Below are 52,547 nucleotides of genomic sequence, written 5' to 3'. Positions count from 1 at the left end.
CCCCACCACCCGGCAGAGGCGGCGGCGCCCCCGGGACACGGCGCCGAAAATCCAGCCCGTCCGGCGATCGAGGACGGAACCGGTCACCCCGGACCGGGGTGGGACCACGGGGCCCCCGGTACCACCAGCGGCGAACCCGTCACCGGGTCCGGGACGATCACTGCCTCCAGGCCGAAGACCTGGCGTACGAGGTCTGCCGTGACGATGTCCTCGGGGCGGCCCTCGGCGACGATCCGGCCCGCCTTCATCGCGACCAGGTGGTCCGCGTACCGCGCGGCCTGGTTCAGGTCGTGGAGCACGGTGACGACGGTGCGGCCCCGGGTGCCGTCCGCCGCCGGGGCGGCGAGCTGCCGCACCAGGTCGAGAACCTCCACCTGGTGCGCGATGTCGAGGTACGTCGTCGGCTCGTCGAGCAGCAGCAGATCCGTCTCCTGGGCCAGCGCCATCGCGATCCAGACCCGCTGCCGCTGACCGCCGGAGAGTTCGTCCACCGACCGGTCGCCGAGTGCCGTGATGTCCGTACGCTCCATCGCGTCGGTCACCGCCCGCTCGTCCTCGTCCGACCACTGCTGCCACCAGTGCTGGTGCGGCTGGCGGCCGCGGGCGACGAGGTCGGAGACGGTGATCGCCTCGGGCGCGACCGGAGTCTGCGGCAGCAGCCCGATGGACTGTGCGATCTTCCGCGTGGGGATCTTCGACAGTTCGGTGCCGTCCAGGAGCACGGCCCCGCCGCGCGGCTTGAGGAGTCGGCCGAGGGCGCGCAGGGTGGTCGACTTGCCGCAGGCGTTCGGGCCGACGATGACGGTGACCCGGCCGTCGGGAATGGCGAGGTCCAGCTCCTGGACGACGGTGCGGTCCTCGTACGCGAGGGTCAGCTCCCGCGCCGCGAGCCGGCTGGTCGTGGTCGTCGCGGTGTCGGACGTACGGGTCGAGCTCATGCAGTGCCTCCACTACGGCCGCGACCGCCGCCGTGACCGCGGATGATCAGCCAGATCAGATACGGGGCGCCGACCGCCGCCGTCAGCACGCCCACCGGCAACTCGGTGGGCGAGAAGAGCTTGCGCGCCAGCAGGTCGGCGAAGACGACGATCACCGCGCCGAGCAGCGCCGAGCAGAACAGCGGGATCTGCGCGGTCCGCGTCATGCGGCGGGCGATCTGCGGGGCGAGGAGTGCCACGAAGTCGACGGGACCGGCCGTTCCGGTCGCCACGGACGCCAGGATCACGCCGATGGCGACGAGCCCCAGACGTACGCGTCCCAGACGTACTCCGAGGGCCGTCGCGGTGTCGTCGTCCATCGAGACGGTGCGCTGGGCGTGGGCGGCCCACAGGACGGCCGGCAGCAGGATCAGCAGCGTCCAGCCGATCGGCGCGGCCTCGGACCAGCCGCGGCCGTTGAGCGAGCCGGTCATCCAGATCTGCGCCTGCTGGGCGACCAGGTAGTCGCCCTTCGTCAGGAACAGCGTGGTGACCGACCGCAGCGCGATGGCGAAGCCGATGCCGATGAGGACGAAGCGGGTGGCGTGCAGCCCGCCGCGCCAGGCGAAGACATACACGAGCGCCGCCGCGGCCACCCCGCCGATGACGGACAGGTACGGCAGCACGGTGTACGAGGTGACGCCGAAGGTCATCGCGCCGACCGTGAGCGCGCCCGCCCCCTGGCTGATGCCGATGATGTCGGGACTGGCCAGCGGGTTGCGGGCCACTGTCTGGATCAGCGCACCGGCGATCCCGAAGGCCGCGCCGACGAGCAGCCCGACGACCATGCGCGGCAGCCGCAGCGTGCCGACGACCAGTTCGTCCGGGGACGGCTGCCCCAGGATCACCTTCATGACCTCGCCGGGTGCGACGAAGCTCTCGCCGACGCAGAGGTACGCGACACAGATGGCGGCCAGCGCGGCGACGAGCGCGGCGGCGACGACGGCCGCCCGCCGGTGCAGCAGGAACCGGCCCCGTGCCCCGATCCGTACGACGTGGTACCCGGCGGGCCGCACCCGGACCGTGGTGTCGCTCATGCGGGCACCGCCTTCCGGCGCACCAGCGTGACCAGGAAGGGAACCCCGATCAGTGCCGTCATCACACCCGCCGGGACCTCGCTCGGCGGGAAGACGATGCGGCCGATGACATCGGAGACGAGCAGCATGACGGGCCCGATCAGTGCGGCCATCGGCAGCACCCAGCGGTGGTCGCTGCCGACGATCGCGCGGGCGATGTGGGGGACGGCGAGTCCGATGAACGCGATCGGGCCGGCCGCCGCGACGCCGACGCCGGTCAGCACGGTGGCCCCGGCGCCGCCGACGATCCGTACCGTCGCGACCTTCTGTCCGAGCCCCTTCGCCACGTCCTCGCCGAGGGCCAGTGCATCGAGCCCGCGGGCCACGGACAGCACGAGCACGGTCCCGACCAGCATGAACGGCCAGATCTGCTGGGCCACATCGGCCTCGCGCCCGGCGATCGAGCCGACCTGCCAGAAGCGGAACTCGTCCAGCGCGGACGCCTTGGTCGTCAGCACCGCCATCGTCACCGACACCAGCAGCGCGTTGATCGCGGCGCCGCCGAGGGCGAGTTTCACGGGGGTGGCGCCCCCGCGCCCGCTGGACGCGATGGCGTACACGGCGACGGAGGCGATCGCCGCACCCGCGAACGCGAACCACACGTACCCCGTCAGGGTGTGGATCCCGACGTACGCGATGGCCAGCACCACGCCCACCGAGGCGCCCTGGCTGATGCCGAGGATGCCGGGGTCGGCGATGGGGTTACGGGTGATGCCCTGGAGCACCGTGCCCGCGAGGGCCAGTGCCGCGCCGACCATCAGCCCGATCAGGGTGCGTGGCACCCGCATGTTCCGGATGACTTCGGCGGCGTCGGAGTGCCCGCCGTGCAGCAGGGCGTCGATCACCTGGGACGGGGGTATGGAGCGTGCCCCCACGGCAAGGCTGAGAAGTACCGCCACCAGCAGCGCCGCGACGGCCGCCGCCGTCGCGAGTGCGCGTCTGGAGCGGCGTGGTGCGGCGGCTGACATCGGACCCAATCGGCAAGCTGGAAGGCATAGCGAGGTAAGGCTTGGCTAAGTCTAGGTGGAGTCCGCCGGAGTCCGAGGGGCGGGAGGGGCCTGCGGGACCAAGGGGTACCGAGGGGCGGAAGGAAGGTGTGCACTCGGCACAATGGGCACCATGGCTCCGCACCCCCTGACGGTCGGCTTCGACCTCGATATGACGCTCATCGACTCCCGGCCGGGCATCAAGGCCGCCTACCGGGCGCTGTCCGCCGAGACCGGGACGCCGATCGATGTCGATCTGGTCGTCAGCAGGCTCGGACCGCCCGTGGAGGACGAGCTCGCGAATTGGTACCCGGCGCACGCCGTGGCCGCCGCGGCCGACCGGTACCGGGAGATCTATCCCGCGTACGCGATCACGCCGAGCCCCGCCCTGCCCGGCGCCCGGGAATCCGTTGCCGCGATCCGCGCGCGGGGCGGCCGGACGATCGTCGTCACGGCGAAGCACACGCCGAACGCCAGGCTCCACCTGGCACACCTGGGAATCGAACCCGACGAGGTCATAGGAAGCCTGTGGGCGGAGCGCAAGGGGGAAGCGCTGCGCGAGCACGGCGCGCAGGTGTACGTCGGCGACCACATCGGGGACGTGCGCGGCGCCCGGACCGCAAATGCCCTGTCGATCGGGGTCACGACGGGCCCGTGCGACGCGGACGAACTGCGGGAGGCGGGCGCGGACGTCGTCCTCCCGGACCTCACGCAGTTCCCGGCGTGGCTGCGCACCTACCCGGAAGCGGCGTAACCGGAGTCCGTCCCCGTCAGCGTGCGGTCCGCTTGGGGGATGCCGCCCATACCGACCGCACCACGCCCGCCGCGGCGATCAGGAACCCCACGCCCATCAGCATGCACACGGCATACGCGATGGACGGGAACGGGTCGGTCCCGAGGAACAGCGGAGCCACCGTGACCACTGTGGCCAGGGCCCCGATGAAGAAGACGATCGCGCCGACACGGACGAGCCGGTCACCTGCGCCAGAGGGAGGAGTACTCACCCCGTCAGGGTAGTTCCCGCCCCGGAGCCCCCGTCCCTTCACCCGGAGTGCGCCGTTTCCGGACAGAGTCCGGATGACCCGGCTTGACGGGGGGTACTGCACCTGTGGAGGCTTCTGCCAGCAGGGGAGCACGACCATTGGACGGCCTGACCTGCTGAGGCTTGGTTCCGGCTTACGGGTTGAGATGGGGTGCGTGCTTTGCCGACTGGCAAGGTCAAATGGTTCAACAGCGAGAAGGGCTTCGGCTTCCTTTCCCGCGACGACGGTGGCGATGTGTTCGTGCACTCGTCGGTGCTCCCTGACGGAGTCGACGCACTCAAGCCCGGCCAGCGCGTCGAATTCGGTGTCGTCGCAGGTCAGCGCGGGGACCAGGCGCTCTCGGTGGTGATCCTCGACCCGACACCGTCCGTCGCTGCCGCCCAGCGCCGCAAGCCGGACGAGCTCGCATCGATCGTGCAGGACCTGACAACCCTGCTGGAGAACATCACGCCGATGCTGGAGCGGGGCCGCTACCCCGACAAGGCGGCCGGCAAGCAGATCGGCGGCCTGCTGCGCGCGGTCGCCGACCAGCTCGACGTCTAGGGCGTGTGTCGGAAGTCCCGCCGTCCGCCCGAAGGGTGGGCCCGACAACGCAGCGAGCGTGCGTGCCAGGCGTCGCGGGGCAGGCGGGACTTCCGACACACGCCCTGGTGCTGCGACCGGCCGTGTTCCGTTACGGCCGGACTCGGAGGGGCTCGCCCCTCTCAGCCGAACGACAGAGCATCCGGGCCGAGGGGCGGCACCAGCCCCTCGGCCGCCGCGCGCGTGAGCAGCCCGCGTACCGCCGCATAGCCGTTCTCGCCGAGGTCGGCGGTGAACTCGTTCACGTACAGCCCGATGTGCTGGTCGGCGACGGCCGGGTCCATCTCCTGGGCGTGCTCCAGCACGTACGGACGTGACATCTCCGGGTCGTCCCAGGCCATCCGTACCGACGTGCGGATCGACTCGGCCAGCAGCTTCAGCGTCTCCGCGCCCAGCGACCGCTTGGCGATGATCGCGCCGAGCGGGATCGGCAGCCCGGTCGTGGCCTCCCAGTGCTCGCCCATGTCGGCGAGGCTGTGCAGCCCGTAGTTCCGGTACGTGAAGCGCGCCTCGTGGATGACGAGACCGGCGTCCACCTTCCCGTCCCGCACGGCGGGCATGATCTCGTCGAACGGCATGACGACGATCTCGCCGACATCGCCCGGCACGACATCCGCCGCCCAGAGCCGGAACAGCAGATACGCGGTGGAGCGCTCGCTCGGAACGGCGACGGTCTTCCCCGTCAGATCCGTACCCGGCTCCTTCGTCAGGACGAGCGGCCCGCAGCCGCGGCCCAGCGCACCGCCGCAGGGCAGCAGGGCGTACTCCTCCATGACCCAGGGCAGCACCGCGTACGACACCTTCAACACGTCCAGCTCGCCGCGCTCGGCCATGCCGTTGGTGATGTCGATGTCGGCGAAGGTGACATCGAGGGCGGGCGCGCCGGGGACCCTGCCGTGCGCCCAGGCGTCGAAGACGAAGGTGTCGTTCGGGCACGGCGAGAAGGCGATCTTCACAGCGGTGCCGGGCTTCGCGGTGCCCTCAGTCGAGTCGGTCATGGTGGGTCCAACCTTCCAGTACGGGGGTGAGCTTCCCGAACGCGTCGGTGAGCGCGGCCAGTGCGTCGCCGATGCGCCAGGCGTCCCGGTCGCGCGGGCCGACGGCATTCGACACGGCCCGGATCTCCAGCACCGGTACGCGCAGCCGGTCGGCCGCCTCGGCGACCCCGAAGCCCTCCATGGCCTCGGCGACGGCGTCCGGATGTGCGGCGCGGAGGGCGGCGGCACGGTCGGCGCTGCCGGTCACGGTGGAGACGGTGAGGATGTCGCCGGTGACCGCGCCGGTCGCGACGGCCACCTCCCGTACCAGGGCGGGCGGCGGCTCGAACCGTTCCCGGCCGAAGCCCAGGGCGGTGACGGGCACGAACCCGTCGGGGGTCTCCGCGCCCAGATCGGCGGCGACGATCGCGCTCGCCACGACGAGGGAGCCGACCGGGGCGCCGGGCGCGAACCCGCCGCCGATGCCGGCGGAGACCACCAGGCCGTAGGACCCGGAGGCAAGCCCGAACGCGGCGGCGGCGGCCGCGGAGGCCGGACCGGCGCCGCCCGCGAGGACATCGAAACCGCCGGCGCGGTGCAGCTCGGCGCCCGGTGCCCGGACCACCTCCGGTCCGTCCGTGAACGCACGCGTGACCGCGTCCCGTTCCACCGGGACAGCGGTCACGACGAGCACACGCACGGGGAGGGTCCTCCCGGGTCGGGAGGGGGTCAGTTGGTCTTCACGAAGGTGAAGTGCCAGATGCCCGTGAGCTTCTTGCCCGTGGTCTCCACGATGCTGATCTGCGTTTTGTTCGTGGTCGTGCCGGTCTGGCTGGAGAAGAAGGCGCTGCCCGGGATGGACCGGTAGGTCTTCTTGTACGGCTCCTGCTCGGCCTGCTGGCCGTTGATGAAGAGGGTCCAGCCGTTGTCCGCGATCTTCGGGTCGACGCCGAAGCGGACCTTGTCGTCCATCGCGACCTTGACGGTGTGCTCGGCCTTCTTGTTGTTGAGGCAGCCCTGGATCAGGGACTCCTTGATGGCGTTGCCGTCGTTGTAGCAGGTTGCTTCGGTACTCACCGAGGTGTCGCCGACCGTCACGGTGGCGAGCGGCGTCGGCTTGTCGCAGGCGGACAGGACAAGGAGTCCCGCGGACACGGCACCGAGAGCGACGCCGATTCGACGGCCCTTACCGGAGAAGAACGCAACGGTCATGGGCCGAAGGCTATCGGTCGCTCCCGCTCACGCCACGCGGGGGTGCGGCGAGCCGCGTCGTGCCGCACTCAGCAGACCCCGTACGGAGGCAGCCGCACCGAGGGCGAGGATCCCCGCGGCGACCGACATTCCCAGTACGCCGTTGAGGGGGAGAGCGATGCCGATACCGCCGCCGACCACCCAGGCCATCTGGAGCAGTGTCTCGGACCGGGCGAACGCCGACGTGCGGACTTCCTCGGGCACGTCGCGCTGGATCGTCGCGTCCAGCGACAGCTTCGACAGTGCCTGTGTGAAACCCGCCACCGCGCTGAGCGCGGCGACCATCACGGTGGAGAAGAAGACCGCGGCGAGGACGGCGACACCGAGCGCCAGCCCCAGCACCGAGGCGATGATCACCTCGGGGCCGCGGGCCCGGAGCCAGGAGCCCATCGCCGTGCCGAGGGCATTGCCGACCCCGGCCGCGACACCGACGATGCCGAGCGAGACGGCCGCGCTCTGCCCGGCGAGGGGGTGCACCCGCAGCAGGAACGCCAGGAAGAAGATCAGGAAGCCGGAGAGCGCGCGGTGCGCGGCATTGGCCTGGAGCCCGTGCAGGACGGACGGCCCGACAGTCCGCAGCCCCGGCCGCTTCTCCTTCTCCCCGTTGGTCCTGGCCCTGCCCTTCTTCCCGTTGGCCACGGAGGGCCTGCTGCGGACGGAGGGCTGATGGCCGTGCGGCTCGACCAGCTGGGCGCGGCGTTCGCCCTTCGCCGAGTCGACCTTGTGGGGCAGCGTGAACGCGAGAACGGTGCCGCCGGTGAAGATCAGACACGCGCCGTAGAGCGGCCAGGGCGCCCCGATGGTCTGCAGCCCGGCCCCGATCGGCGCCGCCACGCCCGTGGCCAGAAGCCCGGCCAGGGTGACCCGGGAATTGGCCTTCACCAGGGAGAAACGCGGTGGCAGCAGGCGTGGCACGACCGCGCTGCGCACGACCCCGTACGCCCTCGACGCGACCAGCACGCCCAGTGCCGCCGGATACAGCTCCAGACCGCCCGTGGCGACCGCGCCCGACATCGTGAGCGCGAGCACCGCACGCGCCAGCATGGCGCCCGCCATCGCGGCGCGGCGGCCGTGCGGCAGACGGTCCAGGAGCGGGCCGATGACAGGGGCGAGGAGAGTGAACGGTGCCATCGTCACGGCGAGGTAGAGGGCGACGCGGCCGCGCGCCTCGTCCGTCGGTACGGAGAAGAACACGGTCGACGCGAGCGCCACCGTGATCATCACGTCGCCCGCGCCGTTCACGGCGTGCAGCTCGATCAGTTTGCCGAGTCCGGATTCGCCGGCGCCGTGGGCGTGGGTCGCCTTACGGATGCCTTTCGCGGTGCCGGTGAACGGCGCGTGCAGGGCATGACCGATCGTCCGGCCCGTCCTGCGGAGCGGGCCGGGCCCGTCGTGCGACCTGGCGGCAGCCACCCCGTCATAGTGCCCCAGCCACTGCGGTAACGAACCGAGAACGGTACGGGGCACGGGGTACGCCGCCCTGTCGGGTCAGTGAGGACCCTGCCGGCAGGGCAATCCTCCGACCGCTCGACCCGGACACGGCAGTGGATACGCCGTCGATTGGGACGGGCAGGTGGGCGGGGAGCTGCGGAGAGGGTAGCGTGCGTAACGCGCCCCCGGCGGTTGTTCTTGGCCGCGCGCCTCTCGGCGATCCCGCAGAATGGATAGCAGAAGGCGCGCCCGAGGCAGGCACAACGGGTGCGGACGTCGACGCGGCCCCCAGGTCCGCTCCGCCCGCAACCGTCATGGCCGAAATCGATGGATCTGCTGGCGCACTCGTGAGACGGCGTATGGAGAGAAGCGAGACCTGTGAGTGCTGCTACGACGCGAAGCCGTACTGCCCGTACCCCTGCCCCCGACCGTCTGTGCGCCGAGGCGGTAGACCTCGCGCGCGCGGCGGCCCAGGAAGTGGCCGCGCCGGGGGAGGTCGGTGAGCACGTGGGCCTGGTCTCCGAGGGGGACCGGGTCGTCACGCACTACTTCGAGTGCAAGGAACCCGGTTACAAGGGCTGGCGTTGGGCGGCGACGGTCGCCAGGGCCTCCCGCGCCAAGGTCGTCACGCTCGACGAGGCGGTACTGCTGCCGGGGACCGACGCGCTGCTCGCTCCCGAGTGGGTGCCGTGGAGCGAGCGGCTGCGGCCCGGCGACATGGGACCCGGTGATCTGCTGCCGACGGAGGCGGAGGATCTGCGTCTGGAGCCGGGGTACAGCGGCGAGGAGGAGCCGCCGCCGAACTCGGTGGCCTCCGAGATGTCGGAGGAGATGGCCGACCTCGTCGACGCGGAGGACGCGGAACTCACGACGCGCCCGGAGACGACGAGGCGCGGCTCCATCGCTGCGCTCGCGGAAGAGCTCGGCATGCGACGGGCACGGGTGCTGTCCCGGTACGGGCTGCATGCCGCGGCCGACCGCTGGGACGAGACGTTCGGCGCGAAGACGCCGATGGCTCAGGCGGCACCGGCTTCCTGTGTCACCTGTGCCTTCCTGGTGCCGCTGGCCGGTTCGCTGCGGCAGGCCTTCGGCGTGTGCGCGAACGAGTTCGGCCCGGCGGACGGCCATGTGGTCTCCCTGTCGTACGGCTGCGGTGGGCACTCGGAGGCAGCGGTGATGCCGAAGCCGCCGAAGCCGGCGCCGCACGCGCTGGACACGATGCAGGTGGACGAGTACCCGCTGCGCCCGGCGCGGGACAGCGGATCGGTCCCGGTGGAACCGGACGCGCCGTCGGAGGACCTGGGCCACTCCTGACGCGCCTGGCCGCTGGGGGTCCGGGTTTGCGGTACCCGGGGGTCGCGTGCTGCGGTGCGGTCCCGTGGCTCCGGGTGAGCTTTGTCCTCGATCGCCGAACGGGCTCGATGTGTCGCTCGGGACGGGCTCGATATGTCGTCCGTGCGACGTTCGGTGCGACGTCCGGTGCGGCGCGGGGCGCGTTTTCGGGGGCGGGACCGAGCCCGTCCGGCGAGGGCGGACACGGCGCGAAGACGCGCCGGGGGCGTTTCGAGCCCGTCCGGCGATGGGGGACAAGGGCGGCGCCCCACCGCCGCGCCACGCGGGATTGTCGGTCGCGGTACCTTCGGGCGCACACTGGCGGCACGGGTGTACGCGCACGCACGCGCACACCCCCGCCGCACACGGGTAACGCGTCACCGGACAGAGCGGAGTCAGAGCGTGAGCATGAATGCGACCGAGGGGGCCGATCCGTTCGGGACGGCACGGCTGCGGCGCGGGGTGCTCGACGCCTGGGGCGCCGGTCCGGCCCGGTTCCGGGAGGACGCCAACGCCGAGGAGGACCTCGCGCTCGGCGGCTACCGCGACCGCCTGGTCGTCGAGCTCGCCCAGAACGCCGCCGATGCGGCCGCCCGCGCCGGCGTCCCCGGCCGGCTCCGTCTCACCCTTCACCCCGCCTCGGACACCGGACCCGCCGTCCTCGCCGCCGCCAACACCGGTGCCCCCCTCGACGCCACCGGCGTCGAATCGCTCAGCACGCTCCGCGCCTCCGCCAAGCGCGAGGGCCACGAGTCCGCCGTCGGCAGGTTCGGCGTCGGGTTCGCCGCCGTCCTCGCGGTCAGCGACGAACCCGCCGTCGTCGGCCGGCACGGCGGCGTCCGCTGGTCCCTCGCCGAGGCCCGTGACCTCGCCCGCGAGGCCGCCGTCGGCAGCCCGGGCCTCGGTGACGAACTCCGCCGCCGCGACGGCCACGTACCGCTGCTGCGTCTTCCGCTGCCCGCCGAGGGCACCGCACCGGACGGGTACGACACCGTCGTCGTCCTGCCGTTGCGCGACGGCGTCGCCGAGGACCTCGTCGGACGGCTGCTCGCCGCCGTCGACGACGCGCTCCTCCTGACGCTCGCCGGTCTCGAAGAGATCGTCATCGACACCCCCGAGGACCTGCGGACGCTCAGCCGTTCACAGCACGGGCCCTACACACACATCAACGACTCCGCGTACGGCACGAACCGCTGGCGCACCGTCGCCCAGCACGGGCCGATCGAACCGGCCCTGCTCGCCGACCGCCCGCTGGAGGAACGGCTGCGCCCGCACTGGTCGGTGACCTGGGCGGTGCCCGTGGACGGGGAAGGGGCACCGGTGTACCCCCGTACCGCCCCCGTCGTGCACGCGCCGACCCCCACCGACGAGCCCCTCGGCGTCCCCGCCCTACTCATCGCGTCGCTGCCGCTCGACACCACGCGCCGCCACCCCGCGCCCGGCCCGCTCACCGACTTCCTGGTGCAGCGCGCGGCCGACGCGTACGCCGAACTGCTCGCCGACTGGCATCCGGTGTCCATCGCCACTCTCGACCTCGTGCCCGGCCCGCTCGGCAAGAGCGAACTGGACGGTGCCGTGCGCGGCGCGATCCTGGACCGGCTGCCACGCGTCGCGTTCCTGGAGCCCGCCGCTCCGCGCGACGCCGCCGCCGAGCCCGAGCAGTGGGACGCCTGGGACGCCGGGTCGGAGAACGTCCGCGTGGCCACCACCGCGCTGCGGCCGATCGAGGCAGAGGTCGTGGAGGGGGTGGGCGCCGAGACCGTTCAGGTGCTTGCCGAGGTGCTGCCGTGCCTGCTGCCCGCGGGACTTGAGCGCCGGAGCGAACTGCGTACCCTCGGCGTCGCCCGGGTCCCGCTGACCGAGGCGATCGACCGGCTCGCCGGTCTGGAGCGCGAACCCGACTGGTGGCGGCGGCTGTACGACAGCCTGTCGGGAGTCGACCCCGACCGGCTCTCCGGACTCCCGGTCCCCCTGGCCGGAGCGGTGGAGGGCGCGGCGGGCACCCCGGACACCGCACCACCCCGCACCACCATCGGTCCCCGACAGGTTCTCCTGCCGGTACCCGACGCCCTCACCGGCCCGGTCCTGGGCCGACTGGCCCGACTCGGGCTGAAGGTCGCGCATCCGGATGCCGCACATCCGCTCCTGGAGAAGCTGGGTGCCCTGCCCGCCACCCCGCGCGCGGTGCTGACGACCCCGCAGGTGCGGGCGGCCGTCGCCGGTTCGCTGGACGCCGGCGAGGTGTGGGACGAGGACGCGCTGGACGCGGAGGAGCTCGCGGACACCGTCCTCACGCTCGTCCGGGACGCCGACCTCGCGCCGGGCGACGAGCCCTGGCTCGGTGCACTCGCCCTCCCCGACGAGGACGGCGAACCCGCACCCGCCGGTGAACTCGTGCTGCCGGGAAGCCCGTTCGCGAGCGTCATGCGCGAGGGTGAACTCGCGCTCTGTGACGAGGAGCTGACGGAACGCTGGGGTGAGCAGCCGCTGACCGCCTGCGGGGTGCTGGCCACCTTCGCGCTCGTCCGGGCCACCGACGTCGTCCTCGACCCCGACGAACTGGAGCCCCGCGAAGGCGACTTCGCCGAACCGGACGACGCGGGACTGCTCGACGCCGTCGACGTGTGGTGCGAGGACATTCTCGACCAGCTGCAATTGAGTCTGCCGCCGCGCAGCGGTGATGACGAGGGGTGGTGGTCGGGCGACGGGCGGGCCCAAGTGCCGCCTGTCGCCACCGAGATCGTCGCCGTCCGCGACCTCGACCTCGTCGACGACGATGCCTGGCCGCAGGCGCTCGCCCTGCTCTCCCGGCCGCCGCTGCGCGACGCGCTGACCCAGCCGGTGCGGGTGCTGCTCCCGGACGGCACGACCCGGTCCGTGCGCTCGTACACCGCCTGGTGGCTGCGCGACCATCCGGTGCTCGGCGGCCGCCGCCCGGCGGGGCTGCGGGCTGCGGGTGGCGACCCGCGACTGTCCGGACTGTACGACTCCGCCGACGCGACCGGCTTCGACGACGTCCAGGTGCTGCGCGCCCTCGGCGTGAGGACCTCCGTCGCCGCGCTCCTCGACGAGCCGGGCGGTGCGGCGGAGCTCCTCGGCCGGCTCGCGGACGATGACCGCCCGGTCGGCTCCGTACAACTCCACGAGCTGTACACGGCCCTGGCCGATCTCGACCCGGAGCAGGTCACCCTGCCCGACGAGCTGCGGGCCGTGGTCGACGGCGAGGTACGCGTCGTCGACGCGGCCGACGCGTTGATCGCGGACGCCCCCGACCTGCTGCCGCTGACGAGCAGTCTGCCGCTCCTGCCGGTGGCCCCGGCGCGCGCCGCGGACCTGGCCGAGCTGTTCCAGGTGCGGCGGCTCGGCGAGACGGTCGAGGCGGAGGTGACGACGGACGGCGAGGAGCACCAGGTGCCGGATTCGGTACGGATCCTGCTCGGCGCCGGTACCCCGGACACGTACGTCGAACACGGCGAACTCCGCGCGGGCGGCGTCGAGCTGGACTGGCGCCGCACCCCGGACGGGACCGTCCACGCCTCGACGCTGGAGGGTGTCGCGGCGGGCCTGGCCTGGGCGGCCGGGCAGTGGCCACGCCGTTTCGAGGTCGCTGCGCTGCTGCAGGACCCGTCGCGTACGGAGGAGTTGGCGCGAGACCGCTGGTTCGACTGACAAGGTGGGGCGGAACGCGCCAATATCCCGGGCAGGGTCAGGTATTCGCAAAATATCCCCGTGGGCCGCACAACCATTCACGCGTCTCAGGGGTCTCGTCTGTGAAGCCATCAGGCTTCACAGACGGCCTTGGGCCCGGGAACGGACGATCTTCGCGGGCCCCTTCTCCACATTGGGGAATGAAACATGCGTATTCGTGCCACTGTGGCTGCCGTAACCGGCGCCCTGGCTCTCTCCGCCCTCGTCGTTCCGTCTGCGGCTCAGGCCGACGACGCGCACCGCTCCACTGTCCTCGATGCCGCGCGCGCCGCTCAGGCCGCATCCGGCGCGCAGTCGGGTGCGAAGTCCGGCGCGCGCTCCGTCGCCGCTGCCGAGACCGTCGGTGCCCCGCTCGACCTGACCTTCTCGAAGCTCACCGTGAACGGCGGCAAGCCGATCGCCGTGGGTACCTCCGCCACGAAGACCGTGGCGACCACGTACACCGTGACGCACGCCGCCGACGTCGACATCTTCGGCGCCGACTTCGCGCTCGATGTCGCGCTCTACCGGGGCTCGTTCGACGTCCCGGCGAACGAGCTCTACGGCTACAAGGCCCCCACCTGCAAGGCCGTCTCCTCGACGGTCGCCACCTGCAAGGGGCAGATCGACATCTCGCCGTACTACGACCTCATCGGCAACGCGGACGCCACGACGTGGAAGGCGATGGGCTTCGCCGTCGACTACAACGGCCAGGACCCGACCGACCCCGACCCCACCCAGATCGACTACGCGCTGCAGGACGGCCTGGGTACCACCAAGCTCCAGCGCTTCTCGAAGCTGACGGTCAACGCTTCCCCGGAGCCCGTGAAGAAGGGCAGGACCATCACCGTCACCGGGAAGCTCTCCCGCGCGAACTGGGACGACCTGGCCTACCACGGCTACGCGACCCAGTCGGTGAAGCTCCAGTTCCGTAAGAAGACCAGCTCCACCTACACCACCCTGAAGACGATCAACTCGAGCAGCACCGGCACCCTGAAGACCACGGCCACGGCCTCGGTCGACGGTTACTGGCGCTTCAGCTTCGCCGGTACGTCCACCACCCCGGCCGTCTCCGCCGCGGGTGACTACGTCGACGTGCAGTAGTTCCACGCCCGATTGCAGGCGTAGTTCCACACGTGGTCCACACGAGCAGCGGGATCTCCGGTACGGGGGTCCCGCTTCTCGTACCCCCATCCCGTGCGTCCCCGCTCGGCCCGCCGGGTCCGCGGACGCACTGGCCCATCGGGTCCCGTCGCTGCCGGAGCCACCACGCCACCTGCCCGACGGACCCCTTTCTCCACCGGAGAAGAACATGCGCATACGTGCCACTGTCGCCGCCGCGTCCGGCGCCCTGGTCCTGTCCGCCCTCGCCGTCCCGGCCGCGCACGCGGCAACGGCGGATCCCGTCATCTCCAAGGTCAGCGTCAACGGCGGCAAGAACACCGTGCTGGGCACGACGGCGGCGAAGACCATCACCGTGTCGGTCACCGCCTCGCACGCCTCCGGCATCGCCGACGGCTGGGTGATCCTGTGGCACGGGAAGAACCTGGAAGAGGGCATGGACGGTGCGCTGCTGCCGAACGAGGAGGCAGCGACCTGCAAGGCCGCAAGTGCCACCACCTCCACCTGCTCGTACACCATCACGATCGACCCGCGGGTCGATCTGACGAAGAACGCGCTGGCCGGCTCCTGGCACGTCCTCGCCGGCGTGGAGGCCACGGACGGCTCCAGCACGCACTACGACTCCTACGCCACGGCGAAGATCCAGCGGCTGTCGAAGCTGACGGTCAACGCCTCCCCGGAGCCCGTCAAGAAGGGCAAAACCATCACGGTCACCGGCAAGCTGTCGCGTGCCAACTGGGAGACGCACACGTACGCGGGCTACACCGGGCAGTCGGTCAAGCTCCAGTTCCGCAAGAAGACCAGCTCCACCTACACCACGGTGAAGACGATCAAGACGAACAGCACCGGCAACCTGAAGACCACGGTCACTGCCTCGGTCGACGGCTACTGGCGCTACAGCTTCGCCGGTACGTCCACCACCCCGGCCGTCACCACCGCCGGTGACTTCGTCGACGTGCGATAACGGCTACGCCGGGAAGCGGCGGCTGACCAGTCGCCAGGTGAACTCCAGGGCAGCCGCCGCCACCACCGCTATCCCCACCGCCGTCCACGGGATGACCGTGCCCACCAGCTTCAGTGCGAAGAAGTTCTGCAGCCACGGCACCATCAGCACGATCAGGAACGCCGCACCCATCGACGCGACCAGGACGATCCGCCACCAGGTGTACGGGCGGGCGATGATCGCGAGCACCCACATCGAGACCAGGAACAGCGTGAGCGTCGCCGCGCTGGTCTCCGCGCCCAGCGCTTCCGTACCCGTGTAGTAGTGCCGGGCGACCAGGTACGTCACGAAGGTGGCGATGCCCGCGATGACGCCGGACGGCACCGAGTACCGCATGACTCTGCGGACGAAGTGCGGCCGGGCCCGCTCCTTGTTCGGGGCGAGGGCCAGGAAGAACGCCGGGACGCCGATCGTCAGCGTCGACAGCAGGGTCAGATGCCGGGGCAGGAACGGGTACTCGACCTGGAAGCAGACGACCAGGATCGCCAGCAGCACCGAATAGACGGTCTTCGTGAGGAACAGGGTGGCGACCCTGGTGATGTTGCCGATCACCCGGCGGCCCTCCGCGACCACCGACGGCAGCGTCGCGAAGCTGTTGTTCAGCAGGACGATCTGGGCCACGGCGCGTGTCGCCTCGGAGCCCGAACCCATCGACACCCCGATGTCGGCGTCCTTCAGCGCCAGCACGTCGTTGACCCCGTCGCCCGTCATCGCGACCGTGTGGCCGCGGGACTGGAGGGCGGCGACCATCTCGCGCTTCTGCTGCGGGGTGACCCGGCCGAAGACCGCGTTCTCCTCCATGGCCGTGGCCATGTCGTCCGGGTCCGTGGGCAGCCGGCGCGCGTCCAGCGTGTGCTCGGCGCCGGGCAGGCCGAGCTTGCCCGCGACCGCGCCGACCGAGACGGCGTTGTCCCCGGAGATGACCTTCGTGGCGACCCGCTGGTCGGCGAAGTAGCGCAGCGTGTCCCCGGCGTCCGGCCGCAGCCGCTGCTCCAGCACGATCAGCGCGGTGGGTACGGCCCCGTGGGCGATCTCCGGCCCCTCCAGCTCGCCCTCGGCGCGCGCCAGCAGCAGCACCCGCAGCCCCTGCTCGTTGAGCTGCTCGATCTCGCCGAGCGCCGGGTCCTCGTCCGGGAGGAGCACATCAGGTGCGCCGAGCAGCCAGGTCGACGACCGCCCGTCGGTCTCGACGAACGCGGCGCCGCTGTACTTGCGCGCCGAGGAGAACGGGAGAGCCTCCGTGCACCGCCATGCTTCGCCGTTCGGGGACGGGTACGCGTCGATGATCGCCTGCAGGCTGGCGTTGGGCCGCGGGTCGGATGCGCCGAGGGCGCTCAGCACCTGGCGTATGTACGGGTCGTCCGCGCCGTTCAGTGGACGCACCTCGGTGACGTCCATCCCGCCCTCGGTGAGCGTCCCGGTCTTGTCCAGACAGACGACGTCGACCCGGGCGAGACCCTCGATGGCGGGCAGCTCCTGCACGAGGCACTGCTTGCGGCCGAGCCGCACGACACCGATCGCGAAGGCGACCGAGGTGAGCAGGACCAGGCCCTCGGGGATCATCGGGACGATGCCGCCCACAGTGCGGGCGATCGAGTCCCTGACGTTGCTGTTCTTGACGACGAGCTGGCTGATGATGAGGCCGATCGCGGTCGGCACCATCATCCAGGTGACGTACTTGAGGATCGTGCTGATGCCGCTGCGCAGCTCGGACTGGACGAGCGTGAAGCGGGACGCCTCCTCGGCGAGCTGCGCGGCATAGGCCTCGCGGCCGACCTTGGTGGCGGAGAACGCGCCGCCGCCCGCGACGACGAAGCTGCCGGACATCACCGGGTCGCCGGCCTGCTTCAGTACGGGGTCGGCCTCGCCGGTGAGCAGGGACTCGTCGATCTCCAGGTTGTCGGCCTCGGCCACCGCGCCGTCGACCACGACCTTGTCGCCGGGCCCGAGCTCGACGAGATCGCCGAGGACGATCTCGGAGGTGGAGATCTCCGCCGCGACCCCGTCGCGGCGGACCGTGGGTTTCGCCTCACCGATGACCGCGAGGCTGTCCAGGGTCTTCTTGGCGCGCCACTCCTGGACGATGCCGATGCCTGTGTTGGCGATGATCACGAAGCCGAAGAGGCTGTCCTGGATCGGCGCGACGAACAGCATGATCAGCCAGAGCACGCCGATGATCAGGTTGAACCGGGTGAAGACGTTGGCGCGGACGATCTCGTGGACGGAGCGGGACGAGCGGACGGGTACGTCGTTGACCTCGCCCCGGGCGATCCGCTCGGCCACCTCGGCCGCGGTCAGCCCGCTCGTGCGGACGGCCGTGGCAGGGAGCTTCATCGGGTGGACCGGGTCGAGTTCGGAACCGGCGTCGATCCTGGCCGGCCAGCGTCGGCCGGGTGTGTGCTCCCCGGAGGAGCGGAGTGCCCGCTGCGTCATGGTTCCGACGGTACGGGTGGAACGTCCGGTTCACCCGCCGGGGGGTCGAAGATCAGACCGCAGGAGGAGCGGAATGGTCCTCGGGCGGTACGAAAGTCAGGGCCGACCCTGACTTTCGTCGGTGGCGCCGGACGCGTCGGCCGGTCGGGCCCCGGCGGCCGCCCGCTTGATCGCCGCGTCGCGCCCCCGCACGTACCAGATGCCGATCAGTCCGAGTCCGGCACCGGCCAGACACGTCCAGATCCACCACGTGTGCCCGTGGTCGTCGAACCAGCCGTAGAACGGCAGCTGCACGAGGAAGAGGACGAACCAGAGGATCGTGCCGCCGGTGATGGTGGCGACGACGGGCCCCTCCAGGGGCTCGGGTGCCTCGTGTGTCGGTGTCCACTTCGCCATGGGCTCAGTGTATGCGGCCGATATGTAAAGCTCCTCGGCCCAGTCCGCCCAAGGGTCTACGCGCGGAGATAGCGATCTTTGCCTTATGTATTCATACTGAATCTGCTCATGGCTGGCTCGATTTATTCGTGTAAAAGTCCAAAGCTGACCACTTTTCTCTACGTACGACTGAGGTCATACATGTCCCCCTCGGCCACCGCTGCGGTCGCCTCCAAGCAGCCTCCGGCTCCACAGCCGCACGGCGGCCTGGACCGTTTCTTCAAGATCTCCGAGCGGGGGTCGTCGGTCGCACGCGAAATCCGTGGCGGATTCGCCACGTTCTTCGCGATGGCGTACATCATCGTGCTGAACCCGATCATCCTCGGCAGCGCGAAGGACATGTACGGGCACCAGCTGAGCGGCGGCCAGCTGGTCACCGCCACCGTGCTGACCGCTGCGTTCTCCACGCTCCTGATGGGCGTCATCGGCAACGTGCCGATCGCGCTGGCCGCCGGCCTCGGCGTCAACACCGTCGTCGCCCTCCAGCTCGCCCCCCGGATGAGCTGGCCGGACGCGATGGGCATGGTCGTCCTCGCGGGCATCGTCGTCATGCTGCTGGTCGCGACCGGGCTGCGCGAACGCGTGATGAACGCGGTGCCGACGTCGCTCCGCAAGGGCATCGCCATCGGTATCGGTCTCTTCATCCTGCTGATCGGTCTGGTCGACTCGGGCTTCGTCTCCCGCATCCCGGACGCCGCGCACACCACCGTGCCGCTCCAGCTCGGCAGCGACGGCCACCTCCATGGCTGGCCGGTCCTGGTCTTCATCCTCGGCGCGCTGCTCACGCTCGCGCTGATCGTCCGCAAGGTGCCGGGCGCGATCCTCATCTCCATCGTCTCGATGACGGTCGTCGCGCTGATCATCGACGCGGTCGCCGATCTGCCGGGCGAGGCGTGGGGCCTGACCGTCCCGCAGTGGCCGGGCAATCCGGTCGCCACCCCCGACTTCGGGCTGATCGGCCACGTCAGTCTGTTCGGCGGCTTCGACAAGGTCGGCGTGCTCACCGGCATCCTGTTCGTCTTCACCGTGCTGCTGTCCTGCTTCTTCGACGCGATGGGCACCATCCTCGGCGTCGGCGACGAGGCCAAGCTGATGGACAAGGACGGCAACTTCCCCGGCATCAACAAGGTGCTGTTCGTGGACGGCATCGCGGTCGCCGCGGGCGGCGCGAGCTCCGCCTCCGCAGGAACCTGCTTCGTGGAGTCCACCGCGGGCGTCGGCGAAGGCGCCCGCACCGGCTTCGCGAGCGTGGTGACCGGCCTGCTGTTCACGGTGGCCCTGTTCCTGACGCCGCTGGCGACCATGGTCCCGTCGCAGGCGGCCACTCCGGCGCTGCTGGCCGTCGGCTTCCTGATCATCGCGGGTTCGGTGCGGGACATCGACTGGAGCGACTACACGCTCGCCATCCCGGCCTTCCTGGCCATGGTGATGATGCCGTTCACCTACTCGATCACCAACGGCATCGGCATCGGCTTCATCGCCTTCTCCGTGCTGCGGGTGGCGGCGGGGCGCTGGCGCGAGGTGCCGCTGGCCATGTACGTCGTGTCGGCGGTCTTCGTCTTCTACTACGCGATGCCGGCTCTCGGCCTCACGTGACCTCTTCCGCTCCATAGAATTTCTGCGTCTCGTCGACGGCCGTCTTGAAGCGCTCGTCGAAGTCGTCCCGAATGAGCGTCCGGACCACATAGTCCTGGACGCTCATTCCGCGTTTGGCGGCGTGCCGCCGGAGCCTGTCGAGCAGCTCACCGTCTACCCGCAGGCTGAGCACTGTCGATCCCATGGCAAGCAGGGTTAGGCCTTCGAGCCCGGCTGGCGTCACTTTCCGCATCCAACTCACTCGTTCGGGTGAGCGATCTTACGCGCCTGTACCACCGGGTGGTCTTTAGGAAGGGTAATGAGTTATTCTAAGGAACATGCCTGACCTGATCCACGACGGCGACAGTGCGGCCGCCGTGAGCTCCCTTCGTTCCGCTGTGATGCTGCTGGGCCGACGCCTCAAGCACCAGCGCGTCGACGAGTCGCTGAGCCCCACCGAGATGTCGGTGCTCGGCACGCTCGCCCGCTGCGGTTCCGCCACCCCCGGTGAGCTGGCCCGCAAGGAGCATGTGCAGCCTCCGTCGATGACCCGCATCGTCGCGCTGCTGGAAGCCAAGGGGCTGGTCAGACTGGAACCGCACCCCGATGACCGTCGCCAGAAGATGGTCAGCCAGACCGAGCAGGCCGAAGCCATGCTCGAGGAGAGCCGCTCGAAGCGGAACGCCTGGCTGGCCAACCTTGCCGAGGGCCTGGACGAGGAGGAGTGGGAGACGCTGCGCAAGGCCGCGCCCGTACTGGAAAAGCTCGCCCACCTGTAGCGGCGGTTCCGGACCACGGTCCGGTGCCGCTTTCACTGCCTCGTCAGTCAGCGAAATGTCCACGCCGAGGAGGCGAACCCCTTTGAGTACGGGATCCGGAGCAGACTCCGCCCCCGCACCGACGTCCACCCACGAGAGCAAGCCCGGCGGGACCTTCTCGTCGCTGAAGATCCGCAACTACCGCCTGTTCGCCACGGGCGCCGTGATCTCCAACACCGGTACCTGGATGTCCCGCATCACGCAGGACTGGCTCGTCCTGAGCCTCACCGGGTCCGCCGCCGCCGTCGGCATCACCACGGCCCTCCAGTTTCTTCCCATGCTGCTCTTCGGCCTGTACGGCGGCGTCATCGCCGACCGGCTCCCGAAGCGCAAGCTCCTCCTCGTCAGCCAGGCCGCGCTCGGCCTCTGCGGCATCGCCCTCGCCGTCCTCACGCTCTCCGGAGTCGTCCAGGTCTGGCACGTCTACCTGATCGCCTTCCTCCTCGGTATGGTCACGGTCGTCGACAACCCGGCCCGCCAGTCGTTCGTCTCCGAGATGGTCGGCCCGGCCCAGCTGCGGAACGCGGTCAGCCTGAACTCGGCCAATTTCCAGTCCGCCCGGCTCATCGGCCCCGCCGTCGCGGGTGTCCTGATCACCACGGTCGGCAGCGGCTGGGCATTCATGTTCAACGGTCTGTCGTTCCTCGCCCCGCTCGTCGGTCTGCTGATGATGCGTACGGGCGAACTGCACAAGGCGGTCGTCGTGCCGCGCGCCAAGGGGCAGCTGCGCGAGGGGCTGCGCTATGTCTCCGGCCGCCCCGAGCTGATCTGGCCGATCGTCCTCGTCGGCTTCGTCGGCACGTTCGGCTTCAACTTCCCGATCTGGCTCACCGCCTTCGCGGACGAGATCTTCCACGGCGGCGCCGGGATGTACTCGTTCTTCAACATCCTCATGGCGGCCGGCTCCCTGGCAGGCGCCCTGCTCGCCGCCCGCCGTCGCTCCTCGCGGCTGCGGATGCTGGTGGCGGCGGGCACCGCATTCGGTCTCCTGGAGATCATCGCGTCCCTGTCCCCGTCCGTCTGGCTCTTCGCGATCCTGCTGGTCCCGATCGGCATGATCGGCCTGACGACCAACATCAGCGCGAACACGAGCGTCCAGATGGCGGCCGACCCGGCCATGCGCGGCCGGGTGATGAGCCTGTACATGATGGTCTTCGCCGGGGGCACCCCGGTGGGCGCCCCGATCGTGGGCTGGATCAGCGACGCGTACGGCGTCCGGACCGCCATGGCGGTCGGCGGTGCGTTCTCGCTGCTGGCCGCGCTCGGCGTCGGCTTCATGCTGGCCCGCGTCGGCGGCCTGCGCCTCAAGGTCGACCTGCGACCGGGCCACCCGCATGTGCGGTTCGTCCCGCGCGAACAGCTGGCGACGGCGGCCTGAGGCCGGTCCGTCGCGGACGTGATACGGCCCCGACCGGTGAACCTGCCGGTCGGGGCCGCTGCATGTGCGGAGTACATCAGTCGCGTGGGAACTCGTCGGTTCGGAGGGTGAGGCCGACAGGGGTGTCGGTGAGGTCGATGTCCGTGCCGAAAAGCACGGTCAGCTTTGATCCGTATACGCCGTTCGTGGGATTCCGGAAAACGTGGCACTCGCCGCTGTACGGGTCGGCGATCAAGTACACCGGAACGCCTGCCGCCGCATAAGCGTCCTTCTTCGGTCCGTAGTCGTTCATCGCGGTGCCCTTCGAGATCACCTCGGCCACGAACTCCACACCCGAAAACAGCCAGTTTCCCTTGCCGTCCTTCGCGGCGTCCTCCGTCAGCGCCAGCACATCTGCCGCGAACCCGTTCAGATGCCCTGGAAAGTCGACCCGCACATCGGACTTCAGTCGCCTGCGCGGGTATGTGGCCCGAAGCTGCTCGAAAATGTCGGCAATGATGTCCCAGCGGGTGTTCCGCTGAGGCGACATGAAGATGTTTCCCCCGACGATCTCGGTCTTGATTCCCTCGGGGACGGGCATCTTCTCGAGCCACTCGAACATGGAGTCCAGAGTCCGCTCGTCGCGCTCTTCGGCCATCTCGATCCTGTCGGTGTCTACGACGGTCATCGTGCCGCTCCTCCCCGCTGCCGCACGGGCGCGGGCAGCCGCGTAGTACAACGATACGCACGGTGACCGGGACACGCCGTTACGGTGCGACACTCGGTTCATGAGCCGCATGAGACTCTTCGTCGCCGTTCTGCCGCCCGACTCCGCCATCGCGGAGCTCCGCCGTGCCGTCGCCCCGCTGCACACCCTTCCGGGCGCCGGTGGTCTGCGCTGGACCGGAACCGACGCATGGCACTTCACGCTCGCGTTCCTCGGTGTGGTCGACGACGCGCTGCTGCCCGATCTGCACGAGCGGCTGGGGCGCGCCGCCGGTCGCACCGAGCGGTTCCCGCTGCGCATCCACCGCGGCGGCCGGTTCGACGGTCATGTGCTGTGGGCCGGGGCCGCGGGCGGCCTCGACACTCTGAGGCTCCTCGCCGAGCGTGCCGACGCCGCCGCCCGCCGCGCCGGCGTGCCGATGGACGAGCACCGCCGTTACACCCCGCACCTCACCCTCGCCCGCAGTCGTGCCGAGGCGGACCTGCACCCCTATGTGGAGGCCCTGGACACCTTCGAGGGCACACCGTGGGAGGTCGGCGAGATGGCTCTCGTACGCAGCAATCTGCCGGTTTCCGGGGTGCCGGGGGAGCAGCCGCGGTACGAGGTGGTCGCATCCTGGTCGCTGGGACACTGAGCGGTGCGGTTACGCTCGACGGGTGGACCCGAAGACCAGAAACCGCATCATGGCGGCCGTGCTCGTGCTGATGTTCGCCGTCGTCGCCGTGGCAGCCGCGCTCGGCGGCTGAGCGGCCGACACCGGCTCCCCTCAGGCGAGCCCCCGGGCGGTCTCCCTCGCGAACGCCTCGGGGTTGTCCAGCATGATGTTGTGTCCGCACTCCGGGACCGGCACGACCCGCACCCCTGGAGCGCGACGGATGGCTCGGTCGCCGGACCGAGCCCGGCAGCAGGGCCGCCCCCCGCCACGCGCTGACCCTGACGGAAGAGGGGCGCGAGGAGCTGCGCCGCCGGCTGAGCGAGGCCGACGCGGTGGACATCAGCGACGAGAACCGCTGGTTCACCGTGCTCGCCTTCCTCCGCCATCTCCCGGCGCCCGCCGAGCAGGCGGACGTGCTGCGGCGCAGGCCGGCGTTCCTGCAGGAGCCGAGCAGTTTCTTCCACGACTACGACTCCGAGGGCGAGCGCCCGCTCGGAGCGGAGGCGTTCGACGACCTGCTCCGCCGAGGTGTTCTCACGATCGCGCGCGCGACGAGTGAGGCGGAACTGAGCTGGCCGGCAACGACGCTGGAGGACCTCGAAACCCGCTGAGACCGCCCGCCGGCCACTTGCCTCGAGCGGACTCGAAGGCGTTGGCTTGGTGCCCATGAAGTACACGCAGCTCGGACGCACCGGACTCGAAGTCAGCCGACTTGTCCTCGGCACGATGAACTTCGGTCCGCAGACCAATGAGGCCGACAGTCACGCGATCATGGACGCCGCTCTGGACGCGGGCGTCAACTTCTTCGACACCGCCAATGTCTACGGCTGGGGTGAGAACAAGGGCCGTACCGAGGAGATCCTCGGCACCTGGTTCGCCCAGGGCGGCGAACGCCGCGACAAGGTCGTTCTCGCCACCAAGGTGTACGGGAACATGGCCGCGGAAGGCGACGCCTGGCCCAACCACCACAAGCTCTCCGCCCTCAACATCCGGCGGGCCGTCGACGCCAGCCTCAAGCGGCTGCAGACCGACCACATCGACCTGTACCAGTTCCACCACATCGACCGCTCCACCCCGGTCGAGGAGATCTGGCAGGCCATCGACGTACTGATCCAGCAGGGCAAGATCCTCTACGCCGGTTCGTCCAACTTCGCCGGCTGGAAGATCGCCCAGACCAACGAGACCGCCAGGCGCCTCGGTTCGTACGGGCTGGTCAGCGAGCAGTGCCTCTACAACCTCGCCGAGCGCCGCGCCGAGATGGAGGTCATCCCGGCCGCGCAGGAGTACGGACTGGGTGTCATCCCGTGGTCCCCGCTGCACGGCGGACTGCTCGGCGGTGTGATCCGCAAGGAGCGCGAGGGCGGCGCGGCCCGTTCGGCGTCCGGCCGGTCCGCGGACGCGCTCGCCAACACGACGGTGCGGGCGCAGATCCAGGCGTACGAGGACCTGCTCGACAAGCACGGTCTGGAGCCCGGCGAGGTGGGGCTGGCCTGGCTGCTGACCCGCCCGGGCGTGACGGGACCGATCTCCGGCCCGCGCACGCGGGAACAGTTGGACTCGGCGGTGCGCGCGGTGGACCTCGAGCTGTCGGACGAGGTCCTCGCGTCCCTGGACGAGATCTTCCCGGGCCCGGGTCCGTCGCCGGAGGCCTTCGCCTGGTAGGCGACGGGGCCGACCGAACGCCTGAGCCCGGCTCTGCGACACAGGTGCGCGGAGCCGGGCTCAGGTCATGCGGGTACGTCAGTCAGCGGACCGCGGCGGCTACTTGAGGTAGACGAGGCCGTCCGTCGTGATCGCCGGACGACCCGAGGTGGCGACGACGACGATCTTGACGGTGTGCTTGGCACTGGTGGACCAGCTCTTCGTCCACAGGGCGTCGCGGTACTTGGTGGTGGACGACTTCAGGTCGACCGTGGCCACCTTCGTACCGTCGACGTACACGTACGCCTGGCCGGACGTGGCGGCGCGCGAGACCACCCAGGCGGCCGAACGGCCGGTGAACGTCCAGCTCAGGCTCGCACCCTTGGAGGAGCTGGAGTACGACTTGCCGCCCAGGTACGAGGACGAGGACTTGGTCGTCCAGGTGCCGGTCTTCGTGGCCGAGGTCTCCTGGAGGATGACCGGGGTGCCGGAGACGGAGGCCGCCGCGGTGTTGCCCGCGAGGTCGTACGCCTTCATGGACCAGGTGGTCGCCACGCCGGACTTCACGGTGTGCGAGGCGCTCGTGGTGGTCGGACCGTAGGTCTTGGCGACCGGAGCGGTCAGCCGGACCTCCTTGAGCGACGCGGCGTCGGTCGCCTTCCACTTCAGGGTGAGCGGGACGGCGGTGGTGTTCACCGTGCCGGTGCGCAGCGCGAGGTTCGGCTTGGTGGTGAAGCTCGGCGCCGTCTGGTCGGCGACCACGGTCGCCGCAGCGGACAGGGTCGTCTTCCCGGACTGGTGGGTGGCGCGGACCTGCACCGAGTGCGTGCCGACGCCGAGGGTGGCCTTCGCCGAAGTGGCGGTGCCCGCGGCGGTGGCGACGCTCTTGCCGTCGACCAGCAGCTCGTACTTGGAGATGAAGGCGTTCGGCGTGCTCGCCGACCAGCCGACCGTGATCGCGGACTTGGTGTAGTACGACGTCCCGGACAGGGTGGCGCCGGTCACCGACTTGATGGCCAGTCCGGTGACGGGGCCCGCGGCGAGGCTGCGGATCGTGGGCAGCTGCCCGTACAGCTTGGTTCCGGGGCACTCGGTGTTGAAGCCGTCGCGGTGGCCGGAGATCTGCTTGAACGAGTACTGCGTACCGGCGGTGAAGGCCTTCCCGAAGCCGTTGGACCCGGTGGCGCCCGCGGTGAGCATGGTGCTGCCCGCCGGGTCGCCCTTGTACTGACCGAGCTTCCACGCGGCGATCCGGGCCACCGAGGTGGTCACCGCACTCGGGGCGGCCGTGTCCGTGTAGGTGCCGAGCACGGAGATACCGGTCGACTCACGGTTGAAGCCGTAGGTGTGTGCGCCGAGGACCGGCCGGTCCAGGCCGCCCTTGCGGCCCTCGAAGATCGTCCCGCACTTGTCGACCAGGAAGTTGTAGCCGATGTCCTTCCAGCCCTCGCTCTTCACGTGGTACGCGTAGATGCCGCGGACGATGGAGGCGGAGTCGGCGCAGGAGTAGTCGTTGGTCCCTGCGGTGTGGTGGACAAAGACGGCCTTGACCGTCTCGTTGTACTCCGGCGCCTCCGGGCTGATCGACTCGTCGGCGCCCCAGCCCGCACGCGAGGTGACGGGCGGCTTGGGCACGGTGGACGGCGGCGCGGGCGGCAGCGACGCGGACGGCGAGGTGCTCGCGGACGGCGAGGAGCTGTCGCTCGCCGTGGGCGAGGGGCTGTCCGTGGCCGTCTCGGAAGGTGTCACGGACGGCGGCTCGGATGCCGGGGCGGTGTCGGACTCCGTGGCCGAGGGGGTCGGTTCCTCGGTGACCGTCGGATCGGCCGAGGGGGAGTCGGACGGCGACGGCTCGGCCGGGGCGTCGGTCTCGGCGACGAAGGCGGCCGGGTCGGCGTGCAGCGACGAGCCCTTGCCGGGGTCGATGGTGTCCAGCCGCAGCCCGGCGGGCAGCTTCGAGGAGACCTTGGCGCCCGCGGTGACGCGTACCTCGACGCCGTTGGACGGGCCGACCCACCGCGGTTCGGTGGCCCCGCGGACGCCGGAGCGGCCCGCCTCCGTGCGGCCGTCGTTGTCGGTCTCCAGCGGCAGCCAGGACGACCAGGTGCCGTTCGAGGCCGACCTGGTCCGTACCTCGACCGCTCCCGTCACCTTCGCCGCCGGGTCGGTCCAGGTGACCCCCAGCATGCTGAACGGTGCGGTGTCCCGCCGGCCGAGCGACGCGGAACTGCCGTCCGCGGCAACCTTCAGTTCCGTCTTCCGTACATCGGTCCTGACCGGACCGGCCTTGCTGTCACTGTCATTCGCCGAGTCGTCGGTCACGTTCTGAAACACCACGAAACCTGCCACGGCTGCCGTTGTCACGGCAGCCGTGGTCCATATTCTTCGGTGCGATCTCACGTCGTATCCCTCGGGGTGTCACGGGGGGTGGCAAGGAGCCGTGGCATCACGGCGTTCGCACAGCTTTCCATGACCGTCCGCCGACCCGTCCAGCCACCCCCGGCACCTGGCTTGGTCTTTACCCTTTTCGGCGGGTCGGGCGCGGTCCCCGGCGACGATCCGTCGGAGAGGATTCAGCGCGACGCGAACCGGTCCAACGCCTCCAGCACAGCCCGGCTGGTCGCCGCACCGCCCAGATGCCCCGCCCCGTCGATCACGGTCAACTCCGCGTCCGGCCATGCCTTGGCCAGCTCCCAGGCGGTGATGAGGGGCCCGCCCAGGTCGAACCGGCCGTGCACCAGTACCCCCGGGATCCCGGCCAGCCGCCCGGCGTTCCGGATCAGCTGCCCCTCCTCCAGCCAGGCTCCGTTGGAGAAGTAGTGCGAGCAGATCCGCACCAGGGCCTGCTGTGCCCTGCCCGGCCTGCCGCTGTACGGGGGCGGTCCCGTGTACGTCTCGTGGGAGAGCACCGCGTCCTCCCACGCACACCAGTCCGCCGTCGCCCTCGCCCGTACCTCCGGGTCCGGGCTCTCCATCCGTCGGGCGTAGGCGGCGAGGACGTCCGGGGTCGGCCTGTCCTCGGCCTCCGGCACCCCGGCCCGGAACAGGTCCCACGCCTCCGGGAAGATCTGCCCGGCGCCCCGGTACAGCCAGTCGATCTCGCTGCGCCGGGTCGTGGTGACGGCCGGGATCACGATCTCCGAGACCCGGTCCGGATGTTCCTCGGCGTACGCCAGGATCAGCGTCGAACCCCAGGACCCGCCGTACAGCAGCCATGTGTCGATCCCGAGGCGCACGCGCAGGCGCTCCATGTCGGCGATCAGACGGTCGGTCGTGTTGTACCGCATGTCGGCGGCGGGGTCGCTCGCGTGCGGGGTCGACCGGCCGCAGCCCCGCTGGTCGAAGAGGACGACCCGGTACCGGTCCGGGTCGAAATACTGCCGCGCCCACGCCCCGCACCCCGAACCGGGACCTCCGTGGACGACGAGCGCGGGCTTGCCGTCCGGATTGCCGCAGACCTCCCAGTACACGAGGTTGCCTTCGCCGACGTCGAGCATCCCGTGGTCATACGGCTCGATCGGCGGGTACTTCTCGCCGGGCTCATGGTCCATGACGGCATCCTCCTGGGTCCGGGCGGAAGGGTTCACACTAGGGCGGGGCGTAGCCTGGCTGCCGTGAATTCCACCGCCCGGATCCTGGCCGTACTCGACGAACTACTCACCGAAGCGGGCCCGGAGGAGCGTGGCGCCCTCTGGCAACTGGCCGAAAATGATCGTGAGTTGGACGCCAATCTGGTGCGTCTGCCGCCGGGCGCCGAGGTCGGCGAGCATCAGGAGGACGTCCTGGACGTCCTTCTCGTCGCCATCGCGGGCAGCGGCCGGGTCGCCGCCGGGGGCGACGTGCTGAACCTGGCGCCGAGCACTGTCGTCTGGCTGCCCCGCACCTCCCGACGCGCCCTCGCCGCGGGACCGGACGGTCTGGCCTATCTGACCGTCCACCGCCGCCGCCCCGGCCTGACCATCAAGCCCTCGGTCGCGCCCTCGACGGCGTACGAAGGCGGCGAGGCGCCCTGCATGCTGGACCTGGTCTGCCCCGAGTGCGGCCGGCTCTCACCGGACCCGGCACCGGTGTTCTGCAGCCGGTGCGGGGAGCGGTTCCCGGAGCGCTGAGCCCATCAGGGGCACTAGCGTGGACCCATGCCACACGCCCCCGCGCTCCTCGTCATCGACATGCAGAACACCCTGGTGGCCATCGCGCACCGGGCCTTCGAGACCGTCGCCACGATCGCCGGGCTCCGCGAACGTGCCAGGGCCGCGGGCGTGCCGATCGTGACGATTCAGCACCGGGGCGAAGGGCTGGAGGCCGGCACCGAAGGCTGGCGGATCGTGCCCGAACTCGTGCCCGCCGCCGACGAGGAGGTCGTCCACAAGACCAGCGCGGACAGTTTCCTGGACACCGGTCTCGACGAGACCCTCACGGCGCTGGGAGTCACCGAGGTGGTCGTCACCGGGTTCGCGACCGAGATCTGCGTGGACACCACGGCGCGGCAGGCGCTGAGCCACCGGTACGACCTGGTGCTGGTGGCCGACGGGCACACCACGTCCGTCCGGCCCGACGCCGGCGAGTACGCCGCGCCGGACCGGTCGATCGCGCACCACAACGAGATCTACCGGCACATCGACTTCCCCGGGCGGAGCATCCGCGTGCTGCCCGCGTCCGAAGTGGACTTCGCGGTCCTTCCGTAGCGGGTGGCGCGGCCGCGCCCCGGCTCGTCGACGCACCGCTCCGGGTGGCTCCCTTCGCGGAATTCCTGCCACGTAATACCTCGCAAACAGAGGTAAAATGGGCACGTGGTGGCGAGTGATCTCCCCGATGAACTCGCCGGACTTCTGCCCCGCATCCAGCGGCTCGCCCGGCGGAGACTGTGGAGCGGTCTGCCCACGCCCCGGCTGCGCGGAGCGCACGCGGAACTGCTGCGGCTGGTTGCCGCCCGGCCCGGAATCCGGGTCTCGGCGGCCGCGCGAGAACTCTGCCTCGCGCCCAACTCCGTCTCCACCCTGGTCAACCACCTTGTCGGGGAAGGCCTGTTGCGTCGGGAGCCGGACCCGGGCGACGGGCGTGCCGCGCTCCTCCACCCGACCGCGGCGGGAGTCGACCGGCTGCGCGACTGGCGGGCCCGGCGCGACGCGCTCTTCCGTGAACACGTGGCGAGACTCGACGCCGCCGACCGGGCCGCGCTGACCGCCGCGCTCCCGTCACTGCGCAGACTCGCCGAGTCACTGCGCGAAGGAGAGGAGACCCCATGACTCCCGCTCTCAGCTGCACCGGTCTGACCTACTCCTTCGGCACATCGAAAGCCGTAGACGGCCTGGACCTGCTCGTCCGCCCCGGTGAGGTCTTCGGACTCCTCGGGCCCAACGGCGCGGGCAAGACCACCACCCTGCGTGCGATCGCCACACTGCTGCCCGTACCTCCCGGCGTCATCCATGTGTTCGGCCACGACGCGGCCCGGCAGAAGATGGCCGTACGGCGCCTGCTCGGTTACGTACCGCAGCAACTGTCGGCCGACGCCGCCCTCACCGGCCGGGAGAACGTCGCCCTTTTCGCCCGTGTCTTCGACGTCCCCCGCCGCCACCGTGCCGCCCGCGTCGGGCAGGCGCTGGACGCGGTCGGGCTCGGGCCCGAGGCGCACCGGCTCGCCGCCACGTACTCCGGTGGCATGGTGCGCCGCCTCGAACTCGCGCAGGCGCTGGTCAGCGCACCCCGCCTGATGATCCTGGACGAGCCGACCATCGGCCTGGACCCGATCGCGCGCGACAGCGTCTGGGACCGCATCACCGAGATCCGTGTCGGCACCGGGATGACCGTGCTGGTCACCACCCACTCCATGGAAGAGGCCGACCAGCGCTGCGACCGGCTCGCCCTGATGCATCTGGGCAGACTGCGCGCGCTCGGCACGCCCGCCGAGCTCAAGAACGAACTGGTCGCGCACCGCGAGGAGTCCGGCGATGCGGCTCTGCCGCCACCGACCCTGGAGGACGTCTTCCGGTACCACTCCGGAAGCGGCCTGGACGACCCCGGTTCTCCCGGAGAGAAGGGAGCCTTCAACGATGTCCTCCGTACCCGTCGCACCGCGTCCCGCCGCGGCTGAACCCGGCTCGCCCGACAGCCGCTTCGCCCTCCTCCTGGAACCGCCGCCCGCCCGCACGGGCTGGCGCGTCGTCCCCGCGCGGGTCGCGGCGATGTGCGCCGTCGAACTGCAGAAGCTGCGCCACGACCGTGCCGAGATCTACACCCGCGCCGTCCAGCCCGCGCTCTGGCTGCTGATCTTCGGCCAGACGTTCTCCCGTATCCACGCCATCCCCACCGGTGGCGTTCCGTATCTCGACTTCCTGGCGCCCGGGATCATCGCCCAGTCAGCCATGTTCATCGCGATCTTCTACGGCATCATGATCATCTGGGAGCGGGACTCCGGCGTCCTCACCAAACTCATGGTCACGCCGACGCCCAGGACCGCCCTGGTGGCAGGCAAGGCCTTCGCCGCCGGGGTGAAAGCCGTGATCCAGGCGGCGGTCGTCATCGTGATCGCCGTGGCGCTCGGCGTCGGCATGACCTGGAACCCGCTGCGACTGCTGGGCGTGGTCGTCGTGGTCGTCCTCGCCTCCGCGTTCTTCTCCTGCCTGTCGATGTCGATCGCCGGGATCGTCCTCACCCGCGACCGGCTGATGGGCATCGGCCAGGCCATCACCATGCCGCTGTTCTTCGCCTCCAACGCGCTCTACCCGGTCGCGCTGATGCCCGGCTGGCTCCAGGCGATCAGCAGGGCGAACCCGCTGAGTTACCAGGTCGACGCCCTGCGCGGACTGCTCATCGGTACGCCGGCCCACCTCGGCCTCGACTTCGCGGTACTCGTCCTCGCCGCGTTCGTCGGCATCGTCGCCGCCGGTTCGCTGCTCGGTCGGCTCGCCCGCTGACCGCGTCGTACGACGGTTCTCGACGGTACGGTCCCGATCCGGGGGCCCGGCACCAGGACGTGTTCGAGATGCGGGCTCGGTGCGGGTCGGTGCGGGTCACGATCCGAGCGCTGCCGTGTGTCGGACCGTGCCTCAGCTGCTCCGCCAGGGACGGAGCTTCTCGGGGTTTCGCACCGCCCAGATATGCCTGACCCGGTCGCCCACGATCTCGAACGCGAACACGGTCGCGATGTTGCCGTCCTGCTGCGCCACCAAGCCGGGCAGGCCGTTGACCGTGCACTCCAGGAACGTCGTGCGGTGGCCCGACACACGGGCGATCTCGGCGTAGGCACGTGCGATCTGCTCACCGCCCACGATCGGGTGCAGGTGGGTGAGGGCCAGCCCTCCGCCGTCGGCGGTCGCGGTGGCGTCGGGGTCGAGCAGGGTGATCAGGGCGTCGATGTCCTTGGCCTCCCACGCCGTTTTGAACTGCCTGACGATGCCGGCCTGCCCGGCACTCGGGCCCGCCGGGGTCTGCGCGGTGCGGATGCGACGGCGGGCGGACGAGGCCAGTTGGCGGCACGCCGCCGGAGTGCGGCCGACGATCTCGGCGACCTCGCCGAAGGGGTAGCGGAAGACGTCGTGCAGGACGAACGCGACGCGCTCGGCCGGGGTCATCGAATCGAGGACGACCAGGAAGGCCATCGTCACCGACTCGTCGAGGGTGACCCGATCGGCCGGGTCGCTCCCGTCGACGCCGGAGGGGCCGGTGATCCACTCCGTGGGCTCGGGCAGCGGTTCCGGGATCCAGTCACCCACGTACGTCTCCCGCCTGGCCCGCGCCGAGCCGAGCAGGTTCAGGCAGATGCGGCTGGCGACCGTCACCAGCCAGGCGCCGGGCGACTCGATGGCCTGCTGCTCCCGCGCGGACATGACGTACCAGCGGGCGTAGGTCTCCTGCACGACGTCCTCGGCGTCGGCAAGGGACCCGAGGAGTCGATAGCCGAGGTTGATCAGCCGGCGCCGCTCGCTCATGATCGCGCTGAGGCCCGGATCGCTCTGATCGTCGCCGGGCTCGGCTCTGGTGGTCATGGTCTGGCCGTCTCCCCCGGTCGCCTCTGTGCCTCTATCCGTTACGACAGGACAGCACACCGGAATGTGAGGCCGAGGCGCCGCCTCACATTCCGAAGGGCTGCGTTGTCGTACCGGTGAGGACGACAACAAGACGGAGAGGTGACTGACGATGAACGACTTCCAGGCCATCGCGGACCGCGTCGAGATCGAGGCATTGCGCGGCGAGTTCACCGACGCGGCGATGATGCGCGACCGACCCCGCCTGGCGTCGCTGTTCACACCGAACGGTGCCCTGCGCATGCCCAACATCCCCGCCGAGCAGGTCGGCCAGGAGGAGATCCGTGCCGGGGGCGAGCAGCTGCAGAGCCAGTGGGACTTCTTCGTACAGACCACACACCCCGGCACGATCCTGCTCGACGGCGACACCGCGACCGGCCGCGCCTACATCCAAGAACTCGCGCGCACCCTCGACGGACGCCAGGGTCTGAACTACGCCGTCTACCACGACCGCTACCAGCGCACCGCGGAGGGCTGGAAGTTCGCCGAGCGGGTGTACGAGGTCAGGTACCTCGACACCTCCCCGCTGGCGGGCACGGCGCCCCACTCGGCGCAGGGCTCCGGGACCAACCCGGCAGACGCCACGGCCACCCCGGCTCCGGCCGCATCCTTCGCCGACCCGGCATCGGTCGAACAACTGGAGCGGGTAGCCGCCGCGCTGCGTGCCAACGGCTTCGCCGCCGAGATCCTCGACGACGCCGCGGCCGCGCGCGCCCGCATCAAGGACCTGGTCCCCGAGGGCGCCGGCGTGCTCACCGGAGCCAGCGAGACTCTCCGACTGTCCGGCATCGACGAGGACATCAACGCCAGTGGCCGGTACGACGCCATCAGGCCGCGCGCCCTGGCCATCGACCGTGCCACCGGCGCCGACGAGATCCGAAGGCTGGTCGCCGGCCCCGAATTCGTCGTCAACAGCGTCGCCGCGGTCACCGAGACCGGCTCGCTCGTTCTTGCCTCGGGCAGCGGCAGCCAACTCCCTGCCAACGCGGGCGGCGCCGCCCACGCGGTCTGGATCGTCGGCGCGCAGAAGGTGGTGCCTGACCTGAGCACAGCGCTGCGCCGCGTCGAGGAGCACGCCCTCCCGCTGGAGAACGCCCGCGCCCAGGCGGCGTACGGGATGCCCAGCGCCGTCAACCGGCTGCTCGTCCTCAACGCGGAACCCCGCCCGGGGCGCGGCACCGTGCTGCTTCTCCGAGAGGCCATCGGATACTGACCCGGCCCAGGGGCCGTTTGACTCACGGGTTCAGAGCCAGTCATTGACGGCGGCGATCTGGACGGTGGCTTCGCAGCGGACTGCGAGCCTGTCGCACCGGGTCACCCCGGCCCTGTGCCGCTTGACGCGGTGATTCCGCATTCCACGGCGTGGCGGCGCTTGTACAGCTCCTGGTCGAAGCTGTACTCGCGCCCCCCGTGCGAGCTCTTCTTCCTCCGGTTCTGCCAGGGGCACGCGGCCCCTACCGCGTGCGCGGCCGGTCGAACCAGATCGTCAGCAGCGTCGGGGCGAGCCCCACCCAGAAGATCACCTGCGGAACGCCCCGGTCCGTCCACGGCACCGCCGCGATCGCCACCGCGCAGAGCGTTCCCAGCACCGCCTGCACGAGCACCAGCCGCGCCCAGAACATCCGCCGCACCAGCGACCGCACGCTCAGCTGCACCCCCGCACGCAGCTTCCGGTAGCGCCGCCACGCGCCGAACGCCCAGACCACCCCGATCAACGCCAGCACGTAGAGCCGCCTGCCGAGCGGCAGCGGCAGGTCGGGAGCGTCCCCGTCGGACGGGAAGAGGTTGATCGCCGCGCCCGCCACCAGCAGGCTCAGCACGGCGAGCCACCGGGTGCCGCGCAGCATCTGGAACACCGCCCGGTCCAGTCCCAGCCGCAGCCCCGCCGAGCCCGGGTCGGCGGCCAGCGCCGACGCGTACACCTCGGCGCGCTGCTTCGGCTTCACCCCGGGCGCCGCGGCCTGCCGGTCCGCGTGTTCGCGCAGCGCCCATGCGTCGGTGGGGTCGATCCGCAGGGTCTCGCGCACCCCCAGCTCGACGAGGTCGCTCCGGCCGTTGAGCAGGGCGGCCTTCCACAGCGCGTAGTACGCCCCGGTCTCCTCCGGGCCCAGCCGGACCGCTTCCTGCGCCGCCTGCAGCGCCTCGGGCCAGCGCGGCTGCCAGGCACCGAGCGCCTCGGAGAGCGCGACGTACGACTGCCACATGTGCGGGGCGATCCGCACCGCGTCCTGCGCCGCCGCGAGGGACTCGTCGGGGCGCGTCGTCCGGCGCATCCCGTAGGTCCGGACGATCAGCGCGTCGACGTACTCCGGGTCGATCGCCAGCGCCGCCCCGGTCGCCTCGATGACCTTGTCGTACTCCTTGACCCGCAGATGGCAGCGGGCCAGCTTCGCCCACGCCTGGACGTCCTCGGGGTCCTGGGCCAGCCGCTTCGCCAGCAGCGCCTTCGCCTCGTCGACGCGGTCGAGCGAGAGCAGCGCGGACGCCTGTTCGGTGAGGTCCTGCCCGGCGGTGGTCACAGCTTGCGCTTCCTCTTCAGATAGGCGAGCAACTCGTCATACATCCCGCCCTCGTTGGCGAACATCGCCACATTGCGCGCCGAGGCGAACCAGGGGTCGGTGGACGGCCGGACCTCCTTCGCCGCGGCCAGCAGGTCCTTCATATTGATCATCCGGACCGTGCCGGTACGGGTCGAGTCGAGCAGCGCCCGCTCGGACGCGGACTCGCAGAGGTGCGCCAGATCGGCGCCGGACAGGTCCTCGGTGACCTTGACCAGCTTGCCCAGGTCGACGGACTCGATCGGCCGGTCACGCAGGTGGTAGCGGAGGATCGCCTCGCGCGCCGGCGCGTCCGGCGGCAGGACGAGCAGGGTGCGGTCGAGCCGCCCGGGACGCCGCAGCGCGATGTCCACGTCCCAGGGGACGTTGGTCGCGGCGAGCACGAACACGCCCTCGTTGGCCCCGTCGACGCCGTCGAGCTCGGTGAGCAGCTGGTTGACGGTGTTGCGCATCCCGCCGTGGTGCATACGGCTTCGCTTGGCGCCCAGCGCGTCCACCTCGTCGAGGAACAGCACGCACGGCGCCTGACGGCGGGCGGTCTCGAAGACCTCGTGCATGTTGCGCTCGGAGTTGCCCATCCACATGTCGAGCACGTCGTTGATGGACACGGACATGAAGCTCGCCCCGAGCTCTCCCGCGACGGCCCGCGCGATGAACGTCTTCCCGCACCCGGGCGGCCCGTACATCAACAGCCCGCCGCGCAGGCTCTTTCCGTACAGCCGGCCGAGCTCGGGGTTGCGCATGGGAGCGAGGAAAGCGGCTTCGAGGCGCTCCTTGATCTCGTGCATGCCGCCGACGTCGGCGAGCGTCACGGAACCCGGGGTGTCGACCTCCCAGGTGGGGGCGTCGCCCGGGGCGCCCTGACCGTCCACCGGGACCGGGGCCTCGGGAGTCTCGGAGGTGACGAAGCGGGGCGGCACGGCGCCCCTGATCTCGTCCTCGGCGGCACGCCAGTCGAACCCGGCGGTCGGTCCCGCGGGCGCCTCGGGTGCGGTCGGCGCCTCGAGGGTATCCGGGGCCTCCGGGGCGGCCGCGGGCATGCCCATGGCCCGGACCATGAGCGCCCGCGCGGCGGAGTCGCCCGGCGCATGCTGAAGCGCGACGGCAGCCTCGGCGACGGCGGCGTCGCTCAGCCCCTCGCCGAGCAACAACTCGGCGAGATGCAGCCGAAGAGGCACGTCGGAGGGCGCCGCGGCAACAGCGGTACGCAGACTCTGGATCAGCGGGGACTCGTTGGACATGCCAACACCCTATTGAGCGGCGGCGAATCCCAGAAAGGCGGTCCAGGCGGCGGGGGAGAGGGCGAGGGCGGGGACGGTGGCGTCCTTGGAGTCGCGGACGTGGACGGTGTGGGGGCAGGTGGCGACCTCGATGCAGTTACCGCTGCCCTCGCCGCTGTAGCTGGACTTGAACCAGTTGAGGTCGGTGCTCATAGTTCCTTCGCCACCTGTTCGATCAGCTTCCTGGACTCTTCGGGGCTGAGAGCCTGCGCCCGCAGAATGCCATACCTGCCGAACAGGTTTCCCAGATCCGGTTGTTCGCTGATGAGGAAGTTGCGGTTCTGAACTTCGAGGTAGGCGAACTGGCGGCGCTCCTTGGTCTCCAGGAGGACGAACGGTCCACTGAGCCCGGCATGGGTCTCCCGATGCGGTGACATCACCTGCATGTGAACGTGTCGTAGCTGCCCGACATCGAGGATGTGCTGGAGCTGATGCTTGTATACCTTGCGGCCGCCAAGGGGGTGGGTGAGCGCACTGAGTTCCAGGACAAAGCTGATGTCCGGCGTGGGTTTTCGGGTCAGAAGGCTCTGGCGTGCCAAGCGGGACGCCACTCTGCCCTCGACCTCTTCATCGTCGATGGGCGGATGGGCACCACCAAAGACGACACGGGCGTACTCCTCTGTCTGTAACAGGCCGGGCACTACATGCGTCTCGTACTCGTGCCTCGCTGATGCCGTGGCTTCTTCCTCGGCGAACGGCTCAAACCAGGAAGCCAAGTGGCTGAACGTGAGCTCTTCCGCCGCCGCCAGCAGTGCACCCTGTGCACCCAGCACGTCGTCCGCCCGTGCGATGAAGTCGCCCTTCGGTGGACGCTGCCCCCGTTCCACCATCGCCACCTGCGATTTGGAGAACCCGATCTTCAAGCCGAGGGCTTCCTGAGACACCCCCGCTTGTTCACGGAAGAAGCGCAATAACGTCCCGAACATCTGGGCGTTGCCGCCCCTTTGGCCACCCGAGTGCACAGCCCACCTCCCGAGTGCACAACAGTGCACAGACGCCTTGTGTCCCTGGTCACGGTACGTGTGGGCCGCGACGCTTTCCGTATGGAACGGAAAAGTTCACTGGACCCGGTGCCCTCGTGGGTGCCTGCGAGCGGGCATGCCCTTCGGTATGCGGGCATCCACTTCGACGCCGTACGGATCGGTGGCCTGTGGGGCGAGCAAGTCGCGTACGAGATCATGCAGTTCACCGACTTCCGGGCGGGCCCCATCGTGCGCTCGCGGATCGGGGCGCGGAGCATGTATTTCCTGTTGCCGCCGCAAACCGCGCGTGCGTACCGCTGGCCGGCCGGTGCGGAGGCGATGAGCCGGGACGGGCGGGCGGCGGCGTTTGTCGGGGTGCCTGCGCTGCATGGGCTGACCTGGCCGCTCGACTGGCGCTCCCTGCCCACGCCCGAGGCGCCGTTCGTGAATGCGGAGCTGTTGCACGAACTGACGGTGACTGTGCCGGCGGGTGAGGCGGAGGTCTCCTGAAGAGGCCCTCGTGGTAGGCGCGTTGCCGTGCGCAATGTCCGTTTGCGCAGTGAAGCGGGAGTTCGTAGATCAACGATTCCCGCGTTCGGCCGGGGCTTGCGTCCGGCGGCGTATCCGCCGGATGCGACCAGAATCCTGTTGACGTCAAGTATCTTGACGTCGAGATGAGTCTCCGGCAGGCTGCCTCTGAATCTCTTGATGTCGAGATATGTTCGCAGCGGATCGGAGGCCGGCGATGCGGCGCGGCGCACAGGCCGAGAGGGCCAGGACCCGGGAAGCCCGGCAGCGCGAGGCCGGGCTCCTGGCGCAGCTGCGCCGTCCGCCGGGCGGCCGGGACGGGCGGATCATGCTGCTCGGCCAGCTCCTCGACAGGACCGGTTCGGGAGTCTGGGGCGCGTCCTCGGTTCTGTACTTCACCTTCGTCACCGGCCTGGACGCCCGGCAGTTGGGCCTCCTTCTGGGCGCCGCCGGGGTGGCGGGCATCGCCGGATCGCCGATCGTGGGGCGCCTCGCCGGTCGCTTCCCGGTGCGCTCGTTGCTGATCGGCTGTCACCTCCTCCGCCTCGGAACCCTCGGTCTGATGCTCATCTGCACCGGCTTCTACGTGCTGCTGCCCGTCGTCGCCGTCACCTACCTCGGCGACCGGGCGGCCAAGACGCTGGAGATGCTCTTCGCCACGCGGGTGGCGGGCGAGCGGCGCACCACGTACCAGGCGCTGTCGCGCAGTGTGGCGAACGCCGGGTATGCGTTCGGTGCGGGGATCGCCGCAATCGGCCTGGCCGTGGGCACCCGCGATGCGTACCGCGCCCTGATCCTGTGCAACGCACTCTCGTTCCTGGTGGCCGCGGCGCTGGTGTGGCGGACCCGGGAGCCGCGCGACCCCGGGCGTGTGGCGGCGCGGACCGGCGACGCGGCCGCAGCGGGCGGGCCGGCCGCGCCGAGCCCGTGGCGCGATCGCGGCTACCTCCGGTTCGTCCTGTTGGACATTCCGATGAACCTGGACGACTCGATCCTCAACGTCGGGCTGCCGCTGTGGCTGGTGAACCACACGAAGGCGCCGCACGTCTTCGTCCCGGCCTTCCTGGTGATCAACACCGTGCTCGTCGTCGTTCTGCAGATGCGGGTGTCGGCGAAGGTGAAGGAGCCGCGCCAGGCAGCGGGAGCGGTGGTCGTGTACGGGCTGACGATGCTCGCCTGCTGCGCGGTGCCGGCCACCGCCACCGGAGGCGCGGCCTGGTCGGCGTCGATCGCCCTGCTCGTCGCGGCGATGCTGGTCACCCTGGCGGAGCTGATGCGGTCGGTGAGCTCCTGGGAACTGGCCGTGTCGCTCGCGCCCCCGGAAGCACGGGCTCCCTATCTGGGAGTGGCCGGCATGTCCCAGTCCGTACAGAAGTCTGCCGGACCGCTGCTGCTGACCGGTGTCGTGCTGACCGCCGGCCCGGCGGGCTGGCTCGTGCTCGGGGCAGCGGTCGCGGGGCTCTCGGTCGTCCAACGGCGGGGCTGCTTGCGGCGGTTGGACACCGTGCTGCCGGTGGCCGATCCTGCCGACGGCAGGCAGTCGGTCCGGCCGGTCTGAGGGACGCAGGCCGGACGCTGTCGCATGGTCAGGAGCAGCCGCCCGGTGACCCGTTTCGCTCGATCCAGGTGCAGGTGGCCCTGGGAAGTGCCGACGTGAAGACCGCCTCGGCGGCGTCGGCGTCGATGTCGTCACCGCCGGTGTCGGGACAGGCCATGGATCCACGATGGCCGATGGCGTCGTCCGGCCACGCGCCCCCCGCCCGTGGGTGTGGCGGATCCGCCGCCGTCGGGGCGGAGCGAGGACAATGACAGCGACTCCGGGCCGACGAAGGAGGACCTGTGGTGAATGCCGTGGTGAGCCGCGGAACAGGGATGACCGAGTCCGCCGAGGACCGGGCGCAGTGGCGTGGCCGGCTTCTGCGGGCCGGGCGGGACCTGTTCGCCGCGTACGGCTACGCGCACACGACCGTCGAGCAGCTCTGCGCCGAGGCGCGCGTGCCGATTCGCGCGTTCCATCAGCAGTTCGCCTCGCGGGAGGCGCTGCTGATCGCGCTGTACGACGAGGTGGCGACCAGCGGACTGCGCGCGTCCGAGGAGGCCATGCTCTCCGACGACATGGAGGAGTGCGCGACGGAGGAACGGTTCCGTCGCCTCTTCGCCGCCTATGTGCGCGGGGTCACCGCCGATCGGCGGGCCGCGCGGGTGGCGTTCGTCGAGACGCTGGGCGTGAGCCGCACCGTCGACGACCATCTCGCGATGTGGCGGACGATGTGGTCCGAGTTCCTGACCTGTGAGGCCGAGCGTGCCGCCGAGCGGGGTGAGGTGGGTGACGGGGACCAGCGGGTCGCGGTCACGGTGATGACCCACTCGGTCGAGGAACTCCTCGCCCACCACGCCCGCCGCCCCCGCCAGGTCACGCCCGACTGGCTGACCGAAGAGCTCACGCGGCTCTCCCTGACCATGCTCGGCTCGCCCTGACCGCCCTCGCCCTCCCGTACGGCGAATAATGGGGAGATGGGAGACGGAGCGAAGGCGGATGCGGATGCCGGCGATGAGTTCGCCGCCGTCCTGACCGGGGTCGGGTCGCGCCTGAGGGCCCTGCGCCGGGAGCGTGGCACGACTCTCGCCCAGCTGGGCGAGATGACCGGGATCTCGGTCAGTACCCTCTCCCGTCTGGAGTCGGGCGGCCGCAAACCGACCCTGGAACTGCTGCTGCCACTGGCCAAGGCGTACGGGGTCGCGCTCGACGAACTCGTCGGCGCCCCCGCCACCGGCGACCCCCGCGTCCATGTGCGTCCCTTCACCCGCGGCGGCAGAAAATTCATGCCGTTGACCCGCCACCTCGGTGGCCTCCAGGCGTACAAGATGGTGCTGCCCGGCGGGCGAGGGGCGGCCGTGCCCCTGGAGCAGCGGACGCACGAGGGCTACGAGTGGCTGTACGTGCTGGCGGGGCGGCTGCGGCTGGTGCTGGGCGAGCACGATGTCGTACTGACCACCGGGGAGGTCGCCGAGTTCGACACGCGTACGCCCCATGCCTGGTCCAGCGCGGGGCCGGAACCGGTCGAGATTCTCAGCCTGTTCGGGCCGCAGGGCGAACGGATGCATGTGCGGGCCCGGCCCACCAAGAAGTGAGGGCACCGGGGCGGCCGGGCGTCACGTTTCCGTGCGGCCGCCCGCGTACGGCCCACCCACGCCCCACGCCTGGTGCATCGCGTCGGCGAACGTCGCGGCCAGCTTCTGCTCACCCGTGGGGCCGGGATGCGTGCCGTCGTACGTGTCCGTGTGGATGTCGTACCCGGCCGGGCGCGACGCCAGCAGGATCGGTGACCTCGGCTCGTCGAGATCGGCGACCGCCTTTGCGAGGAGCTCGTTGAAGCGGTCGCACTCCGCGGCGAACGGGACGTCCGACTCGGCGCGTATGTTCGGGATGACCGGCAGGAGCACGGCCTTGATGTGCGGGTTCGCGGTGCGGGCGGCCGCGATGAACGCGCGGGCGTTCTCGGCGGTCTGCCCGCTGTCCGTGTAGAAGCCGAGATCTATCAGGCCGAGCGAGACGAGCAGCACGTCGGCGCGCGTCGCGGTGACCGTGTCCGCGATCACCGGGGCCATGTGCAGCCACCCCTCTCCCCAGCCCGCCAGATGGCGGCGGGCCGGGGCGGGGAAATCCGGGGCGCCGTACGCGTACGAGACCGGGGTGTTCGTCGCGGTGTCGTACAGCTCGGTCCGGGGACCGACGATCTCGTACGGACCGTCGAAAGCCGCTTCGAGGTGCTGCCACATGCGGTAGCGCCAGGTGAAGTCGCCGGCGCGGCCGATGGTCATGGAATCGCCGACGAACAGAAAACGCATGGCGTCATCATGGCGGATCAACGCGCGGAGCTGCGACGTGACGATGGACACTTGGTCCATGCGTTCGTATCTGACAGTCACCGGTGCCGCCGCGCTGCTTGTCCTCGCCGGGGCGGCAGCCGCCCCGGCCACGGCCGACGACGGGTCCGCCGACCGCAGCTTCACGATCGAGGACCCCCGGATCACCGAGTCCAGCGGCCTCGCCGCGAGCCGCGCCCACCCGGGCATCTACTGGACGCACAACGACAGCGAGGACGGGCCGTACGTCTACGCCGTCGACTCCCGGACCGGGAAGACCGTCGCGACGATCACCATGCGCGGGGTCGGCGCGCCGCGCGACGTGGAGGCGATCTCGCTCGGACCCGACGGCAACCTGTACGTCGGCGACATCGGCGACAACCTGAACGGCAGCTGGGACCACGTCTGGATCTACCGGTTCCCGGAGCCGAAGGTGCTGAAGGACGCGACGGTCCGGGCGACCCAGTTCGACGTGAAGTACGCGGACGGGGCGCGCAACGCCGAGGCGCTGATGGTCCACCCGAAGACCGGCCGGGTCTACATCGCCTCGAAGAACGAGGACGGCGGCGGACTGTACGAAGGACCCGCCGAGCTCTCCACCGGGCGGACCAATGTGTTCCGGCGGGTCGGCGAGGTGCCGTGGGTGACGGACGGGGCGTTCTCGCCGGACGGGAAGGAACTGGTGCTGCGGTCCTACTTCAGCGCCCGTGGCTACGCGTTCAAGGACGGGCGGCTCGGCGCCGACCACCCGGTCCGTGCGCCGTTGCAGGGACAGTCCGAGTCGGTGACGTACACGGCGGACGGCTCGGCGCTGATGTTCGGCTCGGAGGGCGCGCGGAGCGAGGTGGTACGGGTGGACATCGCAGGCGCGGGCGGGAGCGGCGACTCCAAGTCGCCGTCGAAGGAGGGTGGTGCGTCGGCCGCCGGTGGGGCGGGCGGGGGCGACAGCGAGGTGAAGGGCAGCACATTGGTGGGAGCGGTGGTGCTCGCCGCCGTGGGCGCACTCGTCTTCATGAACCGGCGTCGCAAGCGCGGCTGACCGTTCGCGCCCGACCCCAACGGCGCACGGCCCGGGGCCGGAGCCATCCGGTGACGCGCCGCGCGTAGGGTCGGGCGCTATGACGAACCAGGGGCCCGAGGCCTACTCGACCGAGCGGCTCGACGCACTGCCGCTGCGAGCCGTGCACGCGGACGAGATGGCGGCGGTCCTCGCCGACCCGGCCCTGCACACGTACACGGGCGGCGCACCGGAGGACCTGGACACACTCCGGGCCCGCTACGCCCGCTGGGAGGCCGGCTCGCCCGACCCTGCCGAACACTGGTGGAACTGGGTACTCCGGGTACGCGCCGACAGCCGTCTCGTGGGCTGGGTCCAGGCCACGGTGGCGGGCCCCCGGGCCGAGATCGCCTGGGTCGTCGGCACCGAGTGGCAGGGCCTGGGCTACGCGAAGGAAGCGGCGGCCGGGCTGGTGGCGCACCTGCTGACCGGGGGCACGGTCCGTACGGTCGTCGCGCACATCCACCCCGACCACACCGCGTCCGCCGTGGTGGCCGCGGCGGCGGGACTCGTGGCCACCGACGAGTGGGAGGACGGGGAGCGGCGGTGGCGCCGCCCGGACGTCACTTCCGGCGCTGCCCGGTTCTGAGCAGGTCCGCGACATCGAGGGTGACTTCGGCGCCGATGGAGGCGGGGAGGGTGACCTGCTGGCCGGGGGCGTAAACCTGATGGCTGGCGTATCCGTCGGCGAGGGGCTCGGTCAGGACGTGGACCCGACCGTGCTTGCGGTTGACGATCACATAGACCGGGATCTTGGCCTCGGCGTACGCGGTGACCTTGGCGCGTAGATCGTTGTTGTAGTTGCTCGACGTGACTTCCAGCACGAGATGGAAGATCACCGGGTCGAAGCAGTTGGCCTCGATGACGTGGTCTTTGAAGTCGGCATCGATCAATGCGAGGTCCGGGATGGCGTAGTCCTCCGGGCCGCCCGGCAACCAGATGCCGATGCCCTGAAGAAGCCTCGTCTCCTTGCCGTGCAGACCTGCGGCGAGGAACTGAACCATGAGGTCCGTCAGTACATCGGCGTGATCGCCGTCCGCAGGTGGGGCAACGGTGATAACGCCTCCGATGATCTCGACGCGGTAACCCGGATGCTGCTCCATGAGCCTGTTGGCCACGTCGAGCTGCGATTCCGGCTCACCATCACCGGGGTGCTCGACTGCTGCTGCAGACATTGCGGGCCTCCTGGTGTGTGGTGTCGAGAGCATCATCGTAGGACGGTGCCCCCACATGTCCTTTTGGTGATCGTCCACTCGGTCGAGTGAACGAGGCGGCCGGGCCTATGCGGAGGCGCTCTGCGGGTGGGTGCCCGTCGCCCCGTCGATCAGTTCGCGGACGATGTCCATGTGGCCGGCGTGCCGTACGACGTCCTCCAGCATGTGGATGAGCACCCAGCGCATCGACACCTTCCGCCCGTTCCACGCCGTACCGATCGTGTCGAGCGGGATCTCCTCTATCGCCCGGTCCGCGGCGGCGCGGGCGCGGGCGTAGAAGGCCAGGATGTCGGCGGTCGTCTCGTCCGGGGCGACCGTCATGTCCTCCGTGGACGCGTCGAACCAGAGCTTCTCCGTCTCACGGCCGAACGGCGTGCAGAACCAGCCGTACTCGACGGTCGCCAGATGCTTGACCAGGCCCAGCAGATTGGTGCCCGTCGGGGTCATCGGACGGCGCAGCTGCTCGTCGTCGAGGCCGTCGAGCTTCCACAGCACCGCGTCGCGGTGCCGGTCGAGGGCGATGTGCAGGGAGTCCTTCTCGCCGCCGGTGTACGGCACGGTCTTCGTCATGGGGGGACCGTAACAACGGGCACCGACAAGCCCGTTGTCAGTGGTGGTTGTGAGGATGGCCGGACCGTCGAAGAAGGGGGCGCCATGGGCACCTGGGACATCGGGCATTTCGACAGCGACACCGCAGCGGACTTCTCGGGGGATCTCGACGACGCCCCGCGGAACAAGCGGGCTGAGCTGATCCGCGACGCGCTGACGGCCGTCGTCGGGACCACGGACTACCTGGACTCCGACGACGCCGTCGTGGCCGTGGCGGCGGCCGCCCTGGTGGCCGCGCAGTGCCCGGGCGGGGAGCCCGTGACGACGGCGTACGGGCCGGACGAGCCGCTCCCCGAGCTGCCTGTGGAGCTGCGGCACCTCGCGGTTCAGGCCCTCGACCGGGTGGTGACCGGGCCGTCCGAGCTGCTGGAGCTGTGGAGCGAGGGCGGGCACGAGGAGCCGTGGAAGGAAGGGATCGGCCGGCTCCGGGCGGTCCTGGCGGAGGCGGCGGGGTGAGCAACGGCGAGGGGCCCCGGTACGGATCCGTACCGGGGCCCCTCGGAGGCGTACAGCTGCTCGTTACAGCTTCTCGATCACGTAGTCGATGCAGGCCGTCAGGGCCAGCACGTCCGCCGGGTCGATCGCCGGGAACATCGCGACACGCAGCTGGTTGCGGCCCAGCTTGCGGTACGGCTCCGTGTCGACGATGCCGTTGGCGCGCAGCACCTTGGCGACCGCCGAGGCGTCGATGTCGTCCGCGAAGTCGATCGTGCCGATGACCGCCGAGCGCTTCGCCGGGTCGGAGACGAACGGGGTCGCGTACTTCGACTCCTCGGCCCAGCCGTACAGGTTCCGCGCCGAGGTGGCCGTGCGGCGGACCGAGAAGTCCAGGCCGCCCTGGGAGTTCAGCCAGTTCAGCTGCTCGTTCAGGAGGAAGAGCGTGGCGAGGGCCGGGGTGTTGTACGTCTGGTTCTTCAGGGAGTTGTCGATCGCCGTGGGCAGGCTGAAGAACTCCGGGATGTGACGGCCCGACGCGTGGACGCGCGCGGCGCGCTCCAGGGCCGCCGGGGAGAAGACACCGATCCAGAGACCGCCGTCGGAGGCGAAGGACTTCTGCGGGGCGAAGTAGTAGACGTCCGACTCGGTGATGTCGACCGGCAGGCCGCCCGCACCGGAGGTGGCGTCCACCAGGACCAGGGAGCCCTCGTCGGCGCCCGCGACGCGCTTGACCGGCGCGGCGACACCGGTCGAGGTTTCGTTGTGCGTGAAGGCGTAGACGTCGACGCCCGCCTCGGCCCGCGGGTCCGGGTGGGTGCCGGGGTCGGAGGCGATCACGGTCGGGTCGGCCAGCCACGGGGCGAGCTTGGCGGCCTTTGCGAACTTCGACGAGAACTCACCGAAGTTGAGGTGCTGGGACTTCGTCTCGATCAGACCGTGCGTCGCGATGTCCCAGAAGGCGGTCGAGCCGCCGTTGCCCAGGATCACCTCGTAGCCCTCGGGGAGGGAGAAGAGGTCGCGTACACCCTGACGCACCGAGCCGACCAGGTTCTTGACCGGGGCCTGGCGGTGGGACGTACCGAGAAGAGACGTTCCGGTGGCGGCCAGCGCGTCGAGCGCCTCCGTCCGCACCTTGGAAGGACCGGCGCCGAAGCGTCCGTCGGAGGGCTTGATGTCAGCGGGAATCTGGATATCGGCCACGAACCGGAGCGTAGTACCTCATGGGCACGGTCGAGCGCCGTGTCCGTCGGATGAGACACCCGCTCCGGCGTATGGACCACATCGCGCGGCGGGGTCAGCCCAGTTCGACCGGCAGGTCGTACAGGTCGTTCTGGGTGACGATCGGCTTGTTCCGCAGCTCGGAGGCCGGGACGGCGAGCTCCAGCTCCGGGAACCGCTCGTACAGCGCGGGCAGTGCCACTCCCGCCTCCAGCCGGGACAGCGCCGCGCCCGGGCACACGTGCGGGCCGTGGCCGAAGGCGATGTGGCGGTTGGGGGAGCGGGTGATGTCGAAGTCACCGGCGGTCGGCCCGTACTGCGCCTCGTCGCGGCCCAGCGCGCCGAAGGAGACGATCAGCGCCTCGCCCTTCGGCAGCACCGTGTCGCCGACCTCGACATCCTCCGTGGCGAACCGGATCAGCACGTGCGAGGTGGGAGTGTTCCAGCGCAGGGTCTCCTCGATCACGTTCTCCCACGGCACCTCCCCGCTGAGCACCTGCTTGCGCTGCTCCGGGTGGGTCTGGAGTGCGACGACCGCGTTCACGATCAGACTGATCGTGGTCTCGTGGCCCGCAGCGATGATCAGCTGGAGGGTGTTGACGATCTCCTCGTCGGTGAGGTGGTCGCCGTCCTCGGAGGCCGCGATCAGGGCGCTGGTCAGGTCGTCGCCCGGGTTCTCCCGCTTGGAGTCGACGATCCTCGTGAAGAGCGTGCCGAGGTCCGCCATCATCTGCGGGACCTCCTCCGGCGGCGTCTGCGTCGAGAAGAACTTCTCGAACAGCTCCTTCAGCCGCGGGTGGTCGGCGCCGTCCACACCCATCAGCTCGCTGATCACGTTCATCGGCAGCGGGTACGCGAACTCGGCCTTCAGGTCGACCTGCTCGCCCCGGGGCAGCGCCGCCAGCCGGTCCAGGCTCGCCGTGGTCAGCGCCTCGATACCGGCCCGCAGCCGTTCCACCCGCTTCACCGTCAGCGCCTGCGCGACCAGGGTGCGCAGCCGGCGGTGGTCCGCGCCGTCGACGGTGAGCATGGAGCGGCCCGGGTTGGCGAGGCCGATCAGCGGCCAGTCCATGGGTATCTCGCCGCGCTGCCAGGCGCCCCAGACGTTGATGTCCTTCACGATCCGGCTGTCGGTGAGCAGCTGGCGGGCCTCGGCGTGGTGGGTGACCGCGTAACAGTGCACCCCGCCCGGCAGTTCCACCTCGGCGAGGGGACCCGCCGCGCGCAGCCGGGCGCTCTCGCCGTCGAGATCGGCGACGAAGGGGTCGAGGGCGATGCGGGTCATCTCTGGCCTCCAAGGGCGGGGGTGGGGGTGAAGGTCACCGGCAGGTCGGTCAGGCCGCGCAGCCAGGGGGACGGTCGGCGGGTGAGCTGTTCCGCGGGGACCGCGAGGTCGATGTCCGGGAGCCGGTCGAGAAGCACCTCGATGCCGGTACGGGCGATGACCTCGGCGGTCTCCTGGGCGGGGAACGGGCAGCGGTGCTCGCCGTGGCCGAAGGAGAGGAACGCGTTGTTGCCGCCGGTCAGCGAGGAGCCGTCGGTGCGGATCTGCGGGTCCGCGTTGGCGGCGGCGATGCCGAGCAGCAGCAGGTCGCCCGCCTGGATGTGACGCCCGCCGAGGTGGGTGTCGCGCGATGCCCAGCGGCCCGCGACGTTCTGCGTCGGGGTGTCCTCCCAGAGCACCTCGTTCATCGCCTCGGCGACGCTGTGCCGGCCGCCCGACAGCGACGCGGCGAACCGGTCGTCGGTCAGCATCAGCCGCAGCGAGTTGCCCATCCAGTCGGCGGTCGGCTGGTGGCCCGCCGCCATCATGACCATGAGGTCCTGGGCGACCTCCTCGTCGGTGAAGCCGCCGGTGTCGGCGAGCATCCGGGTCGCGACGTCGTCACCGGGCTCGGCGTGCTTGTCGGCCAGCAGCTGGATCATCGACGTGGCGAGGTGCTGCTGCCCGGCGAGAGCCCGTTCCCGGCCGTCGATCATGTCGTTGATCGAGCCGACGAGTGCGTGACCGATGGTGTCGCCGAAGCCGTAGATCTTCGCCAGGACGAGGGCGGGGAGCAGCATCGCGTAGTCGGCGATGATGTCGGTTGCGCCCTTGGTGCAGAACTCGTCGACGAGCGTGTCGGCGAACTCCTCCGCGTACCGCTTGAGCGCGAACGGGTCGACGGCCTCCAGCGCGTTGCTGATCATCGCGGCGCGCTCGGTGTGGCGCGGGCCGACGGTGTACAGGATCGACGGCTGCTTGTGACCGATCATCGGCAGCAGCGGCCAGTCGTCCGGGATGCGGTCCCACTGGTTCCACAGGTCGGAGTCGCGGCTGAACAGCACCGGGTCGCCGGTGAGCTGGTGCAGTTCGCGGTAGCCGAGCACCAGCCAGGCGGGGATGTCGCCGTCCAGGACGACGGGCGCCACGGCCCCGTGGTCGCGGCGCATCTCCCGGTACAGCGTGGTCGGTTCGGTCTGGAACCGGGGGCCGGAGAGCGGCGCGCGGCCGTGGTTCACGGGGCAGCCGGAGGGCGGCGCCGGGGGCTGGGTCACGAGGTGGGCTCCGGGGTCTTCTCCGGTGTGGTCTCCGGACGGGCGGCGGACGGGGCGGACGCATTGCCGAGCGCGAGGGCATGGAGGTGCTCGACCAGCGTGATCAGTACGTACTTGCTGGACGAGCGGTCCCGGGCGTCGCACTCCACCAGGGGCACGTCGTCCGACAGGTCGAGCGCCTCACGAATCTGCTGTTCGGTGTGGAGCGGGCCGCCGAAGTCGTTGCACGCCACGATGAACGGCGTGCCGTGGTGCTCCAGGCGGTCGATCGCGTACCAGGAGTCGGCGAGCCGGCGGGTGTCGACGAGGACGACGGCGCCGAGCGTGCCCGAGAACAGCCGGTCCCACAGGAACCAGAAGCGTTCCTGACCGGGTGCGCCGAAGAGGTAGAGCACCGAGCGTTCGTCGAGGGAGATCCGGCCGAAGTCGAAGGCGACGGTCGTGGACGTCTTCGACTGCACACCGTCGAGGTGGTCGACGGCCTCGCCCGCGCGGGTCATGGTCTCTTCCGTGTTCAGCGGACGGATCTCGCTGACGGAGCGGACCATGGTGGTCTTGCCGACCCCGAAGCCGCCGACGACGACGATCTTCAGTCCGTTGTCGGCCGTCGCCTGCAGGGCGGCACGGTCAGAGGTTGCGGAGTCCAACGAGCACCTGTTCCAGGATGTCGGGGTCGGGGAGCCGGTCCGCGACACGGGCGGTACGGGGGTGACGGGCGCTGATCCGGCCGGTGTCCAGCAGGTCGGACAGCATGATCCGGACGATGCTGACGGGCAGCCCGAGCCCCGCCGCGATCTCGACGACCGCGGTGGGGCTCTGACACATCCGCAGGATCGTGACGTGCTCCGACTGCATGCCGGGGGCCGGCTCGCATTCGGAGACCACCAGCGTCACCAGGTCGAACGCGTCCGAATCGGACCGGCTGCGGCCACCGGTGAGGGTGTACAGCCGGTCCGGGTCGTCGTCCCGGCCGGGACGGGGGCGGGTCATACGGCCGCGGTCGCGTCGGACGGTGCTTCGGAGGCCGCGGAGGAGCGCGGCGGGGCGCTCAGGTGCTCGCCGAGCTGCTCGACGAGCTCGCTCATGTTGTGGCCGATGAGGCCGACGTCGGAGTCCTCCGAGGCGACGACCGCGAGATGGGCGCCCGCGCCCGCCTCGACGATGAACAGCACGCCGCCGTAGAACTCGGCCATCGCGGACCGTACGCCGCCGGTGCCGTCACCGAACTCGACGGAGGCGCCGTGCGACAGGCTCTGGATGCCGGCCGAGATCGCGGCCAGCTGGTCGGCCTGATCGACGGAGAGCTCGGGGGTACGGCAGAGCTTGAGGCCGTCCCTGGACAGGACGAGGGCGTGCCGGGTACCGGGGGTGCGCTCCAGGAGCCCCTCCAGCAGCCAGTTGAGCTTCTCGTCGGTGGTCGCGGTCATCGGGTGTTGCCTTCCGGGTGCGGGGGATTGGGCCGTACTGCCTGGCGGAAGCTGCTGAAGCGGGCTGCCTGTTCCTTGGGGTCGGAAGTACGGGGCCGGGGAGTTGCGGCGGTGCCGTTGGCGTTGTTACGGGATTCGGCGGCGGCGAGGGTACGGCCCCGGGTGCGCTTGGGGAGGCCGCTCTCGCCGAACCGGGGGAGGCCACCGGTGGTGTCGGACGCGGAGCCGGAGCCGGTCTCCGCGTTCGCGGGGGCGGGCTCGGCGGCCGGGGCGGGGGCGGGCGTGGGGACGGGCTCCGGTTCCGTCGCCGGGACGGGCGCCGGGACGGTCACCGGCGTCCGGGTGATCAGTTCCTGCGGGAGCATCAGCAGGGCCCCCGTGCCGCCGCGCGCGGAGGGCCGGAAGGACACCGTCAGGCCGTGCTTGCGGGCCAGTCGGCCCACGACGGCGAGACCGAGGCGGGTGCCGGACAGACCGGTCAGGTCCTGGTTGGCGGCGGACACCGCACGTTCGGCGCGCCGCAGCTGCACATCGCTCATCACCAGACCGCTGTCCTCGACGGTGAGGACGATGCCGGCGGGCACCTCCTCGACGTACACATGGACTTCCGCGGTGGGCGGCGAGAAGTTGGCGGCGTTGTCGAGGAGTTCGGCGAGCGCGTGCATGACGCCCTCGGCGGCGTGACCGGCGATCGCGACGTCGCTGGTCGAGTGGAGACGTACTCGCTGATAGCCGCTGATCCGGCCCATCGCGCCGCGCAGGATGGACTCCATCACGATCGGCTTCGCCCAGCGCCGCCCGGAACGGGCACCGGTCAACACGGCGATGGAGTCGGCCAGCCGGCCGGCCTGGGCGGTGCGGTGGTCCAGGTGCAGCAGATCGCCGAGAATGTCCTCGGCGGAGTGCCGGTGCTCCATCTCGCGCAGGTCGGCGAGCATGCTGGTGGCGAGCGCCTGCATCCGTCCGGCGGCGTTGGCACAGGCGGCGATCGCGGCGGAGCGCTCGGTCTCGCTGCGGGTCACGCGCGCGCTCAGCCGCTCGACCTCGTCGTGCAGCCGCTTGACCTCGCCCTCCAGCCGGGCGGTCTCCGCGGCGGCCAGCTCGGTGATCCGCGCGTTCTCGGCCGCCGCGGCGGCCTTGATCCTGGCCGTCTCCGCGGTGAACCGCTGGGCCTCGGCCGCGGACGATGACACCAGCCGCGAGGTCTCGGCGCTGAACCGTTGGGCCTCGACGGCGTTGTGCGCGCGCAGCAGGCGCGTGGTGGCCCGGGCGTGGACGGCGACGGCCACGGCGACGGACAACATCAGGGCGGCGGCGCCCGCCCCCCAGGACAGCGGGGTTCTGACCGAAGCGGGGGCGGCGAGGACCGCCCACAGGCAGCAGGAACCGGTGACGGCCGCCGAGACCAGCAGGGCCAGTGCGGTCGGCCGGGATGTGGGGCGCAAGCGGAGTCCTCGGGGGCGGACGGCGACGGACAGGGGGTGGATCCGGACACTTCGGTACGACAGGTGGTGAAAGTGATCAACCGGAGTTGATAATTCCTAATCAAGTCGTCGCCACTATATGAGAATTGACGATCTGTTTGGGAAGTCCTTGTGGCCTTTTCTATTACGTATGTGACTAACTTGATCTTTAACCTGTTCGGCGTGGACGTGGGGTCGTTGACTTCTTCGTCCGCCGCTTCGCGGTGTCTGTTTTGCGGACTGTGTGCACGTCGTG

54 protein-coding genes and 2 pseudogenes are annotated in these 52,547 nt (G+C 70.5%); 25 read left to right on the top strand and 31 right to left on the bottom strand.

Going from position 1 to position 52,547, the window contains the following annotated elements:
* Window positions 1-83: 83 nt before the first annotated feature.
* The 3 genes from ACFU8W_RS42015 to ACFU8W_RS42005 are packed head-to-tail and all read right to left on the bottom strand — an operon-like array spanning window position 84 to window position 3,021.
* Window positions 84-938, bottom strand: a complete 855-nt coding sequence (locus tag ACFU8W_RS42015) for an ABC transporter ATP-binding protein (protein WP_345512242.1) — start codon at window positions 936-938, stop codon at window positions 84-86.
* Window positions 935-2,014 carry a FecCD family ABC transporter permease gene (locus ACFU8W_RS42010; protein WP_384049547.1) on the bottom strand — a complete coding sequence of 360 codons (1,080 nt, stop codon included), beginning with the start codon at window positions 2,012-2,014 and terminating at the stop codon, window positions 935-937. The genes ACFU8W_RS42015 and ACFU8W_RS42010 overlap by 4 nt, the downstream gene beginning before the upstream one ends.
* On the bottom strand, window positions 2,011-3,021 hold the full coding sequence (locus tag ACFU8W_RS42005) for an iron ABC transporter permease (protein ID WP_345512240.1): 1,011 nt from the start codon (window positions 3,019-3,021) through the stop codon (window positions 2,011-2,013). Before ACFU8W_RS42005 ends, ACFU8W_RS42010 begins: the two co-directional genes overlap by 4 nt.
* Window positions 3,022-3,163: 142 nt before the next feature.
* Between ACFU8W_RS42005 and ACFU8W_RS42000 the strand changes: the two genes are divergently transcribed.
* Window positions 3,164-3,793, top strand: a complete 630-nt coding sequence (locus ACFU8W_RS42000) for an HAD family hydrolase (protein ID WP_384049543.1) — start codon at window positions 3,164-3,166, stop codon at window positions 3,791-3,793.
* A gap of 16 nt (window positions 3,794-3,809) precedes the next feature.
* Here ACFU8W_RS42000 and ACFU8W_RS41995 read toward each other — a convergent pair whose 3' ends face one another.
* Complete coding sequence (locus ACFU8W_RS41995; RefSeq protein WP_384049540.1) at window positions 3,810-4,043, bottom strand: hypothetical protein; 234 nt, start codon at window positions 4,041-4,043, stop codon at window positions 3,810-3,812.
* A gap of 198 nt (window positions 4,044-4,241) precedes the next feature.
* Between ACFU8W_RS41995 and ACFU8W_RS41990 the strand changes: the two genes are divergently transcribed.
* Window positions 4,242-4,625: a cold-shock protein gene (locus tag ACFU8W_RS41990; RefSeq protein ID WP_384049537.1), complete on the top strand. Its 384-nt coding sequence runs from the start codon at window positions 4,242-4,244 to the stop codon at window positions 4,623-4,625.
* Window positions 4,626-4,786: 161 nt separating this feature from the next.
* Here ACFU8W_RS41990 and ACFU8W_RS41985 read toward each other — a convergent pair whose 3' ends face one another.
* From ACFU8W_RS41985 to ACFU8W_RS41970, 4 genes are read right to left on the bottom strand one after another with little or no spacing between them, the layout of a single operon-like run.
* Window positions 4,787-5,662, bottom strand: a complete 876-nt coding sequence (locus ACFU8W_RS41985) for a 1,4-dihydroxy-6-naphthoate synthase (protein ID WP_266982979.1) — start codon at window positions 5,660-5,662, stop codon at window positions 4,787-4,789.
* Entirely contained in the window at window positions 5,646-6,341 is a 696-nt protein-coding gene (locus ACFU8W_RS41980; protein WP_384049534.1) for a futalosine hydrolase, read from the bottom strand. Before ACFU8W_RS41980 ends, ACFU8W_RS41985 begins: the two co-directional genes overlap by 17 nt.
* A gap of 29 nt (window positions 6,342-6,370) precedes the next feature.
* Window positions 6,371-6,853, bottom strand: a complete 483-nt coding sequence (locus tag ACFU8W_RS41975; RefSeq protein ID WP_384049531.1) for a DUF2771 domain-containing protein — start codon at window positions 6,851-6,853, stop codon at window positions 6,371-6,373.
* Window positions 6,854-6,880: 27 nt separating this feature from the next.
* Window positions 6,881-8,305: an MFS transporter gene (locus tag ACFU8W_RS41970; protein ID WP_384049528.1), complete on the bottom strand. Its 1,425-nt coding sequence runs from the start codon at window positions 8,303-8,305 to the stop codon at window positions 6,881-6,883.
* A 396-nt stretch (window positions 8,306-8,701) separates the two neighbouring features.
* Here ACFU8W_RS41970 and ACFU8W_RS41965 point away from each other — a divergent pair, with 396 nt between their 5' ends.
* From ACFU8W_RS41965 to ACFU8W_RS41950, 4 genes are all read left to right on the top strand, one after another.
* Entirely contained in the window at window positions 8,702-9,637 is a 936-nt protein-coding gene (locus ACFU8W_RS41965; RefSeq protein ID WP_384049526.1) for a DUF3027 domain-containing protein, read from the top strand.
* Window positions 9,638-10,063: 426 nt separating this feature from the next.
* Window positions 10,064-13,324 carry a sacsin N-terminal ATP-binding-like domain-containing protein gene (locus tag ACFU8W_RS41960; protein WP_384049553.1) on the top strand — a complete coding sequence of 1,087 codons (3,261 nt, stop codon included), beginning with the start codon at window positions 10,064-10,066 and terminating at the stop codon, window positions 13,322-13,324.
* A 186-nt stretch (window positions 13,325-13,510) separates the two neighbouring features.
* A complete protein-coding gene (locus tag ACFU8W_RS41955) occupies window positions 13,511-14,446 on the top strand; it encodes a hypothetical protein (protein WP_384049524.1) in 936 nt (311 codons plus the stop codon).
* A 208-nt stretch (window positions 14,447-14,654) separates the two neighbouring features.
* Window positions 14,655-15,428, top strand: a complete 774-nt coding sequence (locus ACFU8W_RS41950; RefSeq protein ID WP_384049521.1) for a DUF5707 domain-containing protein — start codon at window positions 14,655-14,657, stop codon at window positions 15,426-15,428.
* A 3-nt stretch (window positions 15,429-15,431) separates the two neighbouring features.
* Here ACFU8W_RS41950 and ACFU8W_RS41945 read toward each other — a convergent pair whose 3' ends face one another.
* Window positions 15,432-17,900: an HAD-IC family P-type ATPase gene (locus tag ACFU8W_RS41945; protein ID WP_384049518.1), complete on the bottom strand. Its 2,469-nt coding sequence runs from the start codon at window positions 17,898-17,900 to the stop codon at window positions 15,432-15,434.
* Window positions 17,901-17,996: 96 nt separating this feature from the next.
* Window positions 17,997-18,296: a DUF2530 domain-containing protein gene (locus ACFU8W_RS41940; protein WP_384049515.1), complete on the bottom strand. Its 300-nt coding sequence runs from the start codon at window positions 18,294-18,296 to the stop codon at window positions 17,997-17,999.
* A 180-nt stretch (window positions 18,297-18,476) separates the two neighbouring features.
* Between ACFU8W_RS41940 and ACFU8W_RS41935 the strand changes: the two genes are divergently transcribed.
* Window positions 18,477-19,931 carry an NCS2 family permease gene (locus ACFU8W_RS41935; protein WP_384049512.1) on the top strand — a complete coding sequence of 485 codons (1,455 nt, stop codon included), beginning with the start codon at window positions 18,477-18,479 and terminating at the stop codon, window positions 19,929-19,931.
* Here ACFU8W_RS41935 and ACFU8W_RS41930 read toward each other — a convergent pair.
* On the bottom strand, window positions 19,924-20,163 hold the full coding sequence (locus ACFU8W_RS41930; protein ID WP_384049510.1) for a hypothetical protein: 240 nt from the start codon (window positions 20,161-20,163) through the stop codon (window positions 19,924-19,926). The genes ACFU8W_RS41935 and ACFU8W_RS41930 overlap by 8 nt on opposite strands.
* 85 nt (window positions 20,164-20,248) lie before the next feature.
* Here ACFU8W_RS41930 and ACFU8W_RS41925 point away from each other — a divergent pair, with 85 nt between their 5' ends.
* Entirely contained in the window at window positions 20,249-20,689 is a 441-nt protein-coding gene (locus ACFU8W_RS41925) for a MarR family transcriptional regulator (RefSeq protein ID WP_345512227.1), read from the top strand.
* Window positions 20,690-20,771: 82 nt separating this feature from the next.
* Window positions 20,772-22,106: an MFS transporter gene (locus ACFU8W_RS41920; protein WP_345512226.1), complete on the top strand. Its 1,335-nt coding sequence runs from the start codon at window positions 20,772-20,774 to the stop codon at window positions 22,104-22,106.
* A gap of 76 nt (window positions 22,107-22,182) precedes the next feature.
* Here the strand turns inward: ACFU8W_RS41920 and ACFU8W_RS41915 are convergent, their stop codons facing one another.
* Window positions 22,183-22,773: a Uma2 family endonuclease gene (locus ACFU8W_RS41915; protein WP_384049505.1), complete on the bottom strand. Its 591-nt coding sequence runs from the start codon at window positions 22,771-22,773 to the stop codon at window positions 22,183-22,185.
* A 109-nt stretch (window positions 22,774-22,882) separates the two neighbouring features.
* Between ACFU8W_RS41915 and thpR the strand changes: the two genes are divergently transcribed.
* A complete protein-coding gene (gene thpR, locus ACFU8W_RS41910; protein ID WP_384049550.1) occupies window positions 22,883-23,446 on the top strand; it encodes an RNA 2',3'-cyclic phosphodiesterase in 564 nt (187 codons plus the stop codon).
* A gap of 132 nt (window positions 23,447-23,578) precedes the next feature.
* On the opposite strand, the pseudogene ACFU8W_RS41905 reads toward thpR, so the two are convergent.
* A pseudogene (locus tag ACFU8W_RS41905) lies at window positions 23,579-23,674 on the bottom strand (alpha/beta hydrolase); the annotation flags it as partial.
* Between ACFU8W_RS41905 and ACFU8W_RS41900 the strand changes: the two are divergent.
* Window positions 23,674-24,078 (top strand): annotated as a pseudogene (locus ACFU8W_RS41900) (PadR family transcriptional regulator); the annotation flags it as partial. The pseudogenes ACFU8W_RS41905 and ACFU8W_RS41900 sit on opposite strands and share 1 nt — an antisense overlap.
* Window positions 24,079-24,133: 55 nt before the next feature.
* On the top strand, window positions 24,134-25,129 hold the full coding sequence (locus ACFU8W_RS41895) for an aldo/keto reductase (RefSeq protein ID WP_384049501.1): 996 nt from the start codon (window positions 24,134-24,136) through the stop codon (window positions 25,127-25,129).
* A 99-nt stretch (window positions 25,130-25,228) separates the two neighbouring features.
* On the opposite strand, the gene ACFU8W_RS41890 is transcribed toward ACFU8W_RS41895, so the two are convergent.
* Together ACFU8W_RS41890 and pip are read right to left on the bottom strand one after the other, a co-directional pair.
* Entirely contained in the window at window positions 25,229-27,508 is a 2,280-nt protein-coding gene (locus ACFU8W_RS41890) for an N-acetylmuramoyl-L-alanine amidase (protein ID WP_384049498.1), read from the bottom strand.
* Between the two features lie 173 nt (window positions 27,509-27,681).
* Window positions 27,682-28,659, bottom strand: coding sequence for a prolyl aminopeptidase (gene pip, locus ACFU8W_RS41885; RefSeq protein WP_345512219.1), 978 nt, complete (start codon window positions 28,657-28,659; stop codon window positions 27,682-27,684).
* Window positions 28,660-28,722: 63 nt separating this feature from the next.
* On the opposite strand from pip, the gene ACFU8W_RS41880 reads away from it, so the two are divergent.
* From ACFU8W_RS41880 to ACFU8W_RS41860, 5 genes are all read left to right on the top strand, one after another.
* Window positions 28,723-29,217, top strand: a complete 495-nt coding sequence (locus ACFU8W_RS41880) for a cupin domain-containing protein (RefSeq protein ID WP_384049494.1) — start codon at window positions 28,723-28,725, stop codon at window positions 29,215-29,217.
* Between the two features lie 27 nt (window positions 29,218-29,244).
* Window positions 29,245-29,793: an isochorismatase family protein gene (locus tag ACFU8W_RS41875; protein ID WP_384049491.1), complete on the top strand. Its 549-nt coding sequence runs from the start codon at window positions 29,245-29,247 to the stop codon at window positions 29,791-29,793.
* A gap of 105 nt (window positions 29,794-29,898) precedes the next feature.
* Window positions 29,899-30,354: a MarR family transcriptional regulator gene (locus ACFU8W_RS41870; RefSeq protein ID WP_345512215.1), complete on the top strand. Its 456-nt coding sequence runs from the start codon at window positions 29,899-29,901 to the stop codon at window positions 30,352-30,354.
* Window positions 30,351-31,199 carry an ATP-binding cassette domain-containing protein gene (locus ACFU8W_RS41865; protein ID WP_345512214.1) on the top strand — a complete coding sequence of 283 codons (849 nt, stop codon included), beginning with the start codon at window positions 30,351-30,353 and terminating at the stop codon, window positions 31,197-31,199. Before ACFU8W_RS41870 ends, ACFU8W_RS41865 begins: the two co-directional genes overlap by 4 nt.
* Complete coding sequence (locus tag ACFU8W_RS41860; protein WP_384049487.1) at window positions 31,159-32,022, top strand: ABC transporter permease; 864 nt, start codon at window positions 31,159-31,161, stop codon at window positions 32,020-32,022. Before ACFU8W_RS41865 ends, ACFU8W_RS41860 begins: the two co-directional genes overlap by 41 nt.
* A 132-nt stretch (window positions 32,023-32,154) precedes the next feature.
* Here the strand turns inward: ACFU8W_RS41860 and sigJ are convergent, their stop codons facing one another.
* Window positions 32,155-33,093: an RNA polymerase sigma factor SigJ gene (gene sigJ / locus ACFU8W_RS41855; protein WP_384049484.1), complete on the bottom strand. Its 939-nt coding sequence runs from the start codon at window positions 33,091-33,093 to the stop codon at window positions 32,155-32,157.
* A 151-nt stretch (window positions 33,094-33,244) separates the two neighbouring features.
* On the opposite strand from sigJ, the gene ACFU8W_RS41850 reads away from it, so the two are divergent.
* Window positions 33,245-34,345 carry an LUD domain-containing protein gene (locus tag ACFU8W_RS41850; RefSeq protein WP_384049481.1) on the top strand — a complete coding sequence of 367 codons (1,101 nt, stop codon included), beginning with the start codon at window positions 33,245-33,247 and terminating at the stop codon, window positions 34,343-34,345.
* Window positions 34,346-34,586: 241 nt separating this feature from the next.
* Here ACFU8W_RS41850 and ACFU8W_RS41845 read toward each other — a convergent pair whose 3' ends face one another.
* From ACFU8W_RS41845 to ACFU8W_RS41830, 4 genes are read right to left on the bottom strand one after another with little or no spacing between them, the layout of a single operon-like run.
* A complete protein-coding gene (locus tag ACFU8W_RS41845) occupies window positions 34,587-35,651 on the bottom strand; it encodes a tetratricopeptide repeat protein (protein ID WP_384049479.1) in 1,065 nt (354 codons plus the stop codon).
* Complete coding sequence (locus ACFU8W_RS41840) at window positions 35,648-36,931, bottom strand: ATP-binding protein (protein WP_384049476.1); 1,284 nt, start codon at window positions 36,929-36,931, stop codon at window positions 35,648-35,650. The genes ACFU8W_RS41845 and ACFU8W_RS41840 overlap by 4 nt, the downstream gene beginning before the upstream one ends.
* A gap of 9 nt (window positions 36,932-36,940) precedes the next feature.
* Complete coding sequence (locus tag ACFU8W_RS41835; protein ID WP_384049473.1) at window positions 36,941-37,123, bottom strand: DUF397 domain-containing protein; 183 nt, start codon at window positions 37,121-37,123, stop codon at window positions 36,941-36,943.
* Window positions 37,120-37,896: a helix-turn-helix domain-containing protein gene (locus ACFU8W_RS41830; protein ID WP_384049470.1), complete on the bottom strand. Its 777-nt coding sequence runs from the start codon at window positions 37,894-37,896 to the stop codon at window positions 37,120-37,122. Before ACFU8W_RS41830 ends, ACFU8W_RS41835 begins: the two co-directional genes overlap by 4 nt.
* Before the next feature lie 117 nt (window positions 37,897-38,013).
* On the opposite strand from ACFU8W_RS41830, the gene ACFU8W_RS41825 reads away from it, so the two are divergent.
* Together ACFU8W_RS41825 and ACFU8W_RS41820 are read left to right on the top strand one after the other, a co-directional pair.
* On the top strand, window positions 38,014-38,442 hold the full coding sequence (locus tag ACFU8W_RS41825; RefSeq protein ID WP_384049467.1) for a hypothetical protein: 429 nt from the start codon (window positions 38,014-38,016) through the stop codon (window positions 38,440-38,442).
* 235 nt (window positions 38,443-38,677) lie between these two features.
* Window positions 38,678-40,018, top strand: coding sequence for an MFS transporter (locus tag ACFU8W_RS41820; RefSeq protein ID WP_384049464.1), 1,341 nt, complete (start codon window positions 38,678-38,680; stop codon window positions 40,016-40,018).
* Between the two features lie 28 nt (window positions 40,019-40,046).
* On the opposite strand, the gene ACFU8W_RS41815 is transcribed toward ACFU8W_RS41820, so the two are convergent.
* Window positions 40,047-40,175, bottom strand: a complete 129-nt coding sequence (locus ACFU8W_RS41815; RefSeq protein WP_384049461.1) for a hypothetical protein — start codon at window positions 40,173-40,175, stop codon at window positions 40,047-40,049.
* Between the two features lie 124 nt (window positions 40,176-40,299).
* On the opposite strand from ACFU8W_RS41815, the gene ACFU8W_RS41810 reads away from it, so the two are divergent.
* Entirely contained in the window at window positions 40,300-40,938 is a 639-nt protein-coding gene (locus ACFU8W_RS41810; RefSeq protein ID WP_384049458.1) for a TetR/AcrR family transcriptional regulator, read from the top strand.
* Window positions 40,939-40,974: 36 nt separating this feature from the next.
* On the top strand, window positions 40,975-41,592 hold the full coding sequence (locus ACFU8W_RS41805) for an XRE family transcriptional regulator (RefSeq protein ID WP_345512199.1): 618 nt from the start codon (window positions 40,975-40,977) through the stop codon (window positions 41,590-41,592).
* 21 nt (window positions 41,593-41,613) lie between these two features.
* On the opposite strand, the gene ACFU8W_RS41800 is transcribed toward ACFU8W_RS41805, so the two are convergent.
* A complete protein-coding gene (locus ACFU8W_RS41800; protein ID WP_384049455.1) occupies window positions 41,614-42,309 on the bottom strand; it encodes a GDSL-type esterase/lipase family protein in 696 nt (231 codons plus the stop codon).
* A 58-nt stretch (window positions 42,310-42,367) separates the two neighbouring features.
* On the opposite strand from ACFU8W_RS41800, the gene ACFU8W_RS41795 reads away from it, so the two are divergent.
* The gene (locus tag ACFU8W_RS41795; RefSeq protein ID WP_384049452.1) at window positions 42,368-43,366 is read left to right on the top strand and encodes a WD40 repeat domain-containing protein; all 999 of its coding nucleotides are present in this window, start codon (window positions 42,368-42,370) and stop codon (window positions 43,364-43,366) included.
* A 79-nt stretch (window positions 43,367-43,445) separates the two neighbouring features.
* A complete protein-coding gene (locus ACFU8W_RS41790) occupies window positions 43,446-43,973 on the top strand; it encodes a GNAT family N-acetyltransferase (protein WP_384049449.1) in 528 nt (175 codons plus the stop codon).
* Here the strand turns inward: ACFU8W_RS41790 and ACFU8W_RS41785 are convergent.
* On the bottom strand, window positions 43,948-44,559 hold the full coding sequence (locus tag ACFU8W_RS41785; protein WP_384049446.1) for a Uma2 family endonuclease: 612 nt from the start codon (window positions 44,557-44,559) through the stop codon (window positions 43,948-43,950). The genes ACFU8W_RS41790 and ACFU8W_RS41785 overlap by 26 nt on opposite strands.
* A gap of 105 nt (window positions 44,560-44,664) precedes the next feature.
* Window positions 44,665-45,168 carry a DinB family protein gene (locus ACFU8W_RS41780; protein ID WP_376665626.1) on the bottom strand — a complete coding sequence of 168 codons (504 nt, stop codon included), beginning with the start codon at window positions 45,166-45,168 and terminating at the stop codon, window positions 44,665-44,667.
* Window positions 45,169-45,252: 84 nt separating this feature from the next.
* On the opposite strand from ACFU8W_RS41780, the gene ACFU8W_RS41775 reads away from it, so the two are divergent.
* Complete coding sequence (locus ACFU8W_RS41775) at window positions 45,253-45,663, top strand: DUF4259 domain-containing protein (RefSeq protein ID WP_345512192.1); 411 nt, start codon at window positions 45,253-45,255, stop codon at window positions 45,661-45,663.
* A 63-nt stretch (window positions 45,664-45,726) separates the two neighbouring features.
* Here the strand turns inward: ACFU8W_RS41775 and serC are convergent, their stop codons facing one another.
* The 7 genes from serC to ACFU8W_RS41740 form a co-directional block, all read right to left on the bottom strand.
* Entirely contained in the window at window positions 45,727-46,845 is a 1,119-nt protein-coding gene (gene serC, locus ACFU8W_RS41770) for a phosphoserine transaminase (protein ID WP_384049441.1), read from the bottom strand.
* Between the two features lie 94 nt (window positions 46,846-46,939).
* Window positions 46,940-48,148: a cytochrome P450 gene (locus ACFU8W_RS41765; protein WP_266982902.1), complete on the bottom strand. Its 1,209-nt coding sequence runs from the start codon at window positions 48,146-48,148 to the stop codon at window positions 46,940-46,942.
* Entirely contained in the window at window positions 48,145-49,401 is a 1,257-nt protein-coding gene (locus tag ACFU8W_RS41760) for a cytochrome P450 (RefSeq protein WP_384049438.1), read from the bottom strand. The genes ACFU8W_RS41765 and ACFU8W_RS41760 overlap by 4 nt, the downstream gene beginning before the upstream one ends.
* Window positions 49,398-50,048, bottom strand: a complete 651-nt coding sequence (locus ACFU8W_RS41755) for an ATP/GTP-binding protein (RefSeq protein WP_345512188.1) — start codon at window positions 50,046-50,048, stop codon at window positions 49,398-49,400. Before ACFU8W_RS41755 ends, ACFU8W_RS41760 begins: the two co-directional genes overlap by 4 nt.
* Window positions 50,029-50,391, bottom strand: coding sequence for a DUF742 domain-containing protein (locus ACFU8W_RS41750; RefSeq protein ID WP_266982896.1), 363 nt, complete (start codon window positions 50,389-50,391; stop codon window positions 50,029-50,031). Before ACFU8W_RS41750 ends, ACFU8W_RS41755 begins: the two co-directional genes overlap by 20 nt.
* The gene (locus tag ACFU8W_RS41745) at window positions 50,388-50,828 is read right to left on the bottom strand and encodes a roadblock/LC7 domain-containing protein (protein ID WP_345512187.1); all 441 of its coding nucleotides are present in this window, start codon (window positions 50,826-50,828) and stop codon (window positions 50,388-50,390) included. The genes ACFU8W_RS41750 and ACFU8W_RS41745 overlap by 4 nt, the downstream gene beginning before the upstream one ends.
* The gene (locus ACFU8W_RS41740) at window positions 50,825-52,273 is read right to left on the bottom strand and encodes a sensor histidine kinase (RefSeq protein ID WP_384049434.1); all 1,449 of its coding nucleotides are present in this window, start codon (window positions 52,271-52,273) and stop codon (window positions 50,825-50,827) included. The genes ACFU8W_RS41745 and ACFU8W_RS41740 overlap by 4 nt, the downstream gene beginning before the upstream one ends.
* Window positions 52,274-52,547 lie beyond the last annotated feature (274 nt).

It is taken from the genome of Streptomyces sp. NPDC057565, assembly GCF_042801455.1.
GTDB lineage: Bacteria > Actinomycetota > Actinomycetes > Streptomycetales > Streptomycetaceae > Streptomyces > Streptomyces yanii.
This window is presented reverse-complemented; position numbering and strand designations above follow the sequence as displayed.

What these genes read in the sequence shown, in the direction of transcription:
- ACFU8W_RS41745 (WP_345512187.1), bottom strand. Translation starts at nt 50,828, where the DNA reads ATGACCGCGACCACCGACGAGAAGCTCAACTGGCTGCTGGAGGGGCTC.
- ACFU8W_RS41915 (WP_384049505.1), bottom strand. Translation starts at nt 22,773, where the DNA reads ATGACCGTCGTAGACACCGACAGGATCGAGATGGCCGAAGAGCGCGAC.
- ACFU8W_RS41860 (WP_384049487.1), top strand. Translation starts at nt 31,159, where the DNA reads ATGTCCTCCGTACCCGTCGCACCGCGTCCCGCCGCGGCTGAACCCGGC.
- thpR (WP_384049550.1), top strand. Translation starts at nt 22,883, where the DNA reads ATGAGACTCTTCGTCGCCGTTCTGCCGCCCGACTCCGCCATCGCGGAG.
- ACFU8W_RS41775 (WP_345512192.1), top strand. Translation starts at nt 45,253, where the DNA reads ATGGGCACCTGGGACATCGGGCATTTCGACAGCGACACCGCAGCGGAC.
- ACFU8W_RS41765 (WP_266982902.1), bottom strand. Translation starts at nt 48,148, where the DNA reads ATGACCCGCATCGCCCTCGACCCCTTCGTCGCCGATCTCGACGGCGAG.
- ACFU8W_RS41930 (WP_384049510.1), bottom strand. Translation starts at nt 20,163, where the DNA reads ATGCGGAAAGTGACGCCAGCCGGGCTCGAAGGCCTAACCCTGCTTGCC.
- ACFU8W_RS41925 (WP_345512227.1), top strand. Translation starts at nt 20,249, where the DNA reads ATGCCTGACCTGATCCACGACGGCGACAGTGCGGCCGCCGTGAGCTCC.
- sigJ (WP_384049484.1), bottom strand. Translation starts at nt 33,093, where the DNA reads ATGACCACCAGAGCCGAGCCCGGCGACGATCAGAGCGATCCGGGCCTC.
- ACFU8W_RS42010 (WP_384049547.1), bottom strand. Translation starts at nt 2,014, where the DNA reads ATGAGCGACACCACGGTCCGGGTGCGGCCCGCCGGGTACCACGTCGTA.
- ACFU8W_RS41840 (WP_384049476.1), bottom strand. Translation starts at nt 36,931, where the DNA reads ATGTCCAACGAGTCCCCGCTGATCCAGAGTCTGCGTACCGCTGTTGCC.
- ACFU8W_RS41785 (WP_384049446.1), bottom strand. Translation starts at nt 44,559, where the DNA reads ATGTCTGCAGCAGCAGTCGAGCACCCCGGTGATGGTGAGCCGGAATCG.
- ACFU8W_RS41790 (WP_384049449.1), top strand. Translation starts at nt 43,446, where the DNA reads ATGACGAACCAGGGGCCCGAGGCCTACTCGACCGAGCGGCTCGACGCA.
- ACFU8W_RS41985 (WP_266982979.1), bottom strand. Translation starts at nt 5,662, where the DNA reads ATGACCGACTCGACTGAGGGCACCGCGAAGCCCGGCACCGCTGTGAAG.
- ACFU8W_RS41800 (WP_384049455.1), bottom strand. Translation starts at nt 42,309, where the DNA reads ATGCGTTTTCTGTTCGTCGGCGATTCCATGACCATCGGCCGCGCCGGC.
- ACFU8W_RS42005 (WP_345512240.1), bottom strand. Translation starts at nt 3,021, where the DNA reads ATGTCAGCCGCCGCACCACGCCGCTCCAGACGCGCACTCGCGACGGCG.
- pip (WP_345512219.1), bottom strand. Translation starts at nt 28,659, where the DNA reads ATGGACCATGAGCCCGGCGAGAAGTACCCGCCGATCGAGCCGTATGAC.
- ACFU8W_RS41780 (WP_376665626.1), bottom strand. Translation starts at nt 45,168, where the DNA reads ATGACGAAGACCGTGCCGTACACCGGCGGCGAGAAGGACTCCCTGCAC.
- ACFU8W_RS41935 (WP_384049512.1), top strand. Translation starts at nt 18,477, where the DNA reads ATGTCCCCCTCGGCCACCGCTGCGGTCGCCTCCAAGCAGCCTCCGGCT.
- ACFU8W_RS41850 (WP_384049481.1), top strand. Translation starts at nt 33,245, where the DNA reads ATGAACGACTTCCAGGCCATCGCGGACCGCGTCGAGATCGAGGCATTG.
- ACFU8W_RS41830 (WP_384049470.1), bottom strand. Translation starts at nt 37,896, where the DNA reads ATGTTCGGGACGTTATTGCGCTTCTTCCGTGAACAAGCGGGGGTGTCT.
- ACFU8W_RS41940 (WP_384049515.1), bottom strand. Translation starts at nt 18,296, where the DNA reads ATGGCGAAGTGGACACCGACACACGAGGCACCCGAGCCCCTGGAGGGG.
- ACFU8W_RS41960 (WP_384049553.1), top strand. Translation starts at nt 10,064, where the DNA reads ATGAATGCGACCGAGGGGGCCGATCCGTTCGGGACGGCACGGCTGCGG.
- ACFU8W_RS41835 (WP_384049473.1), bottom strand. Translation starts at nt 37,123, where the DNA reads ATGAGCACCGACCTCAACTGGTTCAAGTCCAGCTACAGCGGCGAGGGC.
- ACFU8W_RS41750 (WP_266982896.1), bottom strand. Translation starts at nt 50,391, where the DNA reads ATGACCCGCCCCCGTCCCGGCCGGGACGACGACCCGGACCGGCTGTAC.
- ACFU8W_RS41805 (WP_345512199.1), top strand. Translation starts at nt 40,975, where the DNA reads ATGGGAGACGGAGCGAAGGCGGATGCGGATGCCGGCGATGAGTTCGCC.
- ACFU8W_RS41815 (WP_384049461.1), bottom strand. Translation starts at nt 40,175, where the DNA reads ATGGCCTGTCCCGACACCGGCGGTGACGACATCGACGCCGACGCCGCC.
- ACFU8W_RS41950 (WP_384049521.1), top strand. Translation starts at nt 14,655, where the DNA reads ATGCGCATACGTGCCACTGTCGCCGCCGCGTCCGGCGCCCTGGTCCTG.
- ACFU8W_RS42000 (WP_384049543.1), top strand. Translation starts at nt 3,164, where the DNA reads ATGGGCACCATGGCTCCGCACCCCCTGACGGTCGGCTTCGACCTCGAT.
- ACFU8W_RS41795 (WP_384049452.1), top strand. Translation starts at nt 42,368, where the DNA reads ATGCGTTCGTATCTGACAGTCACCGGTGCCGCCGCGCTGCTTGTCCTC.
- ACFU8W_RS41825 (WP_384049467.1), top strand. Translation starts at nt 38,014, where the DNA reads ATGGAACGGAAAAGTTCACTGGACCCGGTGCCCTCGTGGGTGCCTGCG.
- ACFU8W_RS41895 (WP_384049501.1), top strand. Translation starts at nt 24,134, where the DNA reads ATGAAGTACACGCAGCTCGGACGCACCGGACTCGAAGTCAGCCGACTT.
- ACFU8W_RS41945 (WP_384049518.1), bottom strand. Translation starts at nt 17,900, where the DNA reads ATGACGCAGCGGGCACTCCGCTCCTCCGGGGAGCACACACCCGGCCGA.
- ACFU8W_RS42015 (WP_345512242.1), bottom strand. Translation starts at nt 938, where the DNA reads ATGAGCTCGACCCGTACGTCCGACACCGCGACGACCACGACCAGCCGG.
- ACFU8W_RS41865 (WP_345512214.1), top strand. Translation starts at nt 30,351, where the DNA reads ATGACTCCCGCTCTCAGCTGCACCGGTCTGACCTACTCCTTCGGCACA.
- ACFU8W_RS41820 (WP_384049464.1), top strand. Translation starts at nt 38,678, where the DNA reads ATGCGGCGCGGCGCACAGGCCGAGAGGGCCAGGACCCGGGAAGCCCGG.
- ACFU8W_RS41975 (WP_384049531.1), bottom strand. Translation starts at nt 6,853, where the DNA reads ATGACCGTTGCGTTCTTCTCCGGTAAGGGCCGTCGAATCGGCGTCGCT.
- ACFU8W_RS41955 (WP_384049524.1), top strand. Translation starts at nt 13,511, where the DNA reads ATGCGTATTCGTGCCACTGTGGCTGCCGTAACCGGCGCCCTGGCTCTC.
- ACFU8W_RS41875 (WP_384049491.1), top strand. Translation starts at nt 29,245, where the DNA reads ATGCCACACGCCCCCGCGCTCCTCGTCATCGACATGCAGAACACCCTG.